This is a genomic window from Kosakonia sp. H02 (assembly GCA_030704225.1).
GTDB lineage: Bacteria > Pseudomonadota > Gammaproteobacteria > Enterobacterales > Enterobacteriaceae > Kosakonia.
In genome coordinates, this window is record CP131915.1 from 689,001 (window position 1) to 745,323 (window position 56,323).

The following is a 56,323-nucleotide window of genomic DNA, read 5'->3' on the forward strand; positions in this document are numbered from 1 at the left end:
GTCAGTAGCCCTTCGGCGATGGCTATCGGAATTTGCGTCAGGCAGAAGATGCCCATAAATTTGACGATCGAGCCGGTTGCGCCGCTTTGCGGGTCCGGGAAGGCGACACCAAGCTGCACGGAGGTGACAAAGTAGGTCACCAGGTCCGCCAGCATCGCGCACAAAAAGACGGCAATATCGCGACGAAACCCGGCGCGACAGGCCAGTTTCCACACCATATAACCCACTACCGGGCCAATCACCGCCATCGACATGCCATTAGCACCGAGCGTGGTTAAACCGCCGTGTGCTAACAGCAGCGCCTGGAACAACAATACGATTGCGCCAAGCAGCGCCACCACGCCGGGGCCAAACAGGATCACCGCTAAGCCCACACCGGTCGGGTGCGAGCAACTGCCGGTCACCGACGGGATTTTCAACGCCGAGAGGACAAAAATAAACGCGCCGCACAGCGCCAGCAGCACTTTCTGGTTGTTATCTTCCGCCACAATGCGGCGCAGGCGCACCAGCCCGTACCACAGGCACGGCAGAAACAGCACCCACCAGGCCAGCGCCCACATCGGCGGCAAAAAGCCTTCCATAATGTGCATCGCGAAGGCGTCCTGCGGCACCACCATCAGCAGCAACGCCGCCGCCAGCCCGCTAAAAGAGAGCTGTTTGAGTAATTGTTCTTTCATACCTTCCCCCACTGCTTATTCACCAGAATGGTTGAAAAATAGGGCAGCGGCTGGTCGTCACTGACCTCGCGAAGTTGCCGCCAGCACTGTTCGCCGGGCAGCGTGGCTTCCGCCATCATCAGGGCGCAATCGAGTAGCCCCGCGTCGTCAAGCAGCCCTTTGATCTGCGCAAACCGGCCATAGACTTTCATCAGCACCAGGCTGTCGTGTTGCGCCAGTGCCTGGAGGATATCGCTCGCTGGCGCGGTACAGGAGACCACCGCCAAAGAGTGTTGCTCCATTGCCAGCGGGGTTTGTGCCCGCGCGGCAATAGCCGCGAATGAGGTCACACCGGGGACAATCTCCACATTTTCCGGGTCTGGTAAGCGTTGCAGCAAGAACACCCAGGTGCTGAACAGCATTGCATCACCAAGGGTAATAAAGCCGACCTGTTTGCCGGCCTGCACTTCAGTATCCAGCGCGCGGGCAACTTCATCCCATACCACCACTTTTTTCGCACTGTCGGCGCTCATCGGGAAGTGGCAGCAGCGCACGTCGGTGTGCTCACCGAGGTACTCGCGCACGATAGAGAGCGCCAGGCTGTCGCCGCCTTTGCGCCCGGCCGGGGCGTAGAGCACATCGAGCTTGCCAAGGATCCGCGCACCGCGAACGGTGATAAGATCGGCGGCACCCGGCCCGGTGCTGATGGCGTAGAGTTTGCCACTCATGCTGCGGCCTCCATGTTGTGTGCCAGAGCCTGTTGCAGGTGCGCAACAAACATCGCGCGGATAGCCGCGTTTTCGCCCAGGCCTTGCAGCCACGGCGTGGCGGCAATACCGGCGCGTGTAAACCGGGTCTTCCACGAATCCGCTTCGTCAGAGGCCATGTCGTTGATGGCGTGATCACCTGCCACCAGCATCAGCGGCATCAGGTGTACCGCTTTGACGCCTTCCTGGCGCAGGCTGTCGATGACGATATCGATTTCCGGGTAGCTTTCCACCGCGCCAACGCGCGCCGGGAAACGGTGTACGGCCATCATATGGTCAAGGCAGGCATAGGCAGCAAAGGCGTGGTGGCTGGCGCCGTGGCCCATAAATACCACGCGCTCATTCGGCGCAACCTGCGGCATCTGGCGGGAGAGCGCCTGCATCAATTGCAGGTAATCTTCATGGCTGCTAAGCAGCGGCGCGCCGATCACCAGCCGCTGGAACAGCAGGCGCAGGCTCTGCACTTCGCGAACGATTTTTTCATATTCGTCGCCGTTAATAATGTGTAGCGACTGGATCGCCACATCCTGATACCCGGCGTCGGCCAGCTTTTGCAGGGCTTCAGGCGGCGTATCGATATGCAGATTGTCGCGCTGTTTCAGCTTGCGGATGATCATCCCGGAGGTGAACGCACGAAACAGGGTGCGATCCGGGCAACTGGCCGCCAGTTCGCGTTCGCAGGCGACAATGTTTTTCTCACAGGTGTCGTGATAGCTGGTGCCAAAGCTCACCACCAGAAGGGCTTTCTTCATGTTCATCTCCTCACTGTGTTGCCAGCCAGCGCCGTAACCGCCGCGCAAAGGCTTCCTGGCTCTCCAGTAGTTCTTCCCCCGTGACCGCAGGCTGCGGGCGGGCAATCACAATGCATGGGATGCCGGCATCAAGCGCAGGCTGCACTTTTTCCAGATATCCCCCTTCCGCCCCGGAGGCTTTGGTCACCATCACCTCGACGCGGTACTGGCGATACATTGCGGCATTGAATTCGGCGCTAAACGGGCCGCATAGCGCGAGGATCTCGCCGACGCCGAAACCGAGTCCGGCACACTGCGCAACGACGTCCGGCACTGGTAACACGCGCGCCAGCAGAGTTTTGCCGGGCAACCCCGCACGCCAGCGCGCCAGCTCTTTACTGCCGGTGGTGAGCAAAATGCGCTCGCCCAGGCGCTGTGCGGTTTCGCAGGCCTCCTCCAGCGTCGCGACATAAAACAACAACGGATGGATGAGATCCGGCTGCTGCTCCGGGCGCTGGTAACGGCTAAGCAGCACCTGCGTCTGTTGGCAGGCAGCCGCAATATTGCGGCTGACAATATCGGCATAGGGATGCGAGGCATCAATCACCCAGCGGGTGCGATGCTGTTGCAGCCAGGCGATCATCTCGCCCGGCTCCAGGCGCCCGCAACGCACCTGGCCGCGAATATCGCCCACCATTTGCGCCCCGGTTGGCGTTGCCACCGATAGCGTGTAATCCACGCCAGCGTTATCGAGCTGCTGGCAGATTTGCCGCGCATCGCTGGTGCCGCCGATGACCAGAACCGCGCCCCCTGTCACAGGGTGTAGCCTCGCGGGGTGATCATCAGGCCGTTTTGCACACAGGTCGCGCGATTGCCGACAATCACCAGGCTTGTCATATCCACCGGTGCAAAATCCATCTCGCCAAGGGTCGTCAGCCATTTCTCCTCTTTTTTACGCCCGGCAGATTTCACCACTCCGACCGGCGTATCGGCGCGTTTACTGGTAGCCAGCAGTTCAAACGCCCGTGCCAGATGGCCTTCCCGGCCGCGGCTGCGCGGGTTGTAGAAGCAAATCACAAAGTCTGCTTCGCCGGCGGCAACGATGCGTTTTTCAATGACCGGCCACGGCGTCATCAGGTCGCTCAGGCTGATATGACAAAAGTCATGCATCAGCGGCGCGCCGAGCAGCGCAGCAGCGGCGATACTGGCGGTCATGCCCGGCACCAGCCGCACCTCGACATCCAGTTTCTGTTTCCCCACCAGCTCCAGCACCAGCCCGGCCATGCCGTAAATCCCTGCGTCACCACTGCTGATAAGCGCCACGTTATGCCCGGCCTGCGCCAGTTCAATGGCCGCCTGACAGCGCTCAATCTCTTTGCACATGCCGGTTTTGATCACCTGCTTATCGCCGGTAAACGCTTTTACCAGGTGGGTGTAGGTTTTGTAACCGACGACAATATCCGCCGCCTGGAGCGCGTCAATGGCTTCCATGGTCATCATCGCCTGTGAACCTGGGCCAATCCCTATTACCGTTAACATCAGTGTGATACTCCCAAAGTTATCGTCACGCCCTGCTCGCGCAGAGTCTCACCAACCAGTTGCCCCTGGCTCATTAGCCATGCTGCCGGGCCGGAAACGCTGCCGACACCGGCGGTGTGCCGCACAAAGTCGGATGCGGGAAAATGGTGTTCATGCTGACGCAGCGCCTGCGCGCTAAAGATTTCAAACGGTACCCGCAGCGACTGCGCCAGTTGCCGAAGCCCTTGTTCGTCCTGCTTTAAGCTGATGCTGCCAATCGCCCGCAGCGCCAGCGGATCGAACGCCTGTGTCTGCATCTGGCGGTGCAGCAACGCCGATAACAGGGCAAACGGCGTATCGCGCCGACAGCCAATCCCCGCGACCACACGTTTCGGCACCAGCTTGAACACCGGTAGCGCAAGCGGCGGCAGTTGTGCCTGCGTGGTCACGCAAACCAGCGCATCCAGTTCCGGCAGCGCATCGAGAGACGCCACCGCCACGAAGCCGCGCGTATCGCAACTCGCCAGTTCACTGCGCATTGGCGCTTCACACCACAGGCCGATGCGTTTACCGCTTACCAGCATGTGGTTGATGGTCTTTACCGCCGGGCGAAAATCCTCCATGCGCGCATCAAGCTGGCTTGCCAGCGTGTCCAGCGCCGCCAGCTCGTTAACGTCGGTGGCCGTGGTGATCACCGGGTCGGCGTCGAGCACGCCTGCCAGATAACGCGCCAGCGCATTGGCCCCGCCGTAATGCCCGGAGAGCAGGCTGATGACATGCTGACCGCGTTCATCAATCACGATCACCGCCGGGTCGATAAACTTGTCATTCACCAGCGGGGCAATAATGCGTACCGCAATGCCCGTCGCGCCGATAAACACCACCGCCGAGAAGTTGCTGAAGGCGTCGCGCAGAGTCTGAGCAAAGCCGCCTTCGAAGGGCTGAAAACCGTCGCTCAGCAGTTTTTCACTGGTGAAACAGGTCATCGGCAGCGCCTGTTTCAGACGTCTCGCCAGCGCCACGCCGCCCGGCGTCAGGCAAAACAGCGCGATGGATTCAGGCTTTACGGTATTCATGGCTAAAGTCCGCCGCATAGAGCCGCGAGTAGTGGTACTCCTCGCCGAGAAACGCGCCAACGAGGATCAGCGCGGTTTTGCGAATGCCCGCTTCGCGCACCTTGTCGCCGATATCCGCCAGCGTCCCGCGTACCGTCTGGCTCCCGGGCCAGGTCGCTTTATAAATCACCGCCACCGGCGTCTCTGGCGGATAGCCGCCGTCGATAAGCCGCTCCGCCACGCGGTGGATGCGCTGCACCGAGAGGTAAATCGCCATCGAGGTCTGGTGGCTGGCAAACGACTCCAGCTGCTCGCGCGGCGGCACCGGAGTGCGCCCTTCCAGCCGCGTGATAATCAGGCTCTGCGACACTTCCGGCACGGTGTACTCAACGCCCAGCTCCGCCGCCGCGCCGAGAAATGCACTCACGCCGGGCACCACTTGCCAGCGGATGCCGCGCCGGGTCAGCTCTTCGCCCTGCTCGCGTACCGAGCCATACAGCGAAACATCGCCGGTTTGCAGGCGCACTACGATTTTCCCGGCCTTCACGCCAGCCGCCATCAAATCGATGATTTGCTCCAGGTGCAGTTCGGCGCTGTCGTGACACGCGGCATCAGGAGGGCAATACGCCAGCAGTTCGGTATTGATAAGCGACCCGGCGTAGATAACCACCTGCGCCTGCTGTAGCAGACGGTAGCCTTTCAGGGTGATTAACTCCCTGTCGCCCGGCCCGGCTCCGACAAACCAGACCTGTGTCCCGCTGTTGTCAGCCATGGGAGTTCTCCTTTTCGCAGGAAAGCAAAAAAACGGGGTTATGGGGTTTGAAGTAGTGGCCGCTACCGAGCTGCGTCAGCAACGAGACCTGAAGCTGCTGGCAGTCGAGCGCGGCAACGTCACGGCTTGCGAGGTGCGCCAGCGCGGCGCTGAGGTTTTCCTGCAAGATAAAGGTCATCACCAGCCGACCGCCGGGGTTAAGCTGCGCCAGCGACCAGTCAATCAGTTGTGTGAGATTGCCACCGCTACCACCCATAAACACCGCATCCGCAGGCTGGCCGACAAACAGCGGCGCAACGCCGGGAACTATGGCGATGTTGCGACAGTTAAAGTGCAGGCAGTTTTCTTCCAGCACACCCAGCGCCGCCGGGCTGCGCTCAATGGCGGTGACCTGTAATTCTGGGTACATTTTTGCCGCTTCGATGCAGACACTGCCGGTACCCGCGCCAATATCAATCAAGTGACGGGCCTGGTGTAATTGCAGTTTCGACAGCGCCAGCGCGCGCACCGCCTCTTTGGTCATCGGGACTTTTTCTGTGCGTTTAAACAGCTCATCTTTCATTGAGGATCACCACCACATTCATGTCGTATTGCGCCTGAACATCCGCCGGGCGCAACCAGTGAATGCGCTCATTGTCCATGCCGAGATTTTCGCCAATCACCAGCCAGCGATGCGCTGCGCTGCGGGCTATCAGCGCGTCGGCAATCGCTTTTGGCCCGCAGCGCGCGTCGGTCACCATCGCCACTTTCGACGCGTTCGCCAGTGCCGCAAAATCCACTTCCCGCCCGTGGCTGCTGGTAAGCCAGATATCATTCATATCGATACCGGTGCGCGAGCAGAGATATTGCACAGCGCTGATGCCGGGAATAATGCGCACCCGCTGCATACCGAAATGCGCCACCAGTCGGCTGCCGATGCCGTAAAACAGCGGGTCACCGGAAGCCAGCACCACCACGCGCCGCGCATGCTGTGGCTCAAGCCACGCCAGCAAACCGGGGATATCGGCGTCGAGAGTTTTGATCTCGCCTGCAAAGTCCGGGAACTGCGCCAGGTGGCGTTTTCCGCCCACCAACACCTCGGCCTGCGCGACCGCCTCCAGCGCCATCGGCGTCATCAGCGCGAGGTTGCCCGGCCCCATCCCGGCTACGGTCAGCATTGCAACTCCCGGGCTATCGCCGCGACCGGGCGGTTCGCACCCAGTACGTTGTTATCAAACGAGAACATAATGGCGTCGCATTGCGGCGGGGTTTTGGTAAAGCGCAGCATCTGCTCAATGCGCAGGCAGATGCGCCGCGCCAGGTGGTCGTAAAGATGGCTGAAACCAGCGGCGTCGATATGCTCCATCGCCGCTTCAGTGGTGTCGCACTCGCTGATCGCCAGCAGCACGTCATGCGGCGCGCCAAGCAGCGCGAGATGCGCCACCAGCGTTTCCATGCGCGCATCGGCGATATGGCTGTGGGTGTGAAAGATACCGGCGGCGATTTTCACCAGTTTGCCGGGGTGACCGACCAGCACAATCTGCCGGTAACCGAGGCGCACCGCTTCTTCAATCATGTAGCCGACAAAGTTACTCATGGTGACCACCAGCTCGCCGGAGACGCCCAGTTGCTCACGCACAAAACGCTCGCCGTGGTTACCCGGCACGAGGATCACCCGCTCCAGCCCGGCGGCGCGTTTTAGCTCCAACTCCATCGCCAGCGAGCGTTTCCAGCTCTCTTCCGACATCGGCGTAACAATGCCGGTGGTGCCAATAATGGAGATACCGCCCAGAATGCCGAGCCTGCTGTTGTACGTTTTCTTTGCCCGCTCTTCCCCTTCCGGGGCGAAAATCTCCACCTGCGCACCGCGCGTCGGGCCAATCACCTCGCGCACGGCGGCCTCGATAGTCTGACGCGGAGTGCGGTTAATAGCCGCTTCACCCACCGCCAGGCCAATGCCTTTACGTGTGACGGTGCCAACGCCAACGCCGCCGCGCAGAGTTATCTCGCCATCGTCGGTGAGGGTAACGCGGGCAAAAATCAGCATGCCGTGGGTGGCATCGACATCGTCCCCACCGTCTTTGCGGATTGCGGCGATGCCCTGTTGGCCTTCGATGTGCGGCGATTCAACGTTCAGGCGCAGCGTGACGCCGGACGGGGTAACAATTGAGACCTGGTGAATAATGTGCTGGCGTAGCACCATCAGCGCCGCGACTTTCGCCGCCGCCGTGGCGCAGGAGCCGGTGGTGTAACCCTTGCGCAGCGCTTTGCCGTTGTGCCACACCGGATCGTCGAAGGCCTGCTCGCTCATTGCGCCTCCCGCAGGCTGTAGAGCAGCGCATTGATGATTGCCGCCGCCACATTACTGCCGCCTTTGCGCCCACGCGCAGCAATGGCCGGTAAACCGCTCGCGACCAGCGCCTCTTTTGACTCCGCCGCGCCGACAAAACCGACCGGCACGCCCACCACGCCGTTCACCTGAACGTTGTGCTCCAGCAGACGGAACAGCGCAGTGGGCGCGTTGCCAAAGACAAACACTTTTTCCCCCGCTTCGCTGAGCGCCAGATCCACCGCCGCCATCGAGCGGGTCATGCCTTCGGCTTTAGCTTTGCGCACCACGCGCGGGTCGGAGATATAGCAGCGCACTTCGCCGCCGAACTGCGCCAGCAATGTTTTGTTGATGCCCGACAGCGCCATGGTGGTATCGGTGTAGAGTGTGCAACCCCGTTTGATGGCGGTGCACAGGCTTTGCAGCGCATCGTCGGAGAACCAGAGAATGTCCAGCCAGTCGAAATCCGCCGTGGTATGAATCACGCGTTTGGTCACCGCCTCGTGCAGCGGGCTGGTGAAGCGGTAATCAGGGCGGGTGTCGTGGATAATCTCGCCGATAATGACAAAGCTTTTGGCTTCAATAGCCTGCGGTTGCTGCAAGTAATCCATCTCTTTCATCCTCAGGCTCCCGCCAGGGTGTAGCGCATCAGTGCAAACAGCGCCAGCGCCAGCGTGCAGGCAAGCCACATCAATCGTAGGGTTCGGGGAATGTCATCCACCGCTATCGGACGGAGATCATCGCCAATCCAGGGTTTCTCGACGCGCTGGCCGAAGTAGTCATTTGGCCCGCCGAGACGTACCCCGAGCGCTCCGGCGACGGTGCCTTCCGGCCATGCACAGTTAGGGCTGCTGTGGTTGCCCCGGTCGCGAAAGCCGATCCGCCAGGCTTCGCGAGCGTTGAGGCGACAGCACCAGGCCGCGACAGTAAGCAGCAACCAACTCAGGCGCGCCGGGATAACGTTGGCGACGTCATCAAGCCGCGCGCTGACCATGCCGATGGCGCGGTATTTTTCGTGTTTGTAGCCGACCATTGAATCCAGCGTATTGACTGCTTTGTAAGCCATCGCCAGCGGTGCACCGCCGAGCATTAAAAAAAACAGCGGTGCGATGACGCCATCGACGGTATTTTCCGCGACCGTTTCCACCACCGCGCGGGTGATCTGCGGTGAGTCAAGCTGGGCGGTGTCGCGCCCGACAATCCAGGCGAGTTTTTCGCGGCTTTCGGCGAGGGTTCCGTGGCGTAGCGCCTTTTCCACTTCCCGCGCCATATCCGCCAGGCAGCGCGTCGCAAGCGTGGTGTAAATCATCCACACTTCCACGCACCAGCCAAACCAGGGATGTATGGCATTCGCCAGCGCCAGCACACCCCAGGCGACACACCAGCTGATGCCAACCACCAGCAGCCACATCCCCCCACCGCCAATACGTAACGCGGTATCACTGTGGCAAACCTTACGCACGGCGCGCTGAGTCAGCGTAATAAGTGCGCCAATCCAGCGCACCGGATGCGGCCAGTGCGGCGGGTCGCCGAGCAGGCGATCGAGCAAAAAAGCGAGCCCCCATGCAAGCAGCGTCATTGGGCGCTCCTTGCAGCGGCAAACCAACGGTTGAGCATCTGCGGGCGCTGGGCGAAGTGAAGATGCAAATAACTGGCAAAGGTGTTGCCGACCTGCCAGCCGCCTTGCCAACGCTTTAGCACTTCGCCATCGCGGGTTTTATGGCAATCCAGCACGGCTTCTGTGCGCGGGGCAAAGTCCGAATAGTGGAACTCATGGCCGCGCAGCGTTTCGCCAGGCGCGGCCAGCAAGGTCTGTTGCATGGCGCGGGCTTCGCAGTAGCCAAAGCGGGTCAGCCGTTTACCCATCCGGCTGTGGCCTGGGATCACGCCGACCATCGGCCATTCGTTATTTTCTGCATCGCACAATGTATCGCCGAGGTACATCAGGCCGCCGCATTCGGCGTAAATTGCCACGCCGCGCTGGTGCGCGCGGCGGATGGCTCCCAGCATCGACTGGTTGGCAGAGAGTGCTTGCGCATGCAATTCCGGATAGCCGCCGCCGAGCCACAGCATCTGGCAATCGGGCAGTTCGCGGTCATGCAGCGGGCTAAAACGCACAATACGCACGCCCGCGCGTTCCAGCAGTTGCAGGTTATCGGGGTAGTAGAAATTGAAGGCTTCGTCATCGGCTACTGCCAGCGTCAGCCCCGCGCCTGCCTGTTCGCACGGGCACACCGGCAGTTCACCGGCGGGCAGTTTTTCCAGCCGGGTCAGCAAGAGCAAGCGGTGAATATCAAGCGTTTGCGCCAGGCGGTCGGCAAAGGCTTGCCAGGGCTGGGTTTCGACTACCGTTTCGCGGGCAGTGACCAGCCCAAGGTGGCGCTCCGGCAGCGCAATGTCAGGGACAACCGGCACATAGCCGAGAACCGGGATGTCGCAATAGTGTTCAATGGCCTGTTTCAGCAACTGGAAATGCGTGTCGCTGTTGACGCGATTGACGATAACCCCGGCAATGGGCAGTTGCGGGTCGAAATGTTGAAAGCCCATGACCGTCGCGGCAATGGAGGTGGAAACGGCTTTGCCATCAACCAGCAGGATGACCGGTATACCGAGCTGTTTTGCCAGCGCGGCGCTGCTGCAATAGTGGGGGTCGGTACCGTAGCCATCATAAAGCCCCATCACGCCTTCAATGACGGCCACATCGGCTGCGAGCAGGTGTTCAGTAAAAAGGGCATTAAGGGTGGGCGCTGGCAGCATAAACCTGTCGAGGTTACGGGAAGCAACACCGGTAACGGCGGTGTGCCAGGCGCTATCGAGGTAGTCCGGCCCGACTTTGAAGGGTTGCACGCGCAAGCCTGAGCGCTGCAATAACGTAAGCAGCCCCAGCGTGACGGTGGTTTTCCCACAGCCGCTGCCGGTTCCGGCAAGAATAAAGGCGCTGCGCCAGTCTGACATTCCAGAAGCCCCGTTACGGGTGGAAAAGATGTAGTCAGGACGCGCGTTTCCCCGGTCTTTCGACCGTACGCTTCTGAGCAACCCACTTCCCACCGAAGTTGTTGATAGAGATCCATCAGGTCGGTCTTCTGGCTTAGCGTCATCCTCACCCGTCCTTCCCGATCCTGCGATCAGTGGTGAATACGGGGTTGTCAGCATCACAGCAGCGGGGGCTGCGGGGGATTCTCACCCCCTTCCCTACCACACTATTATCGTGGCGAAACCTGTCGGATTGTTTATCACGGTTCGTATTTATGCGCCGTGATGTTTCCCTGAACGCACTATATCGCAGCCGGGAAATAAAAACTGGTTCAGTTTATCTTTGCAGGAACAATAATTTGTTGCGCCATGACAATTTATTGCTCAGACATTTTACAAATGCCTTATCTATTAAGGCCTCAGAAAGAACTTATTGCCGTTTCAAATAACAATTTATTGCCATTAAAAATTTAATCGCCGTCATAGTTTTCATTATTCTGCAAACGGAAGGCCTGCGGCGTAACCTGATAAGTCTGGCGGAATACTTTGCAGAAATAGCTGGTCTGCGAAAACCCTAAATTGCGCGCGATACTGGCAATGCTCCAGTCGCTATGGCAGAGCATCTCCCTTGCGCTGACCATGCGTTGTTGGTTGACCCATGCGTTAAAGCCTATCCCCTGATACTTTTTAAACAGCTTGCTGAAGTAGTAAGGGCTGAGGTAAACGTGCGCGGCAACGTCCTCCAGCCGCAGTTCATCGGACAGATGGGCGTCGATATAGCGCAGCGCTTTCTTCATTTTGCTGTCGTGCGGCCCCTGGCTTCGTGGCGTACGGCTCGCTTCAGACGCCTGCTGCTGGTCTTTAATCACCACAAAATTAAGCTGCTTTTTCAGGCAGTTCTCGACAATCAGTTGCAACAGATCCGCCGAGGCGATAACCCGCGAATAATCCATTTCCGGCACGGAATGGAACGCATCCATCAGCACCGGATCCGCCTGCCAGCGATCGTCAATATTGAGAATATCCACCAGTTCCACGCCGCTGTTATCGCGCAGGCGCACCTGCCCGCACAGCACAAACCCCACCAGATGCCCGGCAATCACCAGCGGAATAGAGAAATCCGTGAGTCCGGCATGACAGCGGTAAATACAGGGCTGGTTTGATTTAGAGGCTTCAAAGCCGCCGCAGCGATCGCTCATACGACAGCGGACACTATGCTGTGGATGCTGTCGCATACGCTGGCAGAACGGGGTGAAATTAAATAGCTCGGAGATCTCTTCGCCGTGGATATTCACCACAACAACGGCCAGACCGGTGGCTTGAGCAAAATCCTGGGCGATTTTATTAATGAGTTCGGAGTTCAGTGTACTCGCAGAAATCATGATAAAACCTCTCAGTGAATTTTAATTTATTGTTATAAACAACGCATTTTGTTTACGACTCAGGATCTTCTTACAACGAATTTTAATAATCACCGTCGCCAAACAAAAATCAAGATAACAAATGTCTCCCATCCCTGGGAGGCGATTTATTGCATTCAGGAAAGCAGATCACTATTTATATTCGTTATGCTGCAAGCTGTTTCTTTGTCAGTTGATCCTGACATCAGCTCCGTTTTTCTTTTAACTCACCGCTATGACCCGGTAAGTTTTTACCAATCAGATAGCGGTAACAGGCTGCGCCGCCACAGGCACCGATAATCGGCGCGACGATCGGCACAATAAAATAGGGAATGTCGCGCCCGCCCGTCATCGCTGTTTCACCCCAACCGGCGAAGAAGATAAACAGCTTCGGTCCAAAATCACGGGCCGGGTTCATGGCAAACCCGGTCAACGGCCCCATTGACGCACCGATCACCGCCACCAGTAGGCCAATCAATAACGGTGCCAGCGGCCCGCGCGGCACACCGTTGCCATCATCGGTTAGCGCCATGATCAACCCCATCAGAATCGAGGTGATGATCACTTCCACCAGCGCCGCCTGCCACACATTCAATGCCGCAGCAGGATAAGTCGAAAATATCGCCGCCAGTTGCAGACTTTCGATGCTGCCCCGTACCAGATGATGCGCGGCCTCGTATTCAAGAAACAGATTACGGTACAACAGGTAAGCCAGCGCGGCCCCGCAAAACCCGCCGGCGATTTGCGCCAGGCTATAGGGCAGTACTTTTCGACCGGGGAAACTGGCGAACAACCACAGTGCAATGCTGATTGCCGGGTTGAGATGCGCACCTGAAATGCCCGCTGTCAGGTAAACCGCCAGAGAAATCCCCAAACCCCAAATAATGCAAATTTCCCACAGGCCAAGCGTTGCACCCGCCACTTTCATGGCGCACAGGCAACCGATGCCGAAAAACAGGAACAGCCCGGTGCCTAAAAACTCGGCGATGCATTGTGCCCTTATTGAATCATTCATTGTGTCACCTTCCAGGTAGAGTCAAACCTCACCAGCACTCCTGAAGCTGGTGGCAGAGTACAACGCCGCACACTATAGAAATGTGCCGACGAAAAGTGTTGGCAACCTCCGGGTAAAAATGCTTAAAAAGTCGTTTAGCGATGACAATTTTTTGCTATGTCGGATAGTTATTTCCCGCATTACGCATGATTTATTTCACGATTATTAAGTAACCGGCGATAACACATTCTTGTTATTTTTGTTATTCGGTTTTCCGGCCTTGCTCACAGAATCTTTTCGCACGCGCAAATACCACCTCGCATTTATTCTGTCACGCCTAAAAATGTAAATCTGATATTACAAAAGCAAGAATTTGCCATCCACATAAAATAATAAAATAAATAAAAATCAGTGAGTTAAATTTTAAAATGACAATTTATTGTTTTTATACCACCAGGAAATCCTTCTCATAATTTCAAGTCAGCCATTCTTTTTCCTCGCTTATTTGTATAGTCCAAAAATCAGGTCAACCTTATCGAGGTTTTTATGCAACAAGAAGCATTAGGAATGGTGGAAACCAAAGGCTTAACTGCCGCGATTGAAGCCGCCGACGCGATGGTGAAATCCGCCAATGTGATGTTAGTGGGCTACGAAAAAATAGGTTCTGGCCTGGTCACTGTCATTGTTCGCGGCGATGTCGGCGCAGTAAAAGCGGCAACCGATGCCGGTGCCGCCGCAGCCGCGCAGGTGGGAGAAGTGAAAGCCGTACACGTTATCCCGCGCCCGCACACCGATGTTGAAAAAATCTTACCGAAGGGAATTAGCCAATGAGCAGCAATGAGCTGGTGGAACAGATCATGGCTCAGGTGGTCGCGCGCGTATCAGCGCCCCAGGCCTCCCCTGATGTTACCCACATAAAACGAGAGACGGCTATGGCAGAAAAAAGTTGCAGTTTAACGGAATTTGTCGGCACCGCTATCGGCGACACCGTCGGTCTGGTGATTGCCAACGTAGATAGCGCGCTGCTCGACGCAATGAAGCTGGAAAAGCGTTTTCGCTCTATCGGCATCCTTGGGGCGCGCACCGGCGCAGGCCCGCATATTATGGCGGCGGACGAAGCGGTGAAAGCCACCAATACCGAAGTGGTGAGCATTGAATTACCGCGCGATACCAAAGGCGGAGCCGGTCACGGTTCGCTGATCCTTTTCGGCGGCAATGATGTCTCCGACGTCAAGCGCGCGGTGGAAGTGGCGCTAAAAGAACTGGATCGCACCTTTGGTGATGTCTATGCCAACGACGCTGGTCACATCGAGTTGCAATACACCGCCCGCGCCAGCTATGCGCTGGAAAAAGCCTTTGGCGCACCGGTTGGCCGCTCCTGTGGCGTGATCGTGGGCGCACCTGCCTCGGTGGGCGTGTTGATGGCCGATACCGCGCTGAAATCCGCCAATGTGGAGGTAGTGGCTTACAGCTCACCGGCGAACGGCACCAGCTTCTCGAACGAAGCGATTCTGATCATCTCCGGGGACTCCGGTGCGGTACGCCAGGCGGTAATTTCCGCCCGTGAAATCGGCAAAACCGTGCTCGGCACGATGGGCGCAGAACCGAAAAACGACCGCCCGTCCTACATCTGATAACAGTGAGGCTGTTTCATGAGATCGAAACGATTTGAAGCGCTGGCGAAACGCCCTGTTAACCAGGACGGCTTTGTGAAGGAGTGGATCGAAGAAGGCTTTATCGCAATGGAAAGCCCGAACGATCCGAAACCCTCCATTCGCATCGTCAATGGCGTGGTCACCGAACTTGACGGTAAATCTGCCAAAGAGTTCGACCTGATTGACCACTTTATCGCCCGCTACGGTATCAACCTTGAGCGCGCCGAAGAAGTGATGGCGATGGACTCGGTGAAACTCGCCAATATGCTGTGCGATCCGAACGTCAAACGCCGCGACATCGTGCCGCTGACCACGGCGATGACGCCGGCGAAGATTGTCGAAGTGATGTCGCACATGAACGTGGTAGAGATGATGATGGCGATGCAGAAAATGCGCGCCCGCCGCACCCCGTCACAACAAGCACACGTCACCAACGTCAAAGATAACCCGGTACAGATTGCTGCCGATGCCGCTGAAGGCGCATGGCGCGGTTTTGACGAACAAGAGACCACCGTTGCCGTTGCACGTTATGCGCCGTTTAACGCCATCGCGCTGCTGGTCGGCTCACAGGTTGGCCGCCCTGGCGTACTAACGCAGTGCTCGCTGGAGGAAGCCACCGAACTGAAACTCGGTATGCTCGGCCATACCTGCTACGCAGAAACCATCTCGGTTTACGGCACAGAACCGGTGTTTACCGACGGGGATGATACGCCGTGGTCGAAAGGCTTTCTTGCCTCTTCTTACGCGTCGCGCGGGCTGAAGATGCGCTTCACCTCCGGTTCCGGCTCCGAAGTACAGATGGGTTACGCCGAAGGGAAATCAATGCTGTATCTGGAGGCGCGCTGCATTTACATCACCAAAGCGGCGGGCGTTCAGGGGTTGCAAAACGGCTCCGTAAGCTGCATCGGCGTCCCTTCTGCCGTGCCGTCGGGAATTCGCGCCGTGCTGGCGGAAAACCTGATCTGCTCAGCGCTGGATCTCGAATGCGCCTCCAGTAACGACCAGACCTTTACCCACTCAGATATGCGCCGTACCGCGCGTCTGCTGATGCAGTTCCTGCCCGGTACCGACTTTATCTCCTCCGGTTATTCGGCGGTGCCGAACTACGACAACATGTTCGCTGGCTCCAACGAAGATGCGGAAGATTTTGACGACTACAACGTGTTGCAGCGCGATCTGAAAGTCGACGGTGGCCTGCGTCCGGTGCGTGAAGAGGATGTGGTTGCCATTCGCAACAAAGCGGCGCGGGCACTGCAAGCGGTATTCGCCGGGATGGGGCTACCGCCAATCACTGACGAGGAGGTGGAAGCAGCGACCTACGCCCACGGCTCGAAAGATATGCCGGAGCGCAACATCGTTGAAGACATCAAGTTCGCCCAGGAAATCATCAATAAAAACCGTACCGGCCTGGAAGTGGTAAAAGCGCTGGCGCAAGGCGGCTTTAACGATGTCGCGCAGGACATGCTCAACATTCAGAAAGCCAAGCTCACCGGGGATTACCTGCACACCTCCGCCATCATCATTGGCGACGGTCAGGTGCTGTCGGCCGTCAACGATGTCAATGATTACGCGGGTCCGGCAACAGGCTATCGCCTACAGGGCGAACGCTGGGAAGAGATCAAAAACATCCCGGCCGCCATCGATCCGAACGAACTGGGCTAAGAGGTGAAGCATGGAAATCAATGAAAAGCTGCTGCGTCAGATAGTGGAAGACGTGCTGGCAGAGATGACAACCAGTGACAAAACGGTCTCGTTCAGCGCCCCTACCAACCGTGTGCCAACGGCTGCGGCCCCGGCAGACGGCGGCTTTCTGACGGAGGTTGGCGAAGCCAAACCGGGAACGCAACAGGATGAAGTGATTATTGCCGTCGGCCCGGCGTTTGGTCTCTCACAGACCGTCAACATTGTTGGCTTACCGCACAAAAGTATTCTGCGCGAAGTGATTGCCGGGATCGAAGAGGAAGGTGTGAAAGCGCGGGTTATTCGCTGCTTTAAATCCTCCGATGTGGCTTTTGTCGCCGTCGAAGGCAACCGCCTGAGCGGTTCCGGGATCTCGATTGGCATTCAGTCGAAAGGCACCACCGTCATTCACCAGCAAGGCCTGCCGCCGCTCTCAAACCTTGAGCTATTCCCTCAGGCCCCGCTGTTGACGCTGGAAACCTACCGGCAAATTGGCAAAAACGCCGCGCGCTACGCCAAGCGCGAGTCGCCGCAGCCGGTACCGACGCTTAACGATCAGATGGCGCGGCCGAAGTACCAGGCGAAGTCGGCCATTTTGCACATCAAAGAAACCAAATACGTCGTGACGGGTAAAAACCCGCAAGAGCTGCGCGTTGCGCTTTAAAAGGACAACACCATGAATGCAGATGCTATTGAATCGATGGTTCGCGATGTGCTTAGCCGGATGAACAGCCTACAGGGCGCGACGCCAGCCACGGCGGCTCCCGCACCGGGCGGCACTCAGCAACAGGCCAAAGTACAGGACTATCCGCTGGCGAATAAACACCCGGAATGGGTGAAAACCGCCACCAACAAAACCCTGGACGAACTGACACTCGCCAATGTGCTGAGCGGAAAAATCACTGCCCAGGATATGCGTATCACGCCGGAAACCTTGCGCATCCAGGCAGCAATTGCCCGCGATGCCGGGCGCGACAGGCTGGCAATAAACTTTGAACGCGCCGCCGAACTGACTGCCGTCCCGGACGATCGCATCCTCGAGATCTATAACGCCCTGCGCCCGTACCGCTCAAGCAAACAGGAGCTACTGGACATCGCCGGGGATCTGGAGAGCCGTTACAGCGCGACGATCTGCGCCGCTTTCGTACGGGAAGCCGCAGCACTCTACGTTGAGCGTAAAAAACTCAAAGGCGACGACTAATCGCAAGGATGATGTATGCGTTATATAGCTGGCATTGATATTGGCAACGCCTCCACTGAAGTGGCGCTCGCCGCGCTGGATAACCGCGGTGCGCTGACCATTGTAAGCAGCGCGCTGGCGGAAACCACTGGCATCAAGGGGACGCTGCGCAATGTGTTCGGTATTCAGGAAGCCTTGAACGGCGCAGTAACACACGCCGGTATCTCTGTCAGCGATATTTCACTTATCCGCATTAACGAAGCGACGCCGGTAATTGGCGATGTGGCGATGGAAACTATCACCGAAACCATCATTACCGAATCGACCATGATTGGTCACAACCCGAAAACCCCCGGCGGTGTCGGGCTGGGGGTTGGCATTACCATCACGCCCGACGAGCTGCTGTCACGCCCGGCGGAACAGCCCTACATTCTGGTGGTCTCAAGCGCCTTCGACTTTGCTGACGTTGCGCGAATGATCAATGCCGCGAGCCAGGCCGGTTACCAGATAAACGGCGTGATTTTACAGCGCGACGACGGGGTGCTGGTGAATAACCGCCTCGATCGTCCGCTGCCCATCGTGGATGAAGTGCTCTATATCGACCGCATTCCGCTCGGCATGCTGGCGGCGGTGGAAGTGGCGCTGCCGGGCAAAGTGATCGAAAGCCTCTCCAACCCTTACGGAATCGCCACCGTCTTTTCGCTCAACGCCGACGAGACAAAAAATATTGTGCCCGTCGCCCGTGCGCTGATTGGCAACCGCTCTGCGGTGGTGGTGAAAACGCCGTCTGGTGATGTGAAAGCACGTTCAATTCCGGCAGGCAATATTGAGCTGCTCAGTAATGGGCGCTCCGTGCGGGTGGATGTGGCCGCCGGGGCGGAGACCATTATGAAAGCCGTCGAAGCCTGCCCCCAGCTCGATAACGTCACTGGCGAAGCGGGCACCAACATTGGCGGCATGCTGGAGCACGTGCGCCAGACAATGGCGGAACTGACCAACAAGCCGAGTAGTGAGGTTTACATTCAGGATCTTCTGGCTGTGGATACCGCCGTGCCGGTCAGCGTCACGGGGGGCCTGGCCGGTGAATTTTCGCTGGAGCAGGCGGTTGGCATTGCCTCCATGGTGAAGTCTGACCGTTTGCAGATGGCGATGATCGCCCACGAAATTGAACAAAAACTGCATATTGATGTGCAGGTCGGCGGCGCGGAAGCCGAAGCCGCCATTCTGGGTGCGCTGACCACCCCCGGCACGACCCGACCGCTGGCGATCCTCGATCTTGGCGCGGGTTCAACCGATGCCTCCATTATCAATGCCCAGGGCGAGATTATCGCCACCCATCTGGCCGGAGCCGGGGATATGGTCACCATGATCATCGCCCGTGAACTGGGGCTTACGGATCGTTACCTGGCAGAAGAGATCAAAAAATATCCTCTCGCCAAAGTCGAAAGCTTGTTCCATCTGCGCCATGAAGACGGCAGCGTGCAGTTCTTCCCCAGCGCCCTGCCACCGGACGTTTTCGCGCGGGTTTGTGTGGTGAAACCCGATGAACTTGTACCGCTGCCTGGCGATCTGTCACTGGAAAAAATCCGCCTGATCCGCCGAAGCGCGAAAGAGCGCGTCTTCGTCACCAATGCCCTGCGTGCGCTGCGCCAGGTTAGCCCCACCGGCAATATCCGCGACATCCCGTTTGTGGTGCTGGTTGGCGGTTCATCACTGGATTTTGAAGTGCCACAACTGGTCACCGACGCCCTCGCCCACTACCGGCTGGTTGCCGGTCGCGGGAATATTCGCGGCGTTGAAGGCCCGCGCAACGCCGTCGCCACCGGGCTGGTTCTCGCCTGGCATAAGGAATCGACCCATGAGCGCTAATCAGGAGAGCCCGGCGATTGTTATTCACGCCCACGGCGACTGCCAGTCGCTGTGGCAGGAGGTGCTGTGGGGCATCGAAGAAGAAGGGATCCCATGGCACTGGCAAGAAGCTGACGGGCAGGACGTGGTGTCCAGCGCCTGGCAGGCGGCAAACCAGTCTGCGCTGTTGGTGGGTATCGCCTGTGACGGCCAGCAACTGGTTATCCACTATCGAAATTTACCCGCATCGGCGCCGCTTTTTACGCTGATGCAATATGCCGAAAGTCAGGCACGGCGCATCGCTGGCAGCAATGCCGCCCGCCTGGTGAAAGGGATACCGTTCCGGTAACCCGCTTATCCATCCACAGGAGAATCGCAGTATGAACAACGCATTGGGATTGGTTGAAACAAAAGGGTTGGTGGGTGCCATCGAAGCCGCCGACGCCATGGTGAAGTCGGCTAACGTGCAACTGGTGGGCTACGAAAAAATCGGCTCCGGGCTTGTCACCGTGATGGTGCGCGGCGATGTCGGCGCAGTAAAAGCGGCCGTTGACGCTGGTGCCGCTGCCGCCAGCGCGGTGGGCGAAGTGAAGTCGTGCCACGTTATTCCGCGCCCGCACAGCGACGTCGAAGCCATTTTACCGAAATCCGCCTGACGGCCGGAGGAAGACAGCGTGAAGCAATCACTGGGTTTACTGGAAGTTAGTGGTCTGGCGCTGGCCATCAATTGCGCGGATGCCATGGCGAAAGCCGCGTCCATCACGCTGCTGGGTCTGGAAAAAACCAATGGCTCAGGCTGGACGGTGATCAAAATTGCCGGAGATGTGGCGTCTGTGCAGTCGGCCATTGTCAACGGCGCAAGCGTGGCCCAGGCGCAGGGCGGGCTGGTGGCGCAAAAAGTCATTGCGCGCCCCGGCGCGGGAATTTTTCCTGCCGTCCCGCAGCCTGAGGGAGTGGAAAAGGCGCCTTTGGCTGCATTGCAGGTGACCGCGGTTGCACCGGAACCGTTACCGCCCGCAAGCCTGGAACAACGGGTTACCTGCAATCTCTGTCTCGATCCGGCGTGCCCGCGTCAGAAAGGGGAGCCGCGCTCGCTATGCCTGCATAGCGGCCAGCGAAGTGAATAACGATGCAAGGTAAATAACAACGCAAGGTAAATCACTATGGATAAGCAGTTAGTCGAAAATGTTGTCACCCAGGTACTGGATGAGATGCGCTTGCGCCCTATCCCGCTGGGTATATCGAACCGACATATCCATCTTTCGAAGCGGGATTATGACCGCTTGTTCCCGAACATGCCGGTAACCGAGAAAAAGGCGCTGTTACAGCCCGGGCAGTTTGCCGCCGAACAAACCGTGACGCTGGTTGGCCCCAAAGGCGAGTTGAAAAACGTCCGCTTACTCGCACCGCTGCGCAGCGTGAGCCAGGTGGAAATCTCCCGCACCGACGCCCGTACGCTGGGCATCCCGGCACCGCTGCGTATGTCCGGCAATCTCAGCGGCACACCCGGCGTGAAGTTGGTTAGCCCGTGGGCGGAAATTGAACTGGAAAGCGGCGTGATTGTTGCCCAGCGCCATATTCACATGTCGCCACTCGATGCGCTGGTATCGCGCGTTTCTCATGGTGACACGGTATGCGTCGCCATTGAAGGCAGCGGTCGTCGCACCCTTCTTGACGATGTGGCGGTGCGGGTTTCGCCCGATATGCGCCTCGAAATGCATATTGATACCGATGAAGCCAATGCGTCCGGGGCTGACGCTCCCAACGCCTTTGCCCGGTTGGTTAAACGCCCATGACCGACGCGCAGATCCGCCACATCGTCGAGCTAATTGTCGCCCGCCTGGCGGCGCGCAGCGGTAATCCGGTGACGCTAAGCCAGGAGCAGTTGCGCCATGCCACGGTGCTGAAGCTGTTTCTGGCACACGACAGGCTGTCGATAGCGCACACAGATTTACCGTTTATCTGCCAGTTGGCGGAGGGCGATAGCGATAACACGGCAGTGGCGAATCTGTTTGAAGCGTTATCGCTGGGAATGGAGGTCTGCGTGACGTTGCCTGTCCGCAGTTTCGCCCATCTGCCGCTGCGCGATCTTGCCCGCGTGCCGTGCCGGTGGTGCGATGCGCATGGCGCAGCGGTGCGGCTACATCTGAAAAATGTTCTTAGCTACCGGGACATCGCCGGATTGCGCGGCGGCTGGCTGGTCACCTCACGCAAGACCGTGATCACTGCGCTTGCCCGCGAGGCAGCGCAGACCCAATACATACAACTGGTTAAGCAGGAGTGAATCATGCATCTCGCACGCGTAACAGGCTCGGTGGTATCGACACAAAAATCGCCGTCGCTGGTCGGGAAAAAGCTGCTGCTGGTGCGCCGGGTCACGCTCGAAGGCGAGCTGCCGCTCAACCCGTCACAGGGTGATGAGGTGGCAGTGGATTCTGTCGGCGCAGGTGTGGGCGAACTGGTCTTGCTAAGCAGTGGCTCCAGCGCACGGCATGTATTTGGCATGCCGAATGAAGCCATCGATTTAGCGGTGGTGGGCATTGTCGACACGCTGGCGCCTTAAGGAGCGAAGATGGCCATTTATACCCGAACGGGCGATGCCGGCACCACGGCGCTGTTTAGCGGCCAGCGAGTCAGCAAGACCCACCCGCGCGTGGAAACTTACGGCACGCTGGATGAACTGAACTCGGCGCTCAGTCTGTGCGCCTGTGCTGTGCAGTCGGTGGATATGAAATCCTTTCTCGATGCCGTGCAGTTGCAGATTTTCTGGTTCAGCGCCGAACTGGCAAGTGAAAACGAAAACCAAACCGCCGGGCAACGGTACATCAGCACTGAAGAGATTGACGCCCTGGAACAGGCCATCGATCGCGCCATGGCACAGGTGGATGACGTGCACAGTTTTATTTTGCCGGGGCGCTGCGAGCCAGCCAGCCGGTTGCACTTCGCCCGCACCCTCGCCCGCCGCGCCGAGCGTCGGCTGGTGGAATTGAGCGAACAGGCCAACGTGCGTCAGGTGCTGCTGCGCTATATCAACCGCCTTTCCGACTGTTTATACGCGCTGGCGCGGCTGGAGGATCACCTCGCCCACCAGCAACGCCTTATTGACGAGGTAGCAACACGTTACCGTGCCGCGGCTCGACACACCCAGGAGTCGGGCAGCATGTCACTCTCTTTTCATGAACTGCATCAGCTTGTCAGAGCGGCAATGGAGCGCGCCGACGCAATTGGCGTGCCGGTAGTGATAAGCGTGGTGGATGCCCACGGTATCGGCATGCTCACCTGGCGGATGCCGGACGCGCTACTGGTCAGCAGCGAACTGGCACCGAAAAAAGCCTGGACCGCAGTAGCAATGAAATCCTCCACCCATGAACTCGCGGGCGTTGTGCAGCCGGGTGGCCCGCTCTACGGGCTGGAGGCGCAAATGGCGGGCAAAGTCGTCACCTTTGGCGGCGGTGTTCCGCTGTGGCGCAACGGCAACATTATTGGTGGTCTTGGGATCAGCGGCGGCTCCGTTGAACAGGACATGGACATTGCTCAGGCCGCAGTTGCGGCGATTAAGATGGGAAAAAATCAATGAATACGTCAGAACTGGAAACCCTTATTCGCACCATTCTGAGCGAGCAGCTTACCCCCGCGCAGGCAAAAAGCACGGGCGACAAAGGCATTTTTGCTACGCCCGCCCAGGCGATTGAGGCAGCGCACCAGGCGTTTTTGCGTTATCAGCAATGCCCGTTAAAAACCCGCAGCGCCATTATCAATAGCCTGCGCGATGAGCTGGCTCCGCACCTGGCGCAGCTTTCCGAAGAGAGTGCCGGCGAAACCGGAATGGGCAATAAAGAAGACAAACTATTGAAAAACAAAGCAGCGCTGGAGAACACCCCAGGTATTGAGGATCTCACCACTACCGCCTTAACCGGCGATGGCGGCATGGTGCTGTTCGAGTACTCACCGTTTGGTGTTGTCGGTTCAGTGGCGCCAAGTACCAACCCGACCGAAACCATCATCAATAACAGCATCAGCATGCTGGCTGCGGGCAACACCATTTACTTTAGCCCGCATCCCGGAGCCAAAAACGTCTCACTGAAGCTGATTCGCATGATTGAAGATATCGCTTTTCGCAGCACCGGCATCCGCAACCTGGTGGTGACCGTGGCGGAACCGACCTTCGAAGCCACTCAGCAGATGATGGCTCATCCGCAAATTGCCTTACTGGCGATAACGGGCGGGCCGGGCATTGTCATGATGGGGTTAAAAAGCGGCAAAAAAGTGATTGGCGCAGGAGCCGGCAACCCGCCGTGCATCGTCGATGAAACCGCCGATGTGGTAAAAGCCGCAGAAGACATCATTAACGGCGCGTCGTTTGACTACAACCTGCCGTGTATTGCCGAAAAAAGCCTGATTGTGGTGGAAAGCGTCGCCGATCGACTGGTGCAACAAATGCAGGCATTTGGCGCGCTACGCATCACCGGCAGCGATATCGATAAGCTGCGCGCAGCCTGCATTATTGATGGCGTAGCGAATAAAAAACTGGTGGGCAAAAGCCCGTCTGCCATTCTGCAAGCCGCCGGATTAAGCGTGCCGCCCAAAGCACCGCGTCTGTTGATTGCCGACGTGGCGGGTGACGATGCGCTGGTGACTGCGGAACAACTGATGCCGGTGCTGCCGGTGGTGCGGGTCGCGGATTTCGAGGCCGCACTGGCGCTGGCGTTAGTGGTGGAGGACGGCTTGCACCACACCGCCGTCATGCATTCACAAAACGTCTCGCGGCTCAACCTGGCTGCCCGCAGCTTGCAAACCTCTATCTTTGTGAAAAACGGTCCGTCTTACGCCGGAATTGGCGTTGGCGGTGAAGGCTTTACCACCTTCACTATCGCCACGCCCACTGGCGAAGGCACCACTTCGGCGAAGAGTTTTGCTCGTTCTCGCCGCTGCGTGCTGACCAACGGTTTTTCGATTCGCTGACCGGGGCGCCCATGAACAGATTTTCGCTACAGACGCGGCTTTACAGCGGCGCAGGAAGCCTCCAGGTGCTGGGACGCTTTCACAACAAGCATATCTGGATAGTCTGCGATGGTTTTCTGGCGCACTCGCCGCTCATTAACATGCTGCGCGAAGCCATCCCGCAGGACAATCCGATAAGCGTGTTTAGTGAGATCACGCCGGATCCCACCATTGCGACGGTTGTCGCCGGAATAGCACAGATGCATACCCTGAAACCGCAGGTGGTGATCGGTTTTGGCGGCGGCTCCGCGCTGGATGCCGCCAAAGCGATTGTCTGGTTCAGTAAGAAATCCGATATCAACATTGAAACGTGCATCGCCATTCCGACTACCAGCGGTACCGGCTCTGAGGTTACCAGCGCCTGCGTGATTAGCGACCCGGAAAAAGGCATTAAATACCCGCTTTTTGATGATGCCATCTATCCCGATATCGCGATCCTTGATCCGGCGCTGGTGGTTAGCGTACCGCCCGCCATTACCGCCAACACCGGAATGGATGTCCTGACCCACGCGCTGGAAGCGTATGTCTCGCCCCATGCCAGCGACTTTACCGATGCGCTGGCAGAAAAAGCCGCGCAACTGGTGTTTCAGTACCTGCCCGTCGCCGTACACAAAGGAGACTGCCTCGCCACGCGCGGCAAAATGCATAACGCCTCGACCCTGGCCGGAATGGCATTCAGCCAGGCGGGGCTGGGAATAAACCATGCGATTGCCCACCAGATTGGCGGCCAGTTTCACCTGCCGCACGGGCTGGCGAATGCGCTGCTGATGACGGCGGTGATCCGCTTTAATACAGCCGATGCGCGGGCAGCGAAACGTTATGCCCGCCTGGCGAGAGCCTGCCATTTCTGCCCGTCAACGGCGAATGACACCGTGGCAGTTAACGCGCTTATCCGCCAGATAGAGCTGCTCAAGCAGCAGTGCGGGCTGCCTGGGCTGGCGAGCGCGCTGAAAGATTCCCGCTCTCGCTGGCGCGAGCGCATTCCTTCTATGGTGCAGGCAGCGCTGGCTGACGTGACGCTGAAAACCAACCCGCGTCCTGCCACGGCCGATGACGTGCGTGAACTGCTGGAGGCATTATTGTGAGCGAAGCCGCCCTGGTTGCCAGCCCGTGGGGTGAACTGACGCCCGCCACGCCAGAAATCATCCGCCAGCGCGTTCGTGATGCGGGTGTCGTGGGCGCGGGCGGTGCGGGTTTCCCGACCTATGTGAAGTTGCAGGCACAGGTAGAGATATTTCTGATTAACGCCGCGGAATGCGAACCGATGCTCAAAGTCGACCAGCAGTTGATGCCGCAACAGGCTGCGCGTCTGGTACGCGGCGTGCTGTATGGCATGCAGGCGACCGGCGCGCGCGAAGGCATTATCGCGCTGAAAGAGAAATATCACGCCGCGATCGCGGCCCTGATGCCTTTGTTGCCGCCCGAGATTCGACTGCATATTCTGCCGGATGTCTACCCGGCGGGGGATGAAGTGATCACCATCTGGCTGGCAACCGGGCGGCGCGTGCCGCCTGCCGCGCTGCCGGTCAGCGTCGGCGTGGTGGTCAACAATGTGCAGACGGTGCTGAACATTGCCCGCGCCGTCGAGCAACAATACCCTGTGACGCGTCGTACGCTGACGGTCAACGGTGCCGTGCGCCATCCCCTCACGGTCACCGTGCCGCTGGGTATGCGGCTTCGCGACGTGCTGGCGCTGGCGGGCGGAGCCACCATCGACGATCCGGGGTTTATCAACGGCGGCCCGATGATGGGCGCACTGCTGCCCTCGCTGGATGCACCAGTGACGAAAACCACCGGCGGCTTACTGGTATTGCCAAAATCGCACCCGCTGATTCAGCGCCGCATGCAGGATGACCGCACGGTACTGGCCATTGCCCGCACCGTCTGCGAACAGTGTCGCTTATGCACCGATTTATGCCCGCGCCATCTGATTGGTCATGAACTTTCGCCACACCTGCTGGTTCGCGCCGTGAACTATAAAGAGGTTGCCACCCCGCAAACCGTGCTCAGCGCCCTGACCTGTTCAGAGTGCAATGTCTGCGAAAGCGTTGCCTGCCCGGTGGGTATTTCCCCGATGCGCGTCAACCGCTTGTTGAAAAACGAACTGCGCCAGCACGGCGCGCGTTATCAAGGCCCGCTGCGCGAGGCGGATGCAATGGCACGCTATCGCTTGATCCCGGTGAAACGGCTCATTAGTAAGCTCGCGCTCAACGACTGGTATCAGGAGGCTCCACTCACGCAACTTACCGTTGAACCCTTACAGGTTTGCCTGCCGCTGCGCCAGCATATTGGTGTCCCCGCCGTGCCCTGTGTGCAACAAGGTACGGCGGTCACGCGCGGCCAGTGCATTGCCTCTATTCCCGATGGCGCGCTCGGCGCACCCGTCCACGCCAGCATCGACGGCACGGTCAGCGCCGTAACTGAACAGACCATAACGGTAGTAAGAGGATAACCATGTCTCAGGCGATTGGAATTTTAGAACTGACCAGTATTGCGAAGGGCATGGAGCTTGGCGACGTGATGCTCAAAAGTGCCAACGTCACGCTACTGGTGAGTAAGACGCTGTGCCCCGGCAAATTTTTGCTGATGATCGGCGGCGATGTGGGTGCGGTGCAGCAGGCCATCACGGCTGGTGACAGTCTGGCTGGCGAGATGCTGGTAGACAGCCTTGTACTGGCGAATATCCACGCCAGCGTGCTGCCTGCCATAAGCGGTCTGAATGCCGTCGAACAGCGCCAGGCCCTTGGCGTGGTAGAAACCTGGAGCGTTGCCGCCTGCGTCAGCGCCGCAGACCGCGCGGTGAAGGCGTCAAACGTCACGCTGGTGCGTGTGCATATGGCCTTCGGTATCGGTGGCAAATGTTACATGGTGGTCAGTGGCGATATCTCCGATGTGGAAAACGCCGTCTCCGTTGCCAGTGAAAGTGCCGGTGAGAAAGGCCTGCTGGTTTATCGCACGGTTATCCCGCGTCCGCATGAAGCGATGTGGCGACAGATTGTGGAGGGGTAATGGAGCAGACAACCGAACGCATGATTCAGGAGTATGTGCCGGGCAAGCAGGTGACGCTGGCGCATCTTATTGCCAACCCGGGCAAAGGGCTGTACCAGAAGCTGGGGTTAAACGAGGCGGTCTCTGCGATTGGCATTTTGACCATCACGCCCAGCGAAGCCTCGATTATCGCCTGCGATATCGCCACCAAATCCGGTGCGGTGGAGATTGGTTTTATCGACCGTTTTACCGGCGCGGTGGTGCTGACTGGTGATGTTTCCGCCGTGGAATACGCGCTGCGCCAGGTTACGCGTACGCTCGGTGAAATGCTGCATTTTACCGCCTGCCCGGTCACAAGGACCTGAGGCCATGAAACGAATAATGCTGATTGGCCCCAGCCAGTGCGGGAAAACCTCCCTCATCCAGCGGCTACGCGGTGAAGTGATGGCATATCAAAAAACCCAGGCAATTGTCTGGCTGCCGGAGGCGATTGATACCCCCGGCGAATATCTGGAAAACCGCTGCCTGTACAGCGCGTTACTCGCCAGCGCCTGCGAGGCGGATGTGATTGCACTCGCACTTAACGCCGACGCGTATATATGTCCCTTTTCGCCTGGCTTCACGCTGCCTATGAACCGCCCAACCATCGGGATTGTGACCAAAGCCGACACGGCAAACGCGGCACAAATCGCGCAGGCCAGCCAGTGGTTGCAGCAGTCTGGCGCGGGGCCGCTTTTTATCACCAGCGCAAAAACCGGAAGCGGTATTGACGAGGTGGTCGCTTTTCTTCAACACCAGGAGTCCTCATGTCACGCACAATAATGGCGATAAACGCCGGGAGTTCTTCGCTCAAATTTCAGCTTCTGACACTGCCCGCAGGCACGGTGCTGTGCCAGGGGCTGATTGAACGCATCGGCTTTGCGGATGCGATTTTTACCCTCAGGCAGAGCGAGCAAAAGTGGCAGGAAACCCTTGCCATTGCCGATCATCACGCCGCCGCCACGCTGCTGCTGGAAAACCTGCTGGCGCGGAAGATAATCCCGTCGCTGGAGGCCATTGACGGCACAGGTCATCGCGTGGCGCACGGTGGTGAAGCATTTAAAGACTCAGCGCGGGTGACCAACGACACGCTGGCAGAAATTGAACGCCTGGCCGAACTGGCCCCGCTCCATAATCCGGTAAATGCCGCGGTGATCCGCATTTTCCGCCAGGCGCTGCCTCATGCGCCCGCCGTAGCGGTGTTTGATACTTCATTTCACCAGACGCTGGAGCAAAGCGCGTTTATCTACCCGTTGCCGTGGCGCTACTACGAGGATTTGGGCGTTCGCCGCTACGGTTTTCACGGCACCAGCCACAAATATGTCAGCCACCTTTTGGCAGAAAAACTCGGCGTGCCGCTGAGTGCCCTGCGGGTGATCTCCTGCCATCTGGGCAATGGCTGTAGCGTGTGCGCCATTAAAGGCGGACGCTCGGTCAATACGTCGATGGGCTTTACCCCACAATCCGGTGTGATGATGGGAACCCGCAGCGGCGATATCGATCCGTCGATTTTACCGTGGGTAGCCGTGCGGGAAGGCAAAACGCCGCAGCAGCTTAACAGCCTGCTGAACAGTGAATCCGGCCTGCTTGGCGTTTCGGGCGTCTCTAACGATTACCGCGATGTGGAACACGCCGCGCAGAACGGCAATGCTCGCGCAAGCCTTGCCCTGACGCTGTTTGCCGAACGCATCCGCGCCACCATTGGCAGCTACATTATGCAACTCGGCGGGATTGATGCCCTGCTCTTTACCGGCGGCATTGGCGAAAACTCCGCCCGCGCCCGGGAAGCGATTTGCCACGACCTCTACTTTCTGGGGTTAGAGCTGGACCGTGAAAAAAATCAGCGCAACGCGACCTTTATCCAGTCAGAACATGCGGTGGTGAAAGTCGCGGTGCTCAATACCAACGAAGAATTGATGATTGCCCGCGATGTGATGCGCATCGCCCTGGCTGAACCTGCGGAGACGACGGTATGAGCGGCAAAGTCTGGCTGGTCGGCGCAGGCCCTGGCGATCCGGGGCTGATGACGGTGAAAGGGCTGGCGTGTCTGCGAAAGGCGCAGGCAGTTATTTATGACCGGCTGGTGAACCCGCTGCTGCTGGAAGAAGCGCCAGCGCAGTGCGAATTTTACGATGTGGGAAAAGAGGCGAATTGCCACCCTATTCCCCAGCCGCAGATTAACCAGTTACTGATTGATTGCGCCCGGCGCGGATTGCGGGTGGTGCGCCTTAAAGGCGGCGACCCGTTTGTCTTCGGACGCGGTAGCGAAGAAGCGCAGGCGCTACACGACGCAGGCATTGCCTGTGACGTGATCCCCGGCATTACCTCCGCCATTGGCGGGCTGGCGGCGGCGGGCATTCCGGTTACCCACCGGGATCATGCCTCCAGCTTCCATGTGGTGACTGGCCATTTACGCGCAGGAAATCAGCCGCAGGAGTGGCATAAACTGGCGGCACTGACCGGCACGCTGGTGATCCTGATGGGTATGGCGCAGCTACGGGAGATTTGCGCCGCGCTGATTGCCGGTGGAAAAGCGGCAACGACGCCGTCGGCGGTGGTCATGCATGCCTGTACGCCTTTGCAACAGGTGGTCAGTGCGCCGTTGGCGCAACTGGCTGATGTCAGCGAGGCGGCGGGTTTTCACGCCCCGGCGCTGATTGTGGTGGGTCAGGTGGTGTCGCTGCGCGAAGTACTGGCGTTCACCCAAGCGAAGTGACACTATCCTCGGTTTCTTTGTTAAAGGAGTCGCGCCGTGGCGCAGGCAGTCTGTCCCGCATCCTGCGGCGAAATTATCCAGGGCTGGATCCTGGGCGGTGAAAAACTGGTCTCCTGCCCGGTGGACTGGTACAGCAGCGTCGAAGTTACCACGGGTGCACCGCTGGCTGACGAACGCCCACTGACGCGCGCGATGGTCCGGCAACTGCTGGCACACTGGCGGTTACCCGCGACGCTCTCGCAGGAAATCCGTATTGCTTGCCACTCGACGATCCCCGTCGCCAAAGGAATGGCTAGCAGCACCGCCGATATCGCTGCCACTGCCGTTGCCACTGCCCGCCATCTTCAGCAACCACTGGATGAAAACACGCTTGCGCGGCTTTGCGTGGCGCTGGAGCCGACCGACAGCACGCTGTTTTCAGAATTGACCCTGTTTGACCATAACCACGCCGAAACACGCATTGCCTGCGGCGGCTTGCCACGCATTGAGGTGCTGCTGCTGGAAAGCCCATTAACGCTGACCACGGCAGATTATCACCGCCTGCCGCGCCAGCGGGCATTGCTGGAAAATGCCGAAGCGCTGGGTGCGGCATGGCAAAAGTTGCAGCGAGCGTGCCGGGAGAATGATGCGGCTCTGCTTGGCGAAGCCGCGACGATGAGCGCGATTGCCAGCCAGGCGCTATTGCCGAAGCCGGAATTTTACGCCCTGCTCGGGCTGGTGGAGCGCGGTGGTTTATACGGACTGAACGTGGCGCACAGCGGAAGCGTGGTGGGGTTACTTCTGGATACGGCTCGCCACGATGTGGATAAGGTGCGCAGGTGGCTGAAAGAGAGAGGATTGCTGGCGCACTGGCCGCAAAGCTATTTACTGAAAATGGTGGCGGGAGGCGTACAGGTACGGTGAGAGGCGCACTCCCACCGTCTGGATCTTTACTCTGCTTTCGGCTCAACCGACTTCAGTTCGCCCATCGATTTGAGTTTTTTAGAGATTTCGCGGCGCTCTTTCGACAGCTCCGCGTTTTTGATGATGTAGTCGTCAACGCGATCTTCATAGTCGGTTTTCATGCTGGCGATAATGCCCTGAATGGCTTCCACGCTCATGCCCGGTTTGATGTAGTCGCTGAGGTTGTCCAGCAGCAGAACGCGTTTCTGGTTATCACGGATCTTCTTCTCAACGTCCTGAATTTCGCGTTGCAGTTTGTTTTTGCGACGAAACAGACGCACAAACTCCAGAACGTCCTGGAATGAAGGCTTCGTTGTTTCCATTTTTACACCCCTGATTATTTGAGATTCGGATTCGTTAACACAACGACCTGACAGGCAAACCTAACCAAAGCCGTTGCACATGACAATAAGTTTTCCTGCTGGCTATCATAACCGCAAATATAGCTGAATCGAAACAACCTGACAGCCGCAAGTTGTTTTCCGTCGCTTATTTACGCAATGCCCGACAGATCAAATGCGACAGCAATTCCAGCTGACGCGCTAACTCCATACTTAACCAGACATAGCCATGAATGGGCGTTTCCGTCAGCGCATCACCCTGATGCTCGCCAATCAACTGACGCAGTTCTGCCACGATTTCATTGAGTTTTTCCGTATTAGCGAGTATCGGTTGCGGGTTACCTTCGTACAGCGCATGGGCGATAGTCAACAGCGTTTGCTGCGTCATCTGCTGCGTTTCCCGCAGCGTGCTGGCATTGATCATCACGAAGTGGCTGGTGCGCGAGCTCCAGTGCGCGTTGATTTGCAATTCCAGCATACATACCATGTTGCGACTCACCGTCTGGATAGCTTCGAAAATCGCTTTCTGGATATGTGTCTCTTTACTGACGGGGGTCATCAGCCCGCGCATTTTCACCACATCATTAAGAATTTTTTGCAGCGGCTTTTCCAGACGCGGCCGTTCGACCAGGTTACGCGAGAAACCCGCCTGGTAGACGCGATTAAACGCCGTAACGTAGTTCGCCATCTGAATACGCCAGTGCAGAAACGCGCGCTGCGGCCAGATGCCGGTGAACACCATTGCCAGCAGCGAACCGATGATGACATCGCCGCTGCGCCACAGCGCCGTGTTCATATCGCCGGTGGGCGCGCCCACCACCACGGAAAGCGTCACGCCGATAATCAGCGCCTGATACGGTTTTTTACCCAGTGCCAGCCAGCCGCACATGAACATGGCCGCCGCACACCACAGCAGCATGACAGGCAGCGATATCAACTCAAGTCGTAACGCCACCAGCCCCAGCGCAGCACCCAAAATGGTGCCGCCAATGCGTTCGAACGCTCGCGGGACAACGTTGCCCCAGAACGAGATTGGCCCCATCAGCACGACAAGGGTTATTAAAGGCCAGGTCCCTTCCGGGACATCCAGTAGACGGATCAGCAAAAAGGTAAGAATAAACGCCAGCGCGATCCGCACACCATGCACGACGCGATAATGCCGGTAAAGACGAATTTCGAAAGGACTGAGTGATTTGTCGCGACGCACACCCGCTCTCCAGGTTAAAAACGAAAGGCGCAATTGTAGCGATATTTTTGGCTACGACTCCGTGTTTAAGACAAAAAAGAGGCCGACTGACCGATTCCGTGGCCTCTTTTTGCCTGCATTGCACCTAAAGCACTTTCGGCTCAACGGGAATATGCATTTCGATTTCCCAGTAGCCGTCGCTTTGTCCGTCGTTCTGATAGATCTCAAAACAGGGACCGGCAGCAATCTGAACGGATTGATCGCTTAGTAGTTCATCAAAAAAGAGATCCCAGCAGGCCTCAAACTCTTCGTTGTAGACTCGCGCCATTGCCACGGCATACCGACCACCGGGGATTTCAGTGGTGATAACCCCTTCACTGCTGGCAGGGATCTGAAAAGTGCTATCAACGGTAATAGCCACATCGCAGCGCAATTTTTCCGGCGGCACTTCGTCGGGATTATCGTAATAAACACAGATCCACTCGAGCGGCTGGATCTGCTTGTTCTCAACCCACATCAGCAATTGTTGAAAGCCCTGTTTGACTTTCTCTTCCCACGGCCCCACCAAATGGAACCCGGCGATACGGCGCTTTTCAAGCTGCTTGACGTTATAGCCCATACTGACCTCCTCTCCATTACTGTTTGCCCATACAGTATATCTGGCCGGCGACCATCAGGCTTGCCGTATTGGTCAATTATGCGAGCAGACTCGCAGGCTCGCCAGTCTGCTCATTTTCGCGTCAGGCTTTATGGTGCAGATAGTCGCTCAGACGTGAGAACCAGCCGCCTTTGTCAACGCTCTCCAGCGTCACCAGCGGCCAGTGGGCAATGACTTTATCGCGATCGTAAAGCGCGATTTCACCCACCCGCTGGTGTGCCGCCAGCGGCGCGTCCAGTTCTTTATGGTCCAGCACATATTTGGCTTTGATATTTTGTAACTCGGCTTTTGGCAGCACAAGCCAGTAGTCCTGATCGGTGCCGACATCGACATGCGCTTTATCGCCGTACCAGATACGCTCGCTGCCCACTTTTTTGCCGTTGCGCAAAATTTCCACGGTATCGAAGTTTTGCTGTCCCCAGTGCAGCAATTTCCGCGCCTGGTCTTCGCGCCCTTTCGGGCTGTCTGCGCCCATGATCACCGCAATAAGACGGCGCTGCCCGTCCACGCTTGAGGCAATCAGGTTAAAGCCCGCACCGGAAGTGTGGCCGGTTTTCAGCCCATCGACATTCAGCGTTTTGTCCCACAACAAGCCGTTGCGGTTTTGCTGGGTGATGCCGTTCCACGTCAGGCTTTTTTCGCTATACATATGGTAGAAATCTGGCTCGCCGTGAATGATGGCACGCGACAGCACCGCCAGATCGTAAGCCGAGCTATGCTGTCCCGGCGCATCCAGCCCGTGGACGGTTTCAAAGTGGCTGTCACGCAGATTCAGCTTTTGGACATAATCGTTCATCATCGCCACGAACTGCGGTTGCCCACCTGCAACATGGTCCGCCAGCGCCACGCAGGCATCGTTACCGGAATCGACAATCAGACCACGGCTCAGATCGCGCACCGTCACGCGATCGCCCGGTTTGAGGAACATCAACGACGATCCGTCAAACACCGGGTTGCCTTTCGCCCAGGCATCTTTCCCCACGGTGACCACGTCATCAGGGCTGATGCGGTGGCTGTCGATGGCGCGATCGACGACGTAGCCCGTCATCAGTTTGGTCAGACTCGCCGGATTACGCTGCTGATGCTCATTGCCCGCAGTTAAGATTTGCCCGGTGGTGTAGTCCATTAATACCCATGATCCGGCCTGGATTGCCGGGGGTTGTGGGGCAAAAGGTAAGTCGTCGGCCTGGGCGTGATTAACGCAAACCGCCAGCAAAGAAGCAGCAAACAAACGGCGTTTCAATGAAATGTCCTCAATAACATCTGAAAGGGGGCGTTCTTTTTACGGAACTTCGTGTGTCGATACCTGGTTAAATTGCAAAGAAATGTGACACGACGGGTTTTTAACCCGCTGTTTTTGCGAGCGACTACGGAAGATGGCGAGGTTTTGATTCGGCACATACGCCGCGATGGTTTACCATAGTCGGCATATTTTCTGACAGGATGAGCAACTGGTGTCTGATACCCCGTCCCCTTTCTCATTCACAATTACGAAACTAAAAATAAAACGTTATCTCCATATAATTAACACAATGCTATTTTTATTGACTATGTTCATCCTCACTATTTCCGTTTATCTAATAGCCTTTGTCATTAGTCCCCAAAAGTTGAAAGAGCTTTAAACATATGCCGAAAATGTTCCTTGATGTAGCAGGTAATAAATAAACATTTGTTTTTTTCACCAATGCTATGAGTTGGCTTATAAATTGACTCAAGCGGCATGTAGACCTAAACTAGATGACCTGATATTGACTTAGCCTTCCTGCTTAGAGAAATTTATTATGGATGCGTTCACCTTTTCCTTACCCGTAAGCTTCATAGATTGACTTTTGTTCATTTAGTCGGTAATCAAGAGGGCATCATGAGTAATGCAAGCCCTGAAATTAATGTTAACTTCAACTTATTTCCTTAATTATTAGAAAGTTATCCAATGATAAAATACAGATCTGACATTGATGGACTAAGGGCCCTGGCTGTACTTTCAGTGGTTCTCTACCACTTTAATAGTTCATTACTTCCCGCCGGTTTTATTGGTGTTGATATTTTCTTTGTAATATCAGGTTATTTAATTACAGGCATTCTTTTAAGTATGGACGGAGAAAAACCATCGATACTTATAGCTTTCTATAAATCAAGATTTAATCGAATAGTACCAGCATACTTATTTATGACCGTAACCATTTCAGTTATTGGTTGTTTAATTCTAACCTCCAGCGATTATGCATACTATAAAAATTCCTTTATGTATGCGTTTTTCTTTGCTTCCAACATTTACTTTCAAAATGCTGGCGATTATTTCTCGCCTCAATCCTACGAATACCCTCTCCTTCATACCTGGTCACTCTCCATAGAAATGATTTTCTATTTTGCATGGCCTGTTATTGTATTGCTCCTTAATAAAAGAAAGGGGTTATTGTTATGTTTTTCTGGAACAATAATTATTTTATCATTATTAATGTTTGTTTTTAACATGAACGGGGCGACAGAAAATTATTATGCATTGCTTCCAAGGTTCTCAGAAATTTTAATTGGTTCTTTTGCTGTTATATATGAAAATACAATCAAAAAAAATATTAATAGTTTCTATTTCTCTACATTAGGCATTATGCTTCTTGTGGTTTCATATCTGACTATAACCTCTGAAAGCTTTCCAGGAATATGGTATCTCATACCATGTCTTGGTACCGCATTGTTACTTATCGGTAACAAATTTAATTTATCTGGCTATAGCCAAAAATCACTAACAAATAAGTACGTTGTTTATATCGGCAAGTTATCATATTCACTTTATCTATGGCACTGGCCTGTGCTTGCATACATTCGTTACATTACAGGTCAATATGATTTATCAGTCATTTCCGGAATTTCTTTTATTACGATCACTTTAACCTTTACACTATTTTCTTACTATTTCATTGAGTCGAAAAGGAAAATAATCCATGGCGATAACAGGCTGGCACCTCTTTATTTTTCAATGGGTTATTTTTTAATATTTGTTAGCGTAAGCACATTTACTGATAAAACAAATGAATTCATTACCATAAAAACAACTTATTCAGGCGAATATGCTAAATATGATGATTTTAAGAGAATCTGTCATGGAAAAATCCATGGGAACTGCTTAAAAGGAAATATAGGCTCTGACAAAAAAATACTCGTTATTGGCGATTCGCACGCTGCTGAACTGAATGAATTTTTTAATATTTATGGTAATAGCACTGGAATTGAATTTAAAATACTTACGTCCAGTTCTTGTATACCTATCACTGGGTTTGATTATCACAAACTCCAACAATGGGCTCAAAACAGCTGTGAATTAATGATAGAAAAGGTCAATGATAATATCACCAAATACGACACTATAATTATTTCAGGTATGTGGTCATATCAAACACAGTCACCAAATTTCATCAAGAACCTGGCAAATTACTTATCGGCATTACATGGTAAAAATATATATCTAATTTCACAAGCACCTCTACTTTCAAATAACTTACAAAGAACCTTACGCTTTAAGCATTTAAATATCCCTCTTAATATAAGCATTGACAAGTCCTATCTTACTGCTAACATGAAAATATCAAAGCTAACATTTCACAACCCAGCAACAAAATATATAGACACCTCGGATTTTTTCAAAAAACTACCTGACTTCCCATTACAAAATGGTAAACCATTATATTTCGACAATAGCCATTTGAATATGTACGGGGTTAAGGAAATGGCGGCATACTATTCTCATCGAAGGGATTTCTTAAGTTCACCTGCTCAGTGAAGTGGTTGTTAGCCTCTAGTCAAGCTTAATTTTCTTGCATTGAAGAATGCCTTCATTTTACTTTTGGCAGAAATACAATGTCATTTATTCCTTCGAAGGCTCCACTATGTAATCCTTTGGAAAATAATCTTGTTTATTATCAGATGGCAGGAATAACTTATTATTGAAACTCAGCATGATAATTTATTGAGATGTGTGAATAGTGAGCAGATTGGTGCAAAGCTTTGAATGTAAAAATGACTACTGCCTACCATAAATCGAAATTACATACTTTGCACAGGCCTCTCGCGACATGGTTTGCCATACTTTTTCGAAATAAAAAATTGCCTCGATATCATGCCAATCCCAAAGTTTGATTGGAGAGTAATCTATTATTTCAGATGTTACAAAATATGGTTTACCATAGTCGGCATATTTTCTGACAGGATGAGCAACTGGTGTCTGATACCCCGGCAACCCCCACTTTTCTCTTTCACGATTATGAAACGTTCGGTACCAGCCCGGCGCTGGATCGACCGGCACAGTTCGCTGCCCTGCGCACCGACGCCGATTTCAATGTTATTGGCGAGCCGGAAGTGTTCTATTGCAAACCGGCGGATGACTACCTGCCGCAACCTGAAGCGGTACTGATAACCGGCATCACGCCCCAGCAAGCCCGCGCCAAAGGCGAAAACGAAGCCGCATTCGCTAAACGCATTCATGCGCTGTTTACCGTGCCCCATACCTGCGTGGTCGGTTACAACAATGTGCGTTTTGACGACGAGGTGACGCGCAATATTTTTTACCGCAATTTCTACGATCCCTACGCCTGGAGCTGGCAAAACCACAATTCCCGCTGGGATCTGCTGGATGTGATGCGCGCCTGCTACGCCCTGCGCCCGGACGGCATCAACTGGCCGGAAAATGAAGAGGGCCTGCCGAGTTTTCGCCTGGAGCATCTGACCAAAGCCAACGGCATTGAACACAGTAACGCGCACGATGCAATGGCCGATGTGTACGCCACTATTGCGATGGCGCAACTGGTAAAAGCGAAGCAGCCAAAGCTGTTTGAGTACCTCTACAGTCACCGCAGCAAGCAGAAGCTGGCAACGTTAATTGATGTGCCGCAGATGAAGCCGCTGGTGCATGTTTCCGGCATGTTCGGTGCCTGGCGCGGCAACACCAGTTTGGTGGCACCGCTGGCATGGCACCCGGAAAACCGCAATGCGGTGATTATGGTGGATCTGGCCGGTGATATGTCACCCCTGCTGGAACTGGACGCCGATGCGCTGCGCGAACGGCTCTACACGCCAAAAGCGGATCTGGGCGAGGACGCGGCGGTGCCGGTCAAGCTGGTGCATCTGAATAAATGCCCGGTGCTGGCGCAGGCCAACACGTTACGTGAGCAGGATGCCGGGCGGCTGGGCATTAACCGACAGCAGTGTTTTGATAATTTGCAGATCTTGCGTAACAACCCGCAGGTGCGGGAAAAAGTGCTGGCGATTTTCGCCGACGCCGAGCCGTTTGTGCCTTCAGACAATGTGGATGCGCAAATCTACAACGGCTTTTTTAGTGATGCTGACCGTGCGGCGATGAAAATCCTGCTGGAAACCGATCCGCGCAACCTGCCCGCGCTGGATATCACCTTTGCCGACGCGCGAATTGAAAAACTGCTGTTTAACTACCGGGCGCGCAACTTCCCCGGCACGCTGGATGAGAACGAGCAGCAGCGCTGGCTTGCTCATCGTCGTAACTTCTTAACGCCGGAGTATTTGCAACGCTACGCCGAGGAGTTGCAGGCGCTGTTCCAGCAATACGAAGGGGACAGTGAAAAGCAGGCGCTGTTAAAAGCGCTGTGGCAATACGCCGAGGAGATCGTTTAAGAATGCCCTCCCGGTGACGGGAGGACCTGCGGCTTACGCCTTCTGAACCGTGATGCTCCAGGCGGCATCACCCACTTGCTGGTAATCGGTGATCGCGTGGCCTTCTTCGGCCGCCCACTGCGGAATGGCTTCGGTTGCCTGAGTGCAGTCGAATTCGATAACCAGTTCATCGCCACTGGCCATCTCTGCCAGCGCCGCTTTTGCTTCAATCAGTGGAAACGGGCAAACCTGCGTCACCACATCCAGTTTTTTTACAGCCATAACAGCTCCTGTTAATTTATGCCACAGCCGCGGCAAGCTTCGCTTTGCGCTGTGGACGAACATATAAAAACCATGACGCCGTCCATACGCCAAGGATCATAAAGGCCAGACCGACCCAACCCTGCCAGGTCATCATTGCCGTCATCACCAGACCGTTACCGATGGAACAGCCGCCAGCCATGCTGGCACCGACACCCATCAGCAGGCCGCCAAAGCCGCTACGCAGCGTGGTTTGCGCATCCGCTGCACGCACGCGGAACTCACGGCTGGCTTTCGCGGCAATAAACGAGCCAAGGAAGATGCCTAATACGAGGAAGACGCCCCAGTTAAGGAATTTGCTCTGCCCTGCCACCAGGTACTGCAAAATATTGGCGGTCGGTGAGGTAATCCCCAGGCCAAACATGCGTCCGGTGGCTTCGCTCAGCGGCCAGGCCAGCAGCGCAATCAGGCCAATCAGTACTGCGGTGACAAACGGATGCCAGCGCTTTTCAAACAGAAGATGCGCAAGCCCGGTACGGCGCGGCGGCAGCGAGGCGACTTTCAGCTTCGGCTTACGTAACTCTTTGGTGACCAACCACAGGGTGACCGCCACCAGCAGCACGATCAGCGGCCAGACGGAGAAACCAAAGGTGTCGGCAATGGAGTTGTGTTCAGTGCTGTAGGTTTTCAGCGCCTGGTTAAGCCCTGCCGCATGCGGGGAGCGCATTACCGCGCTCATCACCATATAGGTAAACAGCGCAATCCAGCTGCCGATCAAGCCTTCGCCCGCGCGATACCAGGTCCCGGTAGCGCAGCCGCCTGCATAGACAATGCCGAGACCGAAAATGTAGCCGCCCACCACCGTGCCGAGCCACGGAAACGCGCCCGCATCGTATTGCAGCACCCCGGCCTGAATGAAGGCAAAGACGCCGACGCTTTGAATAGCGATGGCAATCAGCAGGGCATAAAACATGCGGTTATTTTTCGCAATATACATATCGCGAAAACCGCCGGTCAGGCAGAAGCGCCCGCGCTGCATGACAAAACCCAGCAGCGCGCCGCAAATTAATCCACTTACTATCATTGAGAACATAATCGTGACTACGTCAGAAAAAATCAGATCGCAAATTATTCACAAGCAGCATGGCCGGAACCAATAACTAAATTATCTAATATATTTAATTTGGTTATTAACGTGCTGCCGGAAATAAAAAACCGGAGGTTTTATCCCCCGGTTTTCAATGGCATCAGGTGCAGTAATTACTGCGCGATATCTTCGTACTGCGGAACCGGGTTACGGAAGCTGCGGGTAACGCAGGCCAGGTAAATCAGGCCAATAGCGCCCCAGATAAGGCCCAGAACCATTGAGCTCTCTTCCAGGTTCACCCACAGCGCACCAACGGTCAGCGCGCCGCATACCGGCAGCACCAGGTAGTTGAAGTGATCTTTCAGCGTTTTGTTGCGCTTTTCGCGGATCCAGAACTGAGAGATAACCGACAGGTTCACGAAGGTGAAGGCCACCAGCGCACCGAAGTTGATCAGCGCCGTCGCAGTAACCAGGTCAAAGTTAATCGCCAGCAGTGCGATGGCGCCAACCAGCAGTACGTTCCACGCCGGAGTACGCCATTTTGGGTGCACGTAACCGAAGAAACGGGTCGGGAACACGCCGTCGCGGCCCATCACGTACATCAGACGCGAAACTCCCGCGTGTGCCGCCATACCGGAGGCCAGCACGGTGACGCTGGAGAAAATCAGTACGCCCCACTGGAAGGTTTTACCCGCAACGTAGAGCATGATTTCCGGCTGGGATGCATCCGGATCTTTAAAGCGCGAGATATCCGGGAAGTACAGTTGCAGGAAATAAGATGCCGCGATAAACACCACACCGCCGATCAGCGCGGTCAGGAAGATGGCGCGCGGGATCACGCGTTCTGCGTCTTTGGTCTCTTCCGAAAGCGAAGAGATGCCGTCGAAGCCGAGGAACGAGAAGCAGAGGATTGTCGCACCGGTGATCATCGGCACCACATGCGCGCCTTCAGACCAGAACGGACGGCTACTGACCAGCGTACCCGCGCCTTCACCATGCGACACACCGTAGATGATAAGCCCAACAATCACGGCAACGATGCCCATTTGCAGAACCACAATCAGGGTGTTGAAGTTCGCTACGGTCTTGATGCTGCGCAAGTTAGAGATGGTCATAAAGGCCACCAGCGCCACCACAAACAGGCACGACGGTACGGAAGGAACCAGCGCTTCAAAGTAAATTTTTGCCAGCAGAATGTTGATCATCGGCATGAACAGATAGTCCAGCAAAGATGACCAGCCCACCATAAAGCCAACGGCCGGTGAGATAGATTTCTGAGCATAGGTATACGCAGAGCCAGCGGACGGGAAACGGCGCACCAGTTTACCGTAGCTCAGCGCAGTAAAGAGGATCGCGACCAGCGCAAACGCGTACGCGGTTGCCACATGACCATCGGTCAGGCCGGAGACGATACCAAACGTATCGAACAGCGTCATCGGCTGCATATAGGCAAGGCCCATCATTACAACCGGAATCAGCGTAAGGGTCTTACGTAATTCCACGCGAGAGGTTTTTGGAGTAACGTTATGCGACATGGCTATCCCCCAGTACGGCGAATGCCGTCGCAAAAGCAAAAAATTGCCCCATTTTTGTTCTTTCCTCAGCGACAACGACTGTCGGTTTTTAAATGTGTATCTATCCGGTACGAAGCCCGGCCTCTTTTATTGAATGGCGTATTGCTTGCAAAAAAATAACCGACGCGTTTGACGTCGGTTACTCTTCTCATTTTTTGCAGCGGCATATTTTGCACCAGAATGAAGCGCGATGACAATACGATGAGACTTACCTCACTGAATCTCTGCGACTAACCGGCTGATTTTTAGGCTATTAAGAGATTATTAATCATTTTAATAGCATTTTTTGCTAAAAAATAATTATGCCAGCGGCATCTGTAACGGATCGGGATAGAGATATTCAAAGCCCAACTCGTTACAAATACGGCTACCGTCGATAACCTTCCCCTGCTTCTCACTGTGTGAAGCCGTAAAATGCGGCGGCTCCAGACCAAGCTGGCTCGCCATCGCCGGATAGAAACTCTCCCGCGAAGGATGACCTGGCGCGCACAGATTATAAATGTGGCCGCCCTTAGGCGACTGAAGCAACAGCGTAATGGCGGCGATGACATCTTCCAGATGCACCAGGTTGACGCCATGCTGGCCGTCCGGCGCGGTTTTCCCGGCGAGAAAGCGCCCCGGATGGCGCGCCGGCCCCACAAGGCCCGCAAGGCGTAAAATGTCGACCGACGTACCCGGCAAATTATGCAGCCAGTCTTCCAGCTCTTTTAATGTGCGACCGCTGGCGGTAACAGGCTCGCGCGGCGTGCTCTCTTTGACGATGCCGGACGCATCGCCATACACCGACGTCGAACTGGTAAAAATAATCCGCGGAATGCGATACGCCAGCGCGCTGTCGACAATCTCCTGCATCGCTTGCAGATAAAACGTTTCGCCGGGTCCGCTACGCCGTGCAGGCAGAGTGATGACCAGCGCGTCGACGCTCATCAATGCATCGAGATCTTCCGGTTCGCAGACCAGTTCCGGTTCGAGATTCAGCAAATAGCTTTCGATACCGCACATGCGCGCGGCCTCAACGCCGTCCTGGCTGGTTTTGCTGCCGGTGACTTGCCAGCCCCGCGCCGTTAATGAGAGCGCCAGCGGCATTCCCAGCCAGCCTAACCCGACAATCGCGACCTTTTTCATGCTTTTCCCCTGCATTCTGACTTCCGACTGTTTAAGGCTACGCCAGCACTGGAAAACTGACAATTCATAGAATGTATATGAAATGATTTAATCATAAAAAAAGCCCTTGCCTTTGGCGACCAACCTGGTTTACGGTAATTGCCAACATATGAATAAACATTCATCGAGAATTTTATGACCCGCGTTCAATTTAAACACCACCATCATCACCATCACCCTGACTAGTCTTTCAGGCGATGTGTGCTGGAAGACATTCAGATCTTCCAGTGGTGCATGAACGCAGAGAAAGCCCCCGGAAGATCGCCTTCCGGGGGCTTTTTTTTGGACAAATTTCAGCAGGATACAGAGGAAAACAGAATGTTAGACAACTCGCGCTTACGCATAGCTATTCAGAAATCAGGCCGCCTGAGTGATGACTCACGCGAATTGCTGGCCCGCTGCGGCATTAAGATCAACCTGCACACCCAGCGTTTGATTGCCCTGGCGGAAAATATGCCGATCGATATTCTGCGCGTACGTGATGATGACATTCCAGGCCTGGTGATGGATGGCGTGGTTGACCTGGGCATTATCGGCGAAAACGTCTTAGAAGAAGAGTTACTGACCCGCCGTGCGCAGGGCGAAGATCCGCGTTACTTCACGCTGCGTCGCCTTGATTTTGGCGGTTGCCGCCTATCGCTGGCAACCCCGGTTGATGAAGCATGGGATGGCCCGCTGGCGCTGGACGGGAAACGCATTGCCACCTCTTACCCGCACCTGCTGAAACGCTATCTGGATCAGAAAGGCGTCTCTTTTAAATCCTGTTTGTTAAATGGTTCGGTTGAAGTGGCTCCACGCGCCGGTCTGGCCGATGCGATTTGCGACCTGGTATCCACCGGTGCCACTCTTGAAGCCAACGGCCTGCGCGAAGTGGAAGTGATTTACCGCTCGAAAGCGTGCCTCATTCAGCGCGACGGCGAAATGACCGGGGCCAAACAGCAACTGATCGACAAACTGCTGACCCGTATTCAGGGCGTGATTCAGGCGCGTGAGTCGAAATACATCATGATGCATGCACCGAGCGAGCGTCTGGACGAGGTGATTGCCTTGCTGCCAGGCGCTGAACGTCCGACCATTCTGCCGCTGGCGGGCGATCAGCAGCGTGTGGCGATGCATATGGTGAGCAGCGAAACACTGTTCTGGGAAACCATGGAAAAACTGAAAGCCCTCGGCGCGAGTTCCATTCTGGTGCTGCCGATTGAGAAGATGATGGAGTAAAGCGCAGCGATTGCCGGATGGCGGCTTCGCCTTACCCGGCCTACGGTCCCGTCAGGCATATAAAGGAAAAAGATTATGAGCTTTAACACCATCATCGACTGGAACAGCTGTAGCGAAGAGCAGCAACGCGCCCTGCTGATGCGCCCGGCGATTTCCGCATCAGAGAGTATTACCCGCACGGTAGTTGAGATCCTCGATACGGTAAAAGCGCGCGGCGACAATGCGCTGCGCGAGTACAGCGCAAAATTCGATAAAACCGAGGTCGATGCGCTGAAAGTGACCGCGCAAGAAATTGCAGACGCCAGCGCCCGCCTGAATGATGAGATCAAACAGGCGATGGCGGTGGCGGTGAAGAACATCGACACGTTCCACACGGCGCAAAAATTGCAGACCATCGATGTGGAAACCCTGCCCGGCGTACGCTGCCAGCAAGTGACCCGCCCGATTGCCTCGGTCGGCCTCTATATTCCTGGCGGCTCCGCGCCGCTCTTCTCCACGGTGTTGATGCTGGCAACCCCGGCACGCATTGCCGGTTGCCAGAAAGTGGTGCTCTGTTCACCGCCGCCGATTGCCGATGAAATTCTCTACGCCGCGCAACTTTGTGGCGTGCAGGAGATCTTTAAAGTCGGCGGTGCACAGGCGATTGCCGCCCTGGCTTTTGGTACCGAGTCCGTGGCGAAAGTCGACAAAATCTTCGGGCCAGGCAACGCCTTTGTGACCGAGGCAAAACGCCAGGTCAGCCAGCGTCTGGACGGTGCGGCCATTGATATGCCGGCTGGCCCGTCTGAAGTGCTGGTGATTGCCGATAGCGGCGCAACCCCGGATTTTGTCGCCTCGGATTTGTTATCCCAGGCGGAACACGGCCCGGATTCGCAGGTCATTTTGCTGACGCCGGATAACAGCATGGCGTCACGCGTGGCGCAAGCCGTCGAACGCCAGTTAGCCGATTTACCTCGCGCAGAAACCGCCCGCCAGGCGCTCTCGGCCAGCCGCCTGATTGTGGCGCGCGATCTGGCGCAGTGCGTGGCGATTTCCAATCAATATGGCCCGGAACACCTGATTATTCAGACCCGCGATGCCCGCTCGCTGGTAGAAAGCATCACCAGCGCAGGCTCCGTGTTCCTTGGCGACTGGTCGCCGGAATCCGCTGGCGATTACGCCTCCGGCACCAATCACGTTTTACCGACTTACGGCTACACCGCCACCTGCTCGAGCCTCGGTCTGGCAGATTTTCAGAAACGCATGACGGTGCAGGAACTTTCGCGCGAGGGTTTTGCGCGCCTTGCAAGCACCATTGAAACGCTGGCGGCGGCGGAACGTCTGACCGCCCATAAAAACGCCGTTACCCTGCGCGTCAAGGCGCTGAAGGAGCAAGCATGAGCATTGAAGATCTGGCGCGCAAAAATGTGCGCGAACTGACGCCTTACCAGTCTGCCCGCCGTCTTGGCGGCAAAGGGGATGTCTGGCTGAATGCCAATGAATTCCCGACGGCGGTCGCCTTTGACCTGACGCAACAGTCACTGAACCGCTACCCGGAGTGTCAGCCGAAAGCGGTGATTGAAAACTACGCTCAGTATGCGGGCCTGAAACCGCAGCAGGTGCTGACCTGCCGCGGCGCGGATGAAGGCATAGAATTACTGATCCGGGCGTTCTGCGAACCGGGCCAGGATGCGGTGCTGTTTTGCCCGCCGACCTACGGCATGTACAGCGTTAGCGCCGAAACCTTCGGTGTGGAATATCGCACGGTATTTGCCCGTGAAGACTGGCAACTGGATTTGCAGGGCATCGCCGACAAACTCGACGGCGTTAAGCTGGTGTATGTGTGCAGCCCCAACAACCCGACCGGGCAAATCATCAATCCGCAGGATATACGCGCCTTGCTGGAGATGACGCGCGGCAAGGCGATTGTTGTTGCCGATGAAGCCTATATTGAGTTCTGCCCGCAGGCGACGCTGGCAGGCTGGCTGAGTGAATATCCGCATCTGGTTATTTTGCGCACCCTGTCAAAAGCCTTTGCGCTGGCAGGCCTGCGCTGCGGTTTTACCCTCGCCAATGAAGAGGTGATTAACCTGCTGTTGAAAGTGATCGCCCCTTACCCGCTTTCCACGCCGGTGGCAGATATCGCCGCGCAGGCGCTCAGCCCGCAGGGGATTGTGGCGATGCGCGAGCGGGTGGCGCAGATCCTTGCCGAGCGGCAGTATCTGGTTAGCGCGTTACGGGAAATCGCCTGCGTTGAACAGGTATTCGACTCAGAAACCAACTATATTCTTGTGCGCTTTACCGCATCGAGTGCGGTGTTTAAGTCATTGTGGGATCAGGGCATTATCCTGAGAGACCAGAACAAGCAACCCTCTTTAAGCGGCTGTCTGCGCATCACCATCGGCACCCGTGAAGAGAGCCAGCGCGTCATCGACGCTTTACGTGCGGAGCAAGTATGAGCCAGAAGTACCTGTTTATTGACCGTGACGGAACACTGATTTCCGAGCCGCCAACTGACTTTCAGGTGGATAAATTCGACAAGCTGGCCTTTGAGCCAGCGGTGATCCCGGTGCTGCTGACCTTGCAAAAAGCGGGTTACAAACTGGTGATGATCACCAATCAGGACGGTCTGGGCACCAGCAGCTTCCCGCAGGCAGATTTTGATGGCCCGCATAACCTGATGATGCAGATCTTCACCTCGCAGGGCATTTCGTTTGAAGAGGTGCTGATCTGCCCGCACCTGCCAGCCGATGCCTGCGATTGCCGCAAGCCAAAAGTGAAGATGGTCGAGCGCTGGCTTGAAGACGGCGCGCTGGATCGCGCCAACAGCTACGTTATTGGCGATCGCGCGACCGACATTGAACTGGCGAACAACATGGCGATTGGCGGTTTGCGCTACAACCGCGAGACGCTGAACTGGGCCATGATCGGCGAGCAGCTTACCCGCCGCGACCGTTACGCGCATGTGGAGCGCAACACCAAAGAGACGCAGATTGACGTTAAAGTGTGGCTCGATCGCGAAGGCGGTAGCAAGATCAACACCGGTGTCGGTTTCTTCGACCATATGCTGGATCAAATCGCCACCCATGGCGGTTTTCGTATGGAAATTGCGGTGAAAGGCGATCTCTATATCGACGATCACCATACCGTGGAAGATACCGGCCTGGCGCTGGGTGAAGCCCTGAAACTGGCGCTTGGCGACAAACGCGGCATTAACCGGTTTGGCTTTGTGCTGCCGATGGACGAGTGCCTGGCTCGCTGCGCAATGGACATTTCTGGTCGCCCGCACCTTGAATATAAAGCCGAATTTACCTATCAGCGCGTCGGCGATTTGAGCACCGAAATGGTCGAGCATTTTTTCCGCTCGCTCTCTTACACCATGGCGCTGACGCTGCACCTGAAAACCAAAGGCAAAAACGACCACCACCGCGTGGAGAGCCTGTTTAAAGCGTTTGGCCGTACGCTGCGCCAGGCGATCCGCGTGGAAGGCGATACCCTTCCCTCCTCAAAAGGAGTGCTGTGATGAATGTGGTGATCCTTGATACCGGCTGCGCCAATCTCAACTCGGTGAAATCTGCCATCGCGCGCCACGGCTACGATCCGCTGGTAAGCCGCGATCCGGATGTGGTGCTGCGCGCCGACAAACTGTTTCTGCCGGGCGTGGGGACTGCGCAAGCGGCGATGGATCAACTGCGCGAGCGCGATTTGATTGAATTAGTCAAAGCCTGCACACAACCGGTGCTCGGTATCTGCCTCGGTATGCAACTGCTCGGGCGTTTTAGCGAAGAGACGCGCGGCGTGGATCTGCTGGGCATCATCAATGAAGATGTGCCGAAAATGAAAGATGTCGGCCTGCCGCTGCCGCATATGGGCTGGAACCAGGTTTACCCGAAAGCGGGCCATCGCCTGTTTCAGGGCATTGAGGATGGCGCGTATTTCTACTTTGTCCACAGCTACGCGATGCCGGTGAATGCCAGCACCATCGCCCGCTGCGATTACGGCGAACCCTTCACCGCCGCCGTGCAGAAAGACAATTTCTATGGCGTGCAGTTTCACCCGGAACGCTCCGGTCGCGCGGGTGCGCTGTTGCTGAAAAATTTCCTGGAGATGTGATGATTATTCCGGCTTTAGATTTGATCGACGGCACCGTCGTGCGTCTCCATCAGGGCGATTACGCCCAACAGCGGGATTACGGCAACGACCCGCTGCCGCGTTTGCAGGATTACGCCGCCCAGGGCGCGCAAGTGCTGCACCTGGTGGATTTAACCGGCGCGAAAGATCCGGCGCGTCGCCAGATCCCGCTGCTGAAAACACTGGTGGCGGGTGTGAATGTGCCGGTACAGGTTGGCGGTGGCGTGCGCACAGAAGAGGATGTTGCCGCCCTGCTGGATGCCGGTGTTGCCCGCGTGGTGATTGGCTCCACGGCTGTGACATCCCCTGAAATGGTGAAAGGCTGGTTTAGCCGCTTTGGCGCAGACAAACTGGTGCTGGCGCTGGATGTGCGTATTGATGACCAGGGTACTAAACAGGTGGCCATCAGCGGCTGGCAGGAGAACTCCGGTGTGACGCTTGACGCGCTGGTCGACACCTATCTCACCGTTGGGCTGCAACATGTGTTGTGCACTGATATTTCTCGCGACGGCACGCTCGCAGGCTCAAATGTGTCGCTGTACGAAGAGATTGGTGCGCGTTGGCCGCAGGTTGCGTTCCAGTCTTCCGGCGGTATTGGCGATTTGCATGACATTGCCGCCCTGCGCGGCACCGGTGTGCGCGGCGTGATTGTCGGGCGCGCGCTGCTGGAAGGTAAATTCACTGTGAAGGAGGCCATTCAATGCTGGCAAAACGGATAATCCCTTGTCTTGATGTGCGTGATGGCCTGGTGGTGAAAGGCGTGCAGTTTCGCAATCACGAAATCATCGGCGATATTGTGCCGCTGGCAAAACGCTACGCCGAAGAAGGCGCAGATGAACTGGTGTTTTACGATATCACCGCCTCCAGCGATGGCCGCGTCGTGGATAAAAGCTGGGTGTCGCGCGTGGCAGAAGTGATTGATATTCCCTTCTGCGTGGCGGGCGGGATTAAGTCTGCGGAAGACGCCGCAAAAATTCTCTCTTTCGGCGCGGATAAAATCTCCATCAACTCCCCGGCGCTGGCGGATCCTGAGTTGATTACCCGGCTGGCGGACCGCTTTGGCGTGCAGTGCATTGTGGTCGGCATTGATACCTGGTTTGACGCCGACACGGGCAAATATCACGTTAATCAATATACCGGCGATGAGAGCCGCACCCGCGTAACGCAGTGGGAAACGCTGGACTGGGTGCAGGAAGTGCAAAAACGCGGTGCCGGGGAAATTGTGTTGAATATGATGAACCAGGACGGCGTGCGTAACGGGTACGATCTTGAGCAACTGAAAAAAGTACGCGCGGTTTGCCATGTTCCGCTCATTGCCTCTGGCGGCGCGGGTACGATGGAACATTTCCTCGACGCCTTCCGCGATGCCGATGTCGACGGCGCGCTGGCCGCGTCGGTGTTCCACAAGCAGATTATTAATATTGGTGAATTAAAAGCGTACCTGGCAGGCCAGGGCGTGGAGATCAGGGTATGTTAACAGAGCAACAACTGGCCCAACTGGACTGGGAAAAAACTGACGGACTGCTGCCCGCCGTGGTGCAACATGCGGTTTCCGGCGAAGTGTTAATGCTGGGATATATGAATGAAGCGGCGCTGGCAAAAACGCTGGAAAGCGGCAAAGTGACCTTTTTCTCCCGCACCAAAGGACGTCTGTGGACCAAAGGAGAAACCTCCGGTCACTTCCTGAATGTGGTGAATATCGCGCCGGACTGCGATAACGATACGCTGCTGGTGCTGGTTAACCCGATTGGCCCCACCTGCCATAAAGGCACTTCAAGCTGCTTTGGCGAGACCAGCCACCAGTGGCTGTTCCTCTATCAGCTTGAAGAACTGCTGGCGGCGCGCAAAACCGCCGACCCGGCAAGCTCTTATACCGCCAAACTGTATGCCAGCGGCACCAAGCGCATCGCGCAGAAAGTGGGTGAAGAAGGCGTCGAAACAGCCCTGGCGGCAACGGTAAATGACCGCGAAGAGTTGACCAATGAAGCGTCGGATTTGATGTATCACCTGCTGGTGCTGTTGCAGGATCAGCAACTGGATTTGACAACGGTCATTGAGAACCTGCGAAAACGACATAAATAGCAAGTAGCAGACGTAAAAAAACCGGGCAATGCCCGGTTTTTCGTATTTACGCTTTCGGCTGGTAGCTTCGCAACGCATTTCGCGTCAGGACAAAACCAGAACCTACAATGGCACCCAGGATAAAGGCCAGAATCACGGTCAACGCCTTACGTGGGCTATCGCGATGAATCGGCAATGTCGGCTTCATTACATAACGATAGCTGTGGATGCTGTTCGGTTTGATCGAGATGGTCTGCAAATCCAGCAAGTTTTGCCGTGTTTTGTAGTAATCATCAGAGAAAACCAGCGGTCGGGAAGACTCATTCTTGATCATCGACTCCAGCGCCGCGCTGCCCAGCAGAAACATCGTGTCCTGCGACACATTTTCCGTTTGCTGCACTTGGGGAGAGCGCACTTCTGCTTCTTTCGCCACAGCAAGCGCCTGCGAAATTTGTTTGATGCGCAGATCTTTCTGCTCCTGAGCCACTTTTTCCTGCGTGGAAAGCGACTCAACCAGATCCTGAGCACGCGATTTAATATTGATATTTAAATCAGAAACCAGCTCTTTTGCGATTAACAAATCAATTTTTTGTATATATTCCGCGAGCTTTCGCTGCGCCTCTTTTGCTGAAGACCCCTGATAAGTGACTTTCAGTGGCAGAGGCTGCCCCTGCACTGCGGTACTGATCGACAGTTTTTCGGGGATAGTCTGGTTATCCAGAGTTTCAGCGAGGGCGGAAAAAGCGGCATTAAAACGCCCGATAACCCGTTGCTGGGTGCCGTCGATATCAAAATTATTGTTATTACTTATTACACTCATCGCGCTGGTGTAATCGGCAATTTGCCCGGCATCGGGGGAACTGATCACCGCGACGGAAGTCCATTTCTCTTTTGCAAAAGCCAGGTAAATACCAGCGATAACCAGGCTGAATACGATAAAGAGAACGACAATCCATTTACCGCGCCAGATTTGCATCAAAACATCAATTAAATCAATTTGCTCGACGTCATTGCTGTTCCTGATAGTCAGGTCATTTTTTTCGTTTGTCATAGCTACCCTAAATGAGAAGCGCAAAAAAAGAATTATAGAGCGCGAGTTTAGCGGTTCGCTTTTTTTTTGCTATAGGATTATGTGTAAATAAATTTCAACGCACAAGATTTGACCATTAGTACGGGTCCAACAGCAAATTGCATGTCTATTTTTCTCAATGAATAAAAAACGGCCCTTCAGGGCCGCTTTGTCGTCTCGTGTTTACAATTAGTCGCTATTAAATAAATCGCGGGTATACACTTTCTCTTCAACGTCCGACAGTTCTTGCGCCATGCGGTTTGAGATAATGACATCCGCTTCTTTTTTGAACGCATCAAGGTCACGTACTACGCGCGAATGGAAGAACTCATCTTCCTGCATCGCCGGCTCATAAACGATAACCTGCACACCTTTAGCTTTGATACGCTTCATAATCCCCTGAATCGATGATGCGCGGAAGTTATCAGAACCGCTCTTCATCACCAGACGATAAACGCCCACGACTTTCGGTTTGCGCGCCAGAATGGAATCCGCAATAAAGTCTTTGCGCGTACGGTTGGCATCAACGATGGCCGAGATGATATTGTTCGGCACGGCTTGATAGTTAGCCAGCAACTGTTTGGTATCTTTCGGCAGGCAGTAACCGCCATAACCGAATGAAGGATTGTTGTAGTGATTACCAATGCGCGGATCAAGGCAGACACCTTCGATAATCTGGCGGGTGTTAAGCCCCAGACTTTCAGCGTAGCTGTCGAGTTCGTTAAAGTAGGCCACACGCATTGCCAGATAGGTATTAGCGAACAGTTTGATCGCTTCGGCTTCGGTAGAGTCGGTAAACAGCACCGGGATCTCTTTCTTGATTGCGCCTTCCTGTAGCAGCCCGGCAAAACGCTCGGCACGCTCAGAGCGCTCGCCAATCACAATACGGGATGGGTGCAGGTTGTCGTACAGCGCTTTGCCTTCACGCAAGAACTCTGGCGAAAAGATAACGTTATCAATGCCCAGCGTCTCTTTGATTGACTGGGTGAAACCCACCGGGACGGTGGATTTAATGATCATCACCGCCTGCGGGTTGATTTCGTGGACATCGCGAATCACCGCTTCTACGCTACTGGTGTTGAAATAGTTGGTTTTCGGATCGTAATCCGTCGGCGTGGCGATAATGACATAATCAGCACCGCGATAGGCGTCGTGCTTGTCCGTTGTCGCACGGAAATTCAGCGGCTTATTCTGTAAATACTCCTGGATCTCTTTATCCACGATCGGCGAAATCTTCTCATTCAGCATCTCGACTTTGGATTGCACGATATCGAGCGCCACGACCTCATGGTTCTGCGCGATAAGGATCCCGTTTGATAAGCCAACGTATCCTGTTCCGGAGATTGTTATTTTCATTCGATAAGCAACTTTTGTGAGTGTATGAAAGCGGTGATGGCGATCCCATCGCCACCGTTTTATATCAATAACTGTTGGGGTTTTTACCTCTTCCGTTGAGAAAGTGTCAATAAGACAAATCGCGGGTAAGAAAAGTGTCCAGGTGTGATTTTGCTGGCATTTCTCTGAAAACCGGCCAGCACTTACCCGATAAAACCACGGTTTCGACGAAAAAAAAGCCCGACTGCAACAACCGGGCTTGTATAAACCAAACGAATGATTATCGGATTAATCCAGCCATTCCGTATGGAATACGCCGTCTTTATCCGTGCGCTTGTAGGTATGCGCACCGAAGTAGTCACGCTGCGCCTGGATCAGGTTCGCAGGCAGGACGGCGGAACGGTAGCTGTCATAGTAAGCAACGGCTGCCGAGAAGGTCGGTACCGGAATACCGTTTTGTACCGCATAAGCCACAACATCGCGCAGCGCCTGCTGGTAATCGTCAGCGATTTTCTTGAAGTACGGAGCCAGCAGCAGGTTTGCGATAGCCGGTGTTTCGGCATAGGCGTCGGTAATTTTCTGCAAGAACTGGGCACGAATGATGCAACCTGCGCGGAAAATCTTCGCGATTTCACCGTAGTTCAGGTCCCAGTTGTGCTCGTCTGACGCAGCACGCAGTTGAGAAAAGCCCTGTGCGTAGGAGACGATTTTACCGAGGTACAGCGCACGGCGGACTTTCTCGATAAATTCAGCTTTGTCGGCAGCCGGTTTAGCCTGCGGACCAGACAGCACTTTCGACGCGGCAACACGTTGTTCTTTCAGAGAAGAGATATAACGTGCAAAGACGGATTCGGTGATCAGCGACAGCGGTTCGCCGAGATCCAGCGAGCTCTGGCTGGTCCATTTACCGGTGCCTTTGTTCGCGGCTTCGTCGAGGATAACATCAACCAGATATTTACCCTCTTCGTCTTTCTTGGTGAAGATATCTTTGGTGATGTCGATCAGGTAGCTGCTCAGCTCGCCCGCGTTCCACTCGCTAAAGGTTTTCGCCAGCTCTTCGTTTGACAGGTTCAGGCCGCCTTTCAGCAACGCGTAGGCTTCTGCGATCAGCTGCATGTCGCCGTATTCGATACCGTTGTGCACCATTTTCACGTAATGACCGGCACCGTCAGGACCGATGTAAGTGACGCACGGTTCGCCATCTTCGGCAACGGCGGCAATTTTCGTCAGGATCGGCGCAACAAGCTCGTACGCATCTTTCTGGCCACCAGGCATGATTGACGGGCCTTTCAGGGCACCCTCTTCACCGCCGGAAACGCCGGTACCGATAAAGTTGAAGCCTTCCGCTGAGAGTTCGCGGTTACGACGAATAGTGTCCTGGAAGAAGGTGTTACCGCCATCAATGATGATGTCGCCTTTATCCAGATACGGTTTCAGGGAATCAATCGCAGCATCGGTACCTGCGCCTGCTTTCACCATCAGCAGAATGCGGCGCGGGGTTTCCAGGGATTCGACAAATTCTTGCACGGTGTAGTAAGGAACCAGCTTTTTGCCCGGGTTTTCGGCAATCACTTCTTCGGTTTTTTCGCGGGAGCGGTTGAAGACTGAAACGGTATAGCCACGGCTTTCGATGTTCAGCGCCAGGTTGCGCCCCATCACGGCCATACCAACAACGCCGATTTGTTGCTTGGACATTACATACTCCTGTCAGGTGTGGTCACCGCGGCATGCGCGGCTTGAAATGTGCCAGAGATGTTAACTCAGGTGACGAAAGGTTGTGTAGTGGAAGATGCTCTAATTAATGTCAAAGCGCAGTAAGCGAACTAACAATACATCAGGTATTAGACATCACTAAATCAATACAGGGATTCGTACTGGCGGGTAATGATTTCCCACATATATCGGCGAGAAGCTATTTCCTTCATCGCCAGGGCCATTTTTTCAGTATCTAACAGAGGCACATTTAATAGTTTTCGTAGACTCATGCCATCTTTGAAATATAAAGCTTGATTCTCGGTTGTATATCGATTGAAGTTGCAATCAAAAGCATAAACAGGTTTAGCAAAATGCATAGCTTCAACCAAAGATGGATTTGTCCCACCAGCTGAATGACCATGAATATATCCTTTACATGCCATTCTTAATTTATAAAGTTTATTAATATCATAGATGGGCTCAATAAGTTCTATATTAGAATATCTGCCAAATTCATCAACCAGACTGCGTCCATAACTGCTTGAAGACCAATTGCCTACAAACTTAATTCTTTCAACCGAACCAGCGAAGGCCTCAAGAACAAGATGTATATTGTTCTCCGGTTCGATGCGACAAATAGTTAAATAAAAAGGCTGCTCATTATTTACGTCGATATCGACATCTGTCAACAAGGCGTGATCTCCGCCATAGGCAATGACAGTACTCGTACGCGTATATTCCTTCATGACATATTCGGATATCGCCTGATTATCAGTAATGACGACATCTGAATATCTAACAGCAAACGATTCAGAAAATTTCAAAAAAAGTCTGGCAAGCTTCCCCCACTTTTCTCTTTTCCATTCAAGCCCATCAATATTTGTAATAATTTTGCTGCGAGTAAATGATTTTAATAACGGTATTGCAATGGCTCCTGATACTCCGAGAATAAGAACCACATCAGGTTTAGCTTTTATCGATTTGAAGATGGAAACAATGTCATATAAAATACTTTGCACACCATTCGCTTTTAAAGGTATATATTCCAATGAAGCACCGTTATGCGTTTTTAAATCGGATGAGTGTTGTTTTGAAGAACAAAACACGTGATAACTCATACCAACTTCTGCAAAACGGGTAAGATTTTCAACCAAGGATTCAAAACCACCATATGCGGCGGGTAACCCCACAATTCCAACTACAGAAATTTTTTTCATCCTAAGAAAACCGTTTTAATAATGTGCACATGAGGAAAGAATCAAAATAATCGAATTAAATTCAATTTTATTTTCCTAAAAAACCACTGCGATATACTAATTCTGAATTCCTCTGGAAGATTATTATTAATTTTCATATCATAATTGTAAGTAGCAATGAATGACTTAACCTTCCTCAAGAGATAAGTGAGTGTTATTTTCTTGACACCAACCTGATTATTAGCATGTTGTCTGTAAAGAATGGTTTGCTTATTGAGAAATCCCACTTCGCCATATATGGATAAAATAACAACATACCAGTGATCATGAACGATCTGTCGTGATGGTGGCGGATATAAGGAAAGGCAATTAACTGCTGCTCGATTCAATATCATAGTACATCCCGTAACCCGGCTTAGACACAGGTAATCACGATAATCATTAGATTCATTCGTAATTTTTAGGATTTTCCGCATTGAATGATGAATAATGTTCAGTTGCTGATCAACAATGATCAAATCCGTGTAGA

The 56,323-nt window shown here is 55.2% G+C and carries 61 protein-coding genes, 1 riboswitch and 1 other annotated feature (2 of these 63 only partly in view); of the genes, 33 read left to right on the forward strand and 28 right to left on the reverse strand.

Annotation, left to right across the window (positions count from 1 at the left end; genetic code table 11):
- The 15 genes from cbiM to pduF all read right to left on the reverse strand — a co-directional run.
- A protein-coding gene (cbiM, locus tag Q5705_03370; protein WLI77611.1) for a cobalt ECF transporter S component CbiM crosses the window boundary here: on the reverse strand, positions 1-677 show its 5' portion. 58 nt of this gene lie to the left of the window's left edge; the window shows 677 of its 735 coding nt (coding positions 1-677); the start codon lies at positions 675-677; its stop codon lies beyond the left edge, outside the window.
- Positions 674-1,384 carry a cobalt-factor II C(20)-methyltransferase gene (locus Q5705_03375; GenBank protein ID WLI77612.1) on the reverse strand — a complete coding sequence of 237 codons (711 nt, stop codon included), beginning with the start codon at positions 1,382-1,384 and terminating at the stop codon, positions 674-676. The genes cbiM and Q5705_03375 overlap by 4 nt, the downstream gene beginning before the upstream one ends.
- A complete protein-coding gene (locus tag Q5705_03380) occupies positions 1,381-2,175 on the reverse strand; it encodes a sirohydrochlorin cobaltochelatase (GenBank protein WLI77613.1) in 795 nt (264 codons plus the stop codon). The genes Q5705_03375 and Q5705_03380 overlap by 4 nt, the downstream gene beginning before the upstream one ends.
- A gap of 10 nt (positions 2,176-2,185) precedes the next feature.
- On the reverse strand, positions 2,186-2,971 hold the full coding sequence (locus tag Q5705_03385) for a cobalt-precorrin-6A reductase (protein WLI77614.1): 786 nt from the start codon (positions 2,969-2,971) through the stop codon (positions 2,186-2,188).
- Positions 2,968-3,693, reverse strand: a complete 726-nt coding sequence (locus Q5705_03390) for a precorrin-3B C(17)-methyltransferase (protein WLI77615.1) — start codon at positions 3,691-3,693, stop codon at positions 2,968-2,970. The genes Q5705_03385 and Q5705_03390 overlap by 4 nt, the downstream gene beginning before the upstream one ends.
- The gene (gene cbiG, locus Q5705_03395) at positions 3,693-4,748 is read right to left on the reverse strand and encodes a cobalt-precorrin 5A hydrolase (protein WLI77616.1); all 1,056 of its coding nucleotides are present in this window, start codon (positions 4,746-4,748) and stop codon (positions 3,693-3,695) included. Before cbiG ends, Q5705_03390 begins: the two co-directional genes overlap by 1 nt.
- The gene (locus tag Q5705_03400) at positions 4,729-5,499 is read right to left on the reverse strand and encodes a cobalt-precorrin-4 methyltransferase (GenBank protein ID WLI77617.1); all 771 of its coding nucleotides are present in this window, start codon (positions 5,497-5,499) and stop codon (positions 4,729-4,731) included. The genes cbiG and Q5705_03400 overlap by 20 nt, the downstream gene beginning before the upstream one ends.
- Positions 5,492-6,061: a decarboxylating cobalt-precorrin-6B (C(15))-methyltransferase gene (locus tag Q5705_03405; GenBank protein ID WLI77618.1), complete on the reverse strand. Its 570-nt coding sequence runs from the start codon at positions 6,059-6,061 to the stop codon at positions 5,492-5,494. The genes Q5705_03400 and Q5705_03405 overlap by 8 nt, the downstream gene beginning before the upstream one ends.
- Positions 6,051-6,656: a precorrin-6y C5,15-methyltransferase (decarboxylating) subunit CbiE gene (cbiE, locus tag Q5705_03410; protein WLI77619.1), complete on the reverse strand. Its 606-nt coding sequence runs from the start codon at positions 6,654-6,656 to the stop codon at positions 6,051-6,053. Before cbiE ends, Q5705_03405 begins: the two co-directional genes overlap by 11 nt.
- Positions 6,650-7,789 (reverse strand): cobalt-precorrin-5B (C(1))-methyltransferase CbiD, encoded by a 1,140-nt coding sequence (cbiD, locus tag Q5705_03415; protein WLI77620.1) that lies wholly within the window; start codon positions 7,787-7,789, stop codon positions 6,650-6,652. The genes cbiE and cbiD overlap by 7 nt, the downstream gene beginning before the upstream one ends.
- Complete coding sequence (locus Q5705_03420; protein WLI78957.1) at positions 7,786-8,418, reverse strand: cobalt-precorrin-8 methylmutase; 633 nt, start codon at positions 8,416-8,418, stop codon at positions 7,786-7,788. Before Q5705_03420 ends, cbiD begins: the two co-directional genes overlap by 4 nt.
- An 11-nt stretch (positions 8,419-8,429) precedes the next feature.
- Positions 8,430-9,386, reverse strand: a complete 957-nt coding sequence (gene cbiB, locus Q5705_03425; GenBank protein ID WLI77621.1) for an adenosylcobinamide-phosphate synthase CbiB — start codon at positions 9,384-9,386, stop codon at positions 8,430-8,432.
- Complete coding sequence (locus tag Q5705_03430; protein WLI77622.1) at positions 9,383-10,762, reverse strand: cobyrinate a,c-diamide synthase; 1,380 nt, start codon at positions 10,760-10,762, stop codon at positions 9,383-9,385. The genes cbiB and Q5705_03430 overlap by 4 nt, the downstream gene beginning before the upstream one ends.
- 100 nt (positions 10,763-10,862) lie before the next feature.
- Positions 10,863-11,044, reverse strand: a riboswitch (cobalamin riboswitch).
- 206 nt (positions 11,045-11,250) lie between these two features.
- Positions 11,251-12,162: a regulatory protein PocR gene (gene pocR, locus Q5705_03435; GenBank protein WLI77623.1), complete on the reverse strand. Its 912-nt coding sequence runs from the start codon at positions 12,160-12,162 to the stop codon at positions 11,251-11,253.
- Between the two features lie 223 nt (positions 12,163-12,385).
- Positions 12,386-13,195, reverse strand: a complete 810-nt coding sequence (gene pduF / locus Q5705_03440; protein ID WLI77624.1) for a propanediol diffusion facilitator PduF — start codon at positions 13,193-13,195, stop codon at positions 12,386-12,388.
- A gap of 525 nt (positions 13,196-13,720) precedes the next feature.
- Here pduF and pduA point away from each other — a divergent pair.
- From pduA to Q5705_03550, 22 genes are read left to right on the forward strand one after another with little or no spacing between them, the layout of a single operon-like run.
- Positions 13,721-14,005: a propanediol utilization microcompartment protein PduA gene (gene pduA / locus Q5705_03445; GenBank protein ID WLI77625.1), complete on the forward strand. Its 285-nt coding sequence runs from the start codon at positions 13,721-13,723 to the stop codon at positions 14,003-14,005.
- Complete coding sequence (pduB, locus tag Q5705_03450) at positions 14,002-14,808, forward strand: propanediol utilization microcompartment protein PduB (GenBank protein WLI77626.1); 807 nt, start codon at positions 14,002-14,004, stop codon at positions 14,806-14,808. Before pduA ends, pduB begins: the two co-directional genes overlap by 4 nt.
- Before the next feature lie 18 nt (positions 14,809-14,826).
- Positions 14,827-16,491, forward strand: a complete 1,665-nt coding sequence (gene pduC / locus Q5705_03455; GenBank protein ID WLI77627.1) for a propanediol dehydratase large subunit PduC — start codon at positions 14,827-14,829, stop codon at positions 16,489-16,491.
- Positions 16,492-16,501: 10 nt separating this feature from the next.
- A complete protein-coding gene (gene pduD / locus Q5705_03460) occupies positions 16,502-17,173 on the forward strand; it encodes a propanediol dehydratase medium subunit PduD (GenBank protein ID WLI77628.1) in 672 nt (223 codons plus the stop codon).
- 12 nt (positions 17,174-17,185) lie between these two features.
- Positions 17,186-17,710, forward strand: a complete 525-nt coding sequence (gene pduE, locus Q5705_03465; protein WLI77629.1) for a propanediol dehydratase small subunit PduE — start codon at positions 17,186-17,188, stop codon at positions 17,708-17,710.
- A 15-nt stretch (positions 17,711-17,725) separates the two neighbouring features.
- On the forward strand, positions 17,726-19,558 hold the full coding sequence (locus tag Q5705_03470; protein WLI77630.1) for a diol dehydratase reactivase subunit alpha: 1,833 nt from the start codon (positions 17,726-17,728) through the stop codon (positions 19,556-19,558).
- Entirely contained in the window at positions 19,548-19,886 is a 339-nt protein-coding gene (locus Q5705_03475) for a glycerol dehydratase reactivase beta/small subunit family protein (GenBank protein ID WLI77631.1), read from the forward strand. Before Q5705_03470 ends, Q5705_03475 begins: the two co-directional genes overlap by 11 nt.
- Before the next feature lie 31 nt (positions 19,887-19,917).
- Positions 19,918-20,193: a propanediol utilization microcompartment protein PduJ gene (pduJ, locus tag Q5705_03480; GenBank protein ID WLI77632.1), complete on the forward strand. Its 276-nt coding sequence runs from the start codon at positions 19,918-19,920 to the stop codon at positions 20,191-20,193.
- An 18-nt stretch (positions 20,194-20,211) separates the two neighbouring features.
- A complete protein-coding gene (locus Q5705_03485) occupies positions 20,212-20,664 on the forward strand; it encodes a BMC domain-containing protein (protein ID WLI77633.1) in 453 nt (150 codons plus the stop codon).
- 36 nt (positions 20,665-20,700) lie between these two features.
- A complete protein-coding gene (locus Q5705_03490; GenBank protein ID WLI77634.1) occupies positions 20,701-21,333 on the forward strand; it encodes a phosphate propanoyltransferase in 633 nt (210 codons plus the stop codon).
- The gene (pduM, locus tag Q5705_03495; protein WLI77635.1) at positions 21,330-21,821 is read left to right on the forward strand and encodes a PduM family microcompartment protein; all 492 of its coding nucleotides are present in this window, start codon (positions 21,330-21,332) and stop codon (positions 21,819-21,821) included. Before Q5705_03490 ends, pduM begins: the two co-directional genes overlap by 4 nt.
- 3 nt (positions 21,822-21,824) lie before the next feature.
- Positions 21,825-22,100 carry a EutN/CcmL family microcompartment protein gene (locus Q5705_03500; protein WLI77636.1) on the forward strand — a complete coding sequence of 92 codons (276 nt, stop codon included), beginning with the start codon at positions 21,825-21,827 and terminating at the stop codon, positions 22,098-22,100.
- Positions 22,101-22,109: 9 nt separating this feature from the next.
- On the forward strand, positions 22,110-23,114 hold the full coding sequence (pduO, locus tag Q5705_03505; protein WLI77637.1) for a two-domain cob(I)yrinic acid a,c-diamide adenosyltransferase PduO: 1,005 nt from the start codon (positions 22,110-22,112) through the stop codon (positions 23,112-23,114).
- Positions 23,111-24,499: a CoA-acylating propionaldehyde dehydrogenase PduP gene (gene pduP / locus Q5705_03510; GenBank protein WLI77638.1), complete on the forward strand. Its 1,389-nt coding sequence runs from the start codon at positions 23,111-23,113 to the stop codon at positions 24,497-24,499. Before pduO ends, pduP begins: the two co-directional genes overlap by 4 nt.
- An 11-nt stretch (positions 24,500-24,510) precedes the next feature.
- A complete protein-coding gene (locus Q5705_03515; GenBank protein WLI77639.1) occupies positions 24,511-25,623 on the forward strand; it encodes a 1-propanol dehydrogenase PduQ in 1,113 nt (370 codons plus the stop codon).
- 11 nt (positions 25,624-25,634) lie between these two features.
- Positions 25,635-26,990, forward strand: coding sequence for an SLBB domain-containing protein (locus Q5705_03520; GenBank protein ID WLI78958.1), 1,356 nt, complete (start codon positions 25,635-25,637; stop codon positions 26,988-26,990).
- Between the two features lie 2 nt (positions 26,991-26,992).
- Positions 26,993-27,547 (forward strand): propanediol utilization microcompartment protein PduT, encoded by a 555-nt coding sequence (gene pduT, locus Q5705_03525; protein WLI77640.1) that lies wholly within the window; start codon positions 26,993-26,995, stop codon positions 27,545-27,547.
- The gene (gene pduU, locus Q5705_03530) at positions 27,547-27,891 is read left to right on the forward strand and encodes a propanediol utilization microcompartment protein PduU (GenBank protein ID WLI77641.1); all 345 of its coding nucleotides are present in this window, start codon (positions 27,547-27,549) and stop codon (positions 27,889-27,891) included. Before pduT ends, pduU begins: the two co-directional genes overlap by 1 nt.
- 4 nt (positions 27,892-27,895) lie before the next feature.
- Positions 27,896-28,348 (forward strand): EutP/PduV family microcompartment system protein, encoded by a 453-nt coding sequence (locus tag Q5705_03535; GenBank protein WLI77642.1) that lies wholly within the window; start codon positions 27,896-27,898, stop codon positions 28,346-28,348.
- The gene (locus Q5705_03540) at positions 28,333-29,541 is read left to right on the forward strand and encodes an acetate/propionate family kinase (GenBank protein ID WLI77643.1); all 1,209 of its coding nucleotides are present in this window, start codon (positions 28,333-28,335) and stop codon (positions 29,539-29,541) included. Before Q5705_03535 ends, Q5705_03540 begins: the two co-directional genes overlap by 16 nt.
- Entirely contained in the window at positions 29,538-30,281 is a 744-nt protein-coding gene (gene cobA / locus Q5705_03545) for a uroporphyrinogen-III C-methyltransferase (protein WLI77644.1), read from the forward strand. The genes Q5705_03540 and cobA overlap by 4 nt, the downstream gene beginning before the upstream one ends.
- 36 nt (positions 30,282-30,317) lie before the next feature.
- On the forward strand, positions 30,318-31,184 hold the full coding sequence (locus Q5705_03550; protein WLI77645.1) for an L-threonine kinase: 867 nt from the start codon (positions 30,318-30,320) through the stop codon (positions 31,182-31,184).
- Positions 31,185-31,210: 26 nt separating this feature from the next.
- On the opposite strand, the gene Q5705_03555 is transcribed toward Q5705_03550, so the two are convergent.
- From Q5705_03555 to dacD, 4 genes are all read right to left on the reverse strand, one after another.
- Positions 31,211-31,546, reverse strand: a complete 336-nt coding sequence (locus Q5705_03555; protein ID WLI77646.1) for a DUF496 family protein — start codon at positions 31,544-31,546, stop codon at positions 31,211-31,213.
- A gap of 166 nt (positions 31,547-31,712) precedes the next feature.
- Positions 31,713-32,771, reverse strand: coding sequence for an FUSC family protein (locus Q5705_03560; GenBank protein WLI77647.1), 1,059 nt, complete (start codon positions 32,769-32,771; stop codon positions 31,713-31,715).
- Between the two features lie 124 nt (positions 32,772-32,895).
- A complete protein-coding gene (gene sbmC, locus Q5705_03565; GenBank protein ID WLI77648.1) occupies positions 32,896-33,369 on the reverse strand; it encodes a DNA gyrase inhibitor SbmC in 474 nt (157 codons plus the stop codon).
- 121 nt (positions 33,370-33,490) lie between these two features.
- Positions 33,491-34,651, reverse strand: a complete 1,161-nt coding sequence (dacD, locus tag Q5705_03570) for a serine-type D-Ala-D-Ala carboxypeptidase DacD (protein ID WLI77649.1) — start codon at positions 34,649-34,651, stop codon at positions 33,491-33,493.
- 687 nt (positions 34,652-35,338) lie between these two features.
- Here dacD and Q5705_03575 point away from each other — a divergent pair.
- Both Q5705_03575 and sbcB read left to right on the forward strand, forming a co-directional pair.
- On the forward strand, positions 35,339-37,183 hold the full coding sequence (locus Q5705_03575; GenBank protein WLI77650.1) for an acyltransferase family protein: 1,845 nt from the start codon (positions 35,339-35,341) through the stop codon (positions 37,181-37,183).
- A gap of 437 nt (positions 37,184-37,620) precedes the next feature.
- Positions 37,621-39,045: an exodeoxyribonuclease I gene (gene sbcB, locus Q5705_03580; GenBank protein ID WLI77651.1), complete on the forward strand. Its 1,425-nt coding sequence runs from the start codon at positions 37,621-37,623 to the stop codon at positions 39,043-39,045.
- Between the two features lie 33 nt (positions 39,046-39,078).
- Here the strand turns inward: sbcB and tsuB are convergent, their stop codons facing one another.
- The 4 genes from tsuB to Q5705_03600 form a co-directional block, all read right to left on the reverse strand.
- On the reverse strand, positions 39,079-39,306 hold the full coding sequence (tsuB, locus tag Q5705_03585) for a thiosulfate utilization sulfurtransferase TsuB/YeeD (protein ID WLI77652.1): 228 nt from the start codon (positions 39,304-39,306) through the stop codon (positions 39,079-39,081).
- 16 nt (positions 39,307-39,322) lie between these two features.
- Positions 39,323-40,378 carry a thiosulfate utilization transporter TsuA/YeeE gene (gene tsuA / locus Q5705_03590; GenBank protein WLI77653.1) on the reverse strand — a complete coding sequence of 352 codons (1,056 nt, stop codon included), beginning with the start codon at positions 40,376-40,378 and terminating at the stop codon, positions 39,323-39,325.
- A gap of 167 nt (positions 40,379-40,545) precedes the next feature.
- Positions 40,546-41,907, reverse strand: a complete 1,362-nt coding sequence (locus Q5705_03595) for an APC family permease (protein WLI77654.1) — start codon at positions 41,905-41,907, stop codon at positions 40,546-40,548.
- Positions 41,908-42,246: 339 nt separating this feature from the next.
- Complete coding sequence (locus Q5705_03600; GenBank protein WLI77655.1) at positions 42,247-43,071, reverse strand: SDR family oxidoreductase; 825 nt, start codon at positions 43,069-43,071, stop codon at positions 42,247-42,249.
- A gap of 174 nt (positions 43,072-43,245) precedes the next feature.
- Here Q5705_03600 and hisL point away from each other — a divergent pair, with 174 nt between their 5' ends.
- The 9 genes from hisL to hisIE all read left to right on the forward strand — a co-directional run bounded on the left by hisL (position 43,246) and on the right by hisIE (position 50,520).
- Positions 43,246-43,296: a his operon leader peptide gene (hisL, locus tag Q5705_03605; GenBank protein ID WLI78959.1), complete on the forward strand. Its 51-nt coding sequence runs from the start codon at positions 43,246-43,248 to the stop codon at positions 43,294-43,296.
- Positions 43,272-43,394 (forward strand) — a sequence feature (His leader region). Its footprint overlaps the gene before it by 25 nt.
- Before the next feature lie 34 nt (positions 43,395-43,428).
- Complete coding sequence (hisG, locus tag Q5705_03610) at positions 43,429-44,328, forward strand: ATP phosphoribosyltransferase (protein WLI77656.1); 900 nt, start codon at positions 43,429-43,431, stop codon at positions 44,326-44,328.
- 75 nt (positions 44,329-44,403) lie between these two features.
- Entirely contained in the window at positions 44,404-45,708 is a 1,305-nt protein-coding gene (gene hisD / locus Q5705_03615; GenBank protein ID WLI77657.1) for a histidinol dehydrogenase, read from the forward strand.
- Positions 45,705-46,766, forward strand: coding sequence for a histidinol-phosphate transaminase (gene hisC, locus Q5705_03620; GenBank protein WLI77658.1), 1,062 nt, complete (start codon positions 45,705-45,707; stop codon positions 46,764-46,766). The genes hisD and hisC overlap by 4 nt, the downstream gene beginning before the upstream one ends.
- Positions 46,763-47,830, forward strand: a complete 1,068-nt coding sequence (hisB, locus tag Q5705_03625; GenBank protein WLI77659.1) for a bifunctional histidinol-phosphatase/imidazoleglycerol-phosphate dehydratase HisB — start codon at positions 46,763-46,765, stop codon at positions 47,828-47,830. The genes hisC and hisB overlap by 4 nt, the downstream gene beginning before the upstream one ends.
- Positions 47,830-48,420, forward strand: coding sequence for an imidazole glycerol phosphate synthase subunit HisH (hisH, locus tag Q5705_03630; protein ID WLI77660.1), 591 nt, complete (start codon positions 47,830-47,832; stop codon positions 48,418-48,420). Before hisB ends, hisH begins: the two co-directional genes overlap by 1 nt.
- Positions 48,420-49,157: a 1-(5-phosphoribosyl)-5-[(5-phosphoribosylamino)methylideneamino]imidazole-4-carboxamide isomerase gene (hisA, locus tag Q5705_03635; protein WLI77661.1), complete on the forward strand. Its 738-nt coding sequence runs from the start codon at positions 48,420-48,422 to the stop codon at positions 49,155-49,157. Before hisH ends, hisA begins: the two co-directional genes overlap by 1 nt.
- Complete coding sequence (gene hisF / locus Q5705_03640) at positions 49,139-49,915, forward strand: imidazole glycerol phosphate synthase subunit HisF (GenBank protein ID WLI77662.1); 777 nt, start codon at positions 49,139-49,141, stop codon at positions 49,913-49,915. Before hisA ends, hisF begins: the two co-directional genes overlap by 19 nt.
- The gene (gene hisIE / locus Q5705_03645; protein WLI77663.1) at positions 49,909-50,520 is read left to right on the forward strand and encodes a bifunctional phosphoribosyl-AMP cyclohydrolase/phosphoribosyl-ATP diphosphatase HisIE; all 612 of its coding nucleotides are present in this window, start codon (positions 49,909-49,911) and stop codon (positions 50,518-50,520) included. Before hisF ends, hisIE begins: the two co-directional genes overlap by 7 nt.
- 46 nt (positions 50,521-50,566) lie before the next feature.
- Here hisIE and wzzB read toward each other — a convergent pair whose 3' ends face one another.
- The 5 genes from wzzB to Q5705_03670 all read right to left on the reverse strand — a co-directional run.
- The gene (gene wzzB / locus Q5705_03650) at positions 50,567-51,550 is read right to left on the reverse strand and encodes an LPS O-antigen chain length determinant protein WzzB (protein WLI77664.1); all 984 of its coding nucleotides are present in this window, start codon (positions 51,548-51,550) and stop codon (positions 50,567-50,569) included.
- A gap of 207 nt (positions 51,551-51,757) precedes the next feature.
- The gene (gene ugd / locus Q5705_03655) at positions 51,758-52,924 is read right to left on the reverse strand and encodes a UDP-glucose 6-dehydrogenase (GenBank protein ID WLI77665.1); all 1,167 of its coding nucleotides are present in this window, start codon (positions 52,922-52,924) and stop codon (positions 51,758-51,760) included.
- A gap of 267 nt (positions 52,925-53,191) precedes the next feature.
- Positions 53,192-54,598 carry an NADP-dependent phosphogluconate dehydrogenase gene (gene gndA, locus Q5705_03660; protein WLI77666.1) on the reverse strand — a complete coding sequence of 469 codons (1,407 nt, stop codon included), beginning with the start codon at positions 54,596-54,598 and terminating at the stop codon, positions 53,192-53,194.
- Between the two features lie 161 nt (positions 54,599-54,759).
- Positions 54,760-55,815 carry a DUF1972 domain-containing protein gene (locus Q5705_03665; protein ID WLI77667.1) on the reverse strand — a complete coding sequence of 352 codons (1,056 nt, stop codon included), beginning with the start codon at positions 55,813-55,815 and terminating at the stop codon, positions 54,760-54,762.
- A 41-nt stretch (positions 55,816-55,856) separates the two neighbouring features.
- Positions 55,857-56,323 carry the 3' portion of a glycosyltransferase family 2 protein gene (locus Q5705_03670; GenBank protein ID WLI77668.1) on the reverse strand. It continues 424 nt past the right edge of the window, so 467 of the gene's 891 nt are visible here — the last part of the coding sequence; the start codon falls outside the window, past its right edge; its stop codon occupies positions 55,857-55,859.

Excerpts from the sequence above, each read along its gene's own strand:
- Q5705_03375 (WLI77612.1), bottom strand. The coding sequence starts at position 1,384 with ATGAGTGGCAAACTCTACGCCATCAGCACCGGGCCGGGTGCCGCCGAT.
- Q5705_03380 (WLI77613.1), bottom strand. The coding sequence starts at position 2,175 with ATGAAGAAAGCCCTTCTGGTGGTGAGCTTTGGCACCAGCTATCACGAC.
- Q5705_03390 (WLI77615.1), bottom strand. The coding sequence starts at position 3,693 with ATGTTAACGGTAATAGGGATTGGCCCAGGTTCACAGGCGATGATGACC.
- cbiG (WLI77616.1), bottom strand. The coding sequence starts at position 4,748 with ATGAATACCGTAAAGCCTGAATCCATCGCGCTGTTTTGCCTGACGCCG.
- Q5705_03400 (WLI77617.1), bottom strand. The coding sequence starts at position 5,499 with ATGGCTGACAACAGCGGGACACAGGTCTGGTTTGTCGGAGCCGGGCCG.
- Q5705_03405 (WLI77618.1), bottom strand. The coding sequence starts at position 6,061 with ATGAAAGATGAGCTGTTTAAACGCACAGAAAAAGTCCCGATGACCAAA.
- cbiE (WLI77619.1), bottom strand. The coding sequence starts at position 6,656 with ATGCTGACCGTAGCCGGGATGGGGCCGGGCAACCTCGCGCTGATGACG.
- cbiD (WLI77620.1), bottom strand. The coding sequence starts at position 7,789 with ATGAGCGAGCAGGCCTTCGACGATCCGGTGTGGCACAACGGCAAAGCG.
- Q5705_03420 (WLI78957.1), bottom strand. The coding sequence starts at position 8,418 with ATGGATTACTTGCAGCAACCGCAGGCTATTGAAGCCAAAAGCTTTGTC.
- cbiB (WLI77621.1), bottom strand. The coding sequence starts at position 9,386 with ATGACGCTGCTTGCATGGGGGCTCGCTTTTTTGCTCGATCGCCTGCTC.
- Q5705_03430 (WLI77622.1), bottom strand. The coding sequence starts at position 10,762 with ATGTCAGACTGGCGCAGCGCCTTTATTCTTGCCGGAACCGGCAGCGGC.
- pocR (WLI77623.1), bottom strand. The coding sequence starts at position 12,162 with ATGATTTCTGCGAGTACACTGAACTCCGAACTCATTAATAAAATCGCC.
- pduF (WLI77624.1), bottom strand. The coding sequence starts at position 13,195 with ATGAATGATTCAATAAGGGCACAATGCATCGCCGAGTTTTTAGGCACC.
- pduA (WLI77625.1), top strand. The coding sequence starts at position 13,721 with ATGCAACAAGAAGCATTAGGAATGGTGGAAACCAAAGGCTTAACTGCC.
- pduB (WLI77626.1), top strand. The coding sequence starts at position 14,002 with ATGAGCAGCAATGAGCTGGTGGAACAGATCATGGCTCAGGTGGTCGCG.
- pduC (WLI77627.1), top strand. The coding sequence starts at position 14,827 with ATGAGATCGAAACGATTTGAAGCGCTGGCGAAACGCCCTGTTAACCAG.
- pduD (WLI77628.1), top strand. The coding sequence starts at position 16,502 with ATGGAAATCAATGAAAAGCTGCTGCGTCAGATAGTGGAAGACGTGCTG.
- pduE (WLI77629.1), top strand. The coding sequence starts at position 17,186 with ATGAATGCAGATGCTATTGAATCGATGGTTCGCGATGTGCTTAGCCGG.
- Q5705_03470 (WLI77630.1), top strand. The coding sequence starts at position 17,726 with ATGCGTTATATAGCTGGCATTGATATTGGCAACGCCTCCACTGAAGTG.
- Q5705_03475 (WLI77631.1), top strand. The coding sequence starts at position 19,548 with ATGAGCGCTAATCAGGAGAGCCCGGCGATTGTTATTCACGCCCACGGC.
- pduJ (WLI77632.1), top strand. The coding sequence starts at position 19,918 with ATGAACAACGCATTGGGATTGGTTGAAACAAAAGGGTTGGTGGGTGCC.
- Q5705_03490 (WLI77634.1), top strand. The coding sequence starts at position 20,701 with ATGGATAAGCAGTTAGTCGAAAATGTTGTCACCCAGGTACTGGATGAG.
- pduM (WLI77635.1), top strand. The coding sequence starts at position 21,330 with ATGACCGACGCGCAGATCCGCCACATCGTCGAGCTAATTGTCGCCCGC.
- Q5705_03500 (WLI77636.1), top strand. The coding sequence starts at position 21,825 with ATGCATCTCGCACGCGTAACAGGCTCGGTGGTATCGACACAAAAATCG.
- pduO (WLI77637.1), top strand. The coding sequence starts at position 22,110 with ATGGCCATTTATACCCGAACGGGCGATGCCGGCACCACGGCGCTGTTT.
- pduP (WLI77638.1), top strand. The coding sequence starts at position 23,111 with ATGAATACGTCAGAACTGGAAACCCTTATTCGCACCATTCTGAGCGAG.
- Q5705_03515 (WLI77639.1), top strand. The coding sequence starts at position 24,511 with ATGAACAGATTTTCGCTACAGACGCGGCTTTACAGCGGCGCAGGAAGC.
- pduT (WLI77640.1), top strand. The coding sequence starts at position 26,993 with ATGTCTCAGGCGATTGGAATTTTAGAACTGACCAGTATTGCGAAGGGC.
- pduU (WLI77641.1), top strand. The coding sequence starts at position 27,547 with ATGGAGCAGACAACCGAACGCATGATTCAGGAGTATGTGCCGGGCAAG.
- Q5705_03535 (WLI77642.1), top strand. The coding sequence starts at position 27,896 with ATGAAACGAATAATGCTGATTGGCCCCAGCCAGTGCGGGAAAACCTCC.
- Q5705_03540 (WLI77643.1), top strand. The coding sequence starts at position 28,333 with ATGTCACGCACAATAATGGCGATAAACGCCGGGAGTTCTTCGCTCAAA.
- cobA (WLI77644.1), top strand. The coding sequence starts at position 29,538 with ATGAGCGGCAAAGTCTGGCTGGTCGGCGCAGGCCCTGGCGATCCGGGG.
- Q5705_03555 (WLI77646.1), bottom strand. The coding sequence starts at position 31,546 with ATGGAAACAACGAAGCCTTCATTCCAGGACGTTCTGGAGTTTGTGCGT.
- sbmC (WLI77648.1), bottom strand. The coding sequence starts at position 33,369 with ATGGGCTATAACGTCAAGCAGCTTGAAAAGCGCCGTATCGCCGGGTTC.
- Q5705_03575 (WLI77650.1), top strand. The coding sequence starts at position 35,339 with ATGATAAAATACAGATCTGACATTGATGGACTAAGGGCCCTGGCTGTA.
- tsuB (WLI77652.1), bottom strand. The coding sequence starts at position 39,306 with ATGGCTGTAAAAAAACTGGATGTGGTGACGCAGGTTTGCCCGTTTCCA.
- tsuA (WLI77653.1), bottom strand. The coding sequence starts at position 40,378 with ATGTTCTCAATGATAGTAAGTGGATTAATTTGCGGCGCGCTGCTGGGT.
- Q5705_03595 (WLI77654.1), bottom strand. The coding sequence starts at position 41,907 with ATGTCGCATAACGTTACTCCAAAAACCTCTCGCGTGGAATTACGTAAG.
- Q5705_03600 (WLI77655.1), bottom strand. The coding sequence starts at position 43,071 with ATGAAAAAGGTCGCGATTGTCGGGTTAGGCTGGCTGGGAATGCCGCTG.
- hisG (WLI77656.1), top strand. The coding sequence starts at position 43,429 with ATGTTAGACAACTCGCGCTTACGCATAGCTATTCAGAAATCAGGCCGC.
- hisD (WLI77657.1), top strand. The coding sequence starts at position 44,404 with ATGAGCTTTAACACCATCATCGACTGGAACAGCTGTAGCGAAGAGCAG.
- hisC (WLI77658.1), top strand. The coding sequence starts at position 45,705 with ATGAGCATTGAAGATCTGGCGCGCAAAAATGTGCGCGAACTGACGCCT.
- hisB (WLI77659.1), top strand. The coding sequence starts at position 46,763 with ATGAGCCAGAAGTACCTGTTTATTGACCGTGACGGAACACTGATTTCC.
- hisH (WLI77660.1), top strand. The coding sequence starts at position 47,830 with ATGAATGTGGTGATCCTTGATACCGGCTGCGCCAATCTCAACTCGGTG.
- hisA (WLI77661.1), top strand. The coding sequence starts at position 48,420 with ATGATTATTCCGGCTTTAGATTTGATCGACGGCACCGTCGTGCGTCTC.
- hisF (WLI77662.1), top strand. The coding sequence starts at position 49,139 with ATGCTGGCAAAACGGATAATCCCTTGTCTTGATGTGCGTGATGGCCTG.
- hisIE (WLI77663.1), top strand. The coding sequence starts at position 49,909 with ATGTTAACAGAGCAACAACTGGCCCAACTGGACTGGGAAAAAACTGAC.
- wzzB (WLI77664.1), bottom strand. The coding sequence starts at position 51,550 with ATGACAAACGAAAAAAATGACCTGACTATCAGGAACAGCAATGACGTC.
- ugd (WLI77665.1), bottom strand. The coding sequence starts at position 52,924 with ATGAAAATAACAATCTCCGGAACAGGATACGTTGGCTTATCAAACGGG.
- gndA (WLI77666.1), bottom strand. The coding sequence starts at position 54,598 with ATGTCCAAGCAACAAATCGGCGTTGTTGGTATGGCCGTGATGGGGCGC.
- Q5705_03665 (WLI77667.1), bottom strand. The coding sequence starts at position 55,815 with ATGAAAAAAATTTCTGTAGTTGGAATTGTGGGGTTACCCGCCGCATAT.